This is a genomic window from Methylobacterium frigidaeris, from assembly GCF_022179185.1.
Taxonomy (GTDB): domain Bacteria; phylum Pseudomonadota; class Alphaproteobacteria; order Rhizobiales; family Beijerinckiaceae; genus Methylobacterium; species Methylobacterium frigidaeris.
In genome coordinates this window covers 1-56,045 of sequence record NZ_BPQJ01000044.1, presented here as the reverse complement: position 1 = coordinate 56,045, position 56,045 = coordinate 1, and the positions used below count along the sequence as shown (strand labels likewise).

Below are 56,045 nucleotides of genomic sequence, written 5' to 3'. Positions count from 1 at the left end.
GGTACTACTGGCGGGTCTCGCCCGACATGGTCGAGAGGATCGGCCTGCATCCGGGTGTCCGGGCCCCCGAGCAACGCGCCCGGCGCAGCATCGTCGCCGCGCTGGCGCTGGCGGCGGAGACCGGCCGGCCCTGGATCTCCTACAGCCGCACGCGCGGCTGGTACGCCGGCGGCGCCCACTACCCGGGCTGCGACTACACGTACGACACCGTGGTCCCGGCGGCGGACGAGCTCATCGAGGCGGGCCTCGTCGAGGAGGTCCGCGGCTTGGTCCGCGAGGGCGGCAGCGGCGTCCAGAGCCGGATGCGCGCCTCCCCCCTGTTCCTTGAGCGCCTCGGCGCGGACCTCTCGATCGAGCACGTCGGCCCCGGCTGCCACCTGATCATGCGCGACGAGGACGGCCGCATGGCCCCGCTCCCCCGCACGGAGGAGGTCCACCGCATGCTCAAGGGCATGGAGGCGGTGAACGAGGGGGTCCACCCTCTTCGGCTCACCGTCTCCCGGAAAGCCGACCAGTCGAACTGGCGGTTCGGCCCCCGTCAGTGGGCGGCCCGCAAGATCGGCAAGGATGGCTGCGAGCGCTGGGCTTACGTCCTCCCGACCCCGCACCACTACCTGATCCGCATCCTCGCGCGCGGCCGGGTGGACTGCCACGGTCGCCTCTACGGATGGTACCAGGGCCTGCCCAAGCTCCGCCGGGCCGAGCTCCTCCTGAACGACGACCCGGTCGCTGAGCCCGACTTCGAGCACCTGCACCCGACGTTCCTCTACACCATCGCCGGCATCCCGCTGACCTACGACCCGTACGACACGCAGGTCATCGAGCGCGACCACACCAAGCTCGCCCTCAACGTCGCCATTAACGCCCCGGGCGGCAGGGTGGGCGCCATCCGGGCCCTGGCGGACCATCCGAAGTGGCGGCAGGAGTGGAAGCTGGACTACAGGGCGGCCGAGCGGGCCTACGACGAGGTCGCGAGGCTCAACGCCCCCATCTCCCACTTTCTCGGGAGCGACGCCGGCATCCGCCTGATGGGCCTCGACAGCCGTATGTGCATTCAGGTCCTCAAGGGCTGCCGGAAGGCGGGGATCCCGGCCCTGCCGGTGCACGACTCGTTCATCGTCCCGGCGACCAAGGTGGGCGAGGTCGAGGCGATCATGGACCGGGTGCTGCACGAAACCCGCATCGGGATTTCGCCAGGGTCGTCAATGATTTCGGTCAAAAACATTCTACAAGCGCCCCGGCATGGGGCCGCCGCCGCGGCGGCGTCTCCTCTCACTGCCGCCTCCGGCTCTGGCCCTGGGCGGAAGGCGTCGGCCAAGGGGACGGCCGCCAAGGCCATTTCCCGCTCCGTACAGGCTCTTCCGAAGGCTCAGGCGCGTCCAGTGCTTCCCGTCGTCGGAGAGGCTCTGCCGGCCTCGTGGGACCTCGGGGCGCGCAACCTCGCCCTGGTCGAGGACTTTCAGGCCGCGGTCCGTGCCCGTCACCGCAAGCTCGCTGCCGGCGCGGCCGCGGGATGGGGGCAGGCGCCCACGGCGTCCGAGCGCCGGCTGGACCTGTCCCAGGCCCGGGGGCTCGCGGAGTGGACGGCGGAGCAGGAGCGGAGCACGGGGCTGTGCGTCGCCGCCGGCGTCCCCTACGCGCTCTCTGACGAGGCAAGAGCGAAGCGGGAGAAGCGGCTCGCCGGGGAGCGTGAGCGGGCCTGCAGGCCCCGCCCGCCGGTCCGTCCCCGCCGGCCCTCGACCTACTGGGCGAAGCCCGAGGCGCCCCCGGCGCCGGTCAACGCGAAGCTGGAGGCTACCCTGCCCCCGATCAAGGCGAAGCTCGCCCCCCGGCCGTCCACGGGCCTCGCGGCCCTGCTCCGCAGCCGGGACCCGATCCTCGTGCCGGAGGAACAGGGACCCGGCTGGATCGCCGACCCGCGTCGCCGCCCAGACGGGATCACCGCCAGGGCCTACGACGGAGTGTGGCGCGCCCTGGGCCGTGTCCCGTCCGAGCCCGAGGGCGGGCACGAACCCCCCAGCGGGCCCGTCGCCACCCCACGGGCGGCCCCAGGTTGCGCCCCGTACCCGAGCCGGCCCCGCGCCTAGTGAAATGCCTCGGCGCCACCCGTCTCCGCCCTTTTGGCAGGGCGGCGCCGAGGCTAGGCTCCCTCTGTCCGCGCACAGGCAGACACGGCGTTGCACCACAACCCCGGCAGGACCCCCGCTCCGGATTTCCGGGCGGGGGTTCTCTCGTTCCGGGGTCCTCTGGTCCCTTGCCAGGCCCGGCGGCAGGATGGGGCATGATCCCAACCCCCTCCTTCGCCATGGCCTCCACCGCCCCGGCCCCGTCCTCCAAGGCGGCCCGACGTGATGCCGACCGGGCCCGCAAGCGCGCCGAGCGCCGGGCTCTACGGGATGCCGGCGCCCCAGATCCCCGCCAGCTCGACGCCGCCATCGTCGATGCCCTGCGGGATGCCCTCAGGCCCCCGCGGGGCCAGGGGAGCGTCCGCCGGCACGTTGACATCCATGACGTCCTCCGGGGCGCCGCCACGGCCCTCCGGGGCAGGTCCCACGGGGGAGTCTCCCTCCGGCGCGAGGCCATCCACCGGGTCCTCGCGGACAGGCTCGCGCCCCGGCAGGACTGACCGGAGGGGGTGGGTGCTCAGGACCCACCCTAGCTGTTTGGTCCCGGCAGCCCCTGCAGCCTCGCGGGCATGGCCATTGCACCCCGCCCTCTCGTTGACCTCCGGTTCAGGGTCGACACCAGCTCCTGGGCCCGCCAGCTCCAGGGGTTCGCCAAGGACGTGCTCCCCTTCGCGGCGAGCTACGCCCTCAACGGGATTCTGTTCCAGGCCGGCGACGACCTCCGGGACGAGGCGAAGAAGGTGTTCGACAGGCCGGCCGACTTCGCGGTCAGAAACGCCTTCGGATACCAGCGCGCCCGCCTCAACGGGGACATGACGGCCCGCATCTACATCCGGGACCGCCAGTCCGCCTTCTACCGGTACCAGATCACCGGGGCCACGCGCCTGCCGGGCAACATCGGCCTCGGCCAGACCTGGCTGTTCATGCCGGTGGCCGAGGAGCTCATCGACCCGGCCTCGGGCGGAATGCGCCGGAACGTCCTGCGCAACCTGTCCCGCCGGGCCGCCCTCAAGGGCAAGGGCGCCGCCGTCCACCGGACCACGAAGGCCCGGGACGCCAAGAGGAGGCCCGTCTTCTTCGCCAGCGTGTTCGGGGCGCAGGCGATCTGGGAGCGCCCCGAGCGCACCCGCCCGACAGGCCCGCGGCGCCGCGGCGTGAGGCAAGTCCACAGTTCTGAGGAGGCCGGAGTAGCGTCCGCGTTCGCGCTTTGTTCTTGACGGGTCGTCTGCGAGGACTACAGTCCTGAGGGCCCACGGCCGCGTTCCAGCGGGCGATCAACGCCTCGTCGTGTTCCTCGATGTTGGCGAAGGGGCGGTTGAGGCCCAGGCGACCACCGCTAACCGCTCGGTGTCCCCAATGGGTGTCCGCGACGAACAGGGTACGAGGGGGGAGACATAAGGAAAAGCCTCTCGCGGGCGCGGAGGCTCGGCACACGGCGTGGCACTCCGGGGTCAATCGGACGGGTGCATCGCCGCGCGTTTCATGGTGGAGGCTTTCCTTACGGGTGCCCGTTGATCGTCAAGGCCTCGATTTGAGGCAATTCCGAACCAGGGGGCATCCACAACCCTCCGGTCTTCCGACCGGCCGGCTACGTGGGGGACTGCCCATTGTTGACTGCTGGCCGTTGCGGGAACAGGCCGTAGCGGCCGTCGCCCGGCTCGCCGGAGAACAGCTGGACGTTCGCGCGGGCAAGCGCCTCGGGGGGAGGGTCGCTGTTCTCGACAATCAGGAACTGCCCGATCTCGGAGAGGCCCGCGAGGTGGGCGTAGAACCGCCCGGCGACGCCGCTGTCCTTCAGGACCTGCTCGTCGGCGCTCAGCGCCCCGTGCCTGGAGCGCAAGGGCTCGCGATAGGTCAACAGGGGCGTGTCGAGCACGACGAAGCCGGGGTGGGGTCGGCCACGCTGGTGGCAGAAGACGAGAAGCGCGACCTTCATGGCCGCGTGCAAAAGGGCGCGGACGCCCTTGCCGTTGGCCGAACGCTCCTTGCCGTCGAGACGGATGTCCTGCAGCTCAAGGTCGAAGCTGACCGACGGCCGGCCCGGGAAGCCCCAAGCCTGCAGGACCTGCAGCACGACCTGCGCGAAGGCATGCGCCGTCGGTCCGTCCAGACCCGTCGCGGCTTTCTCGCCGGCCGGGCGTTTCGGGATCGGCACGTCCAGGCGTGACCGCTCGACCATCAGCCGGTCCCGCCGCCTGTAGAGGTCCAACAGGCGGCTCACCCAGGCCTGCTCGGCAGTGAAGCCCTCGTAGCGTCGCCGGAAATCGCGCTCGGCAGGACGTGCCTCGTCGAGCGAGGCGTCCAGGTCCGCCAGTTCCTCGACCAGCACCGCCTCGCGGCTCCGCAAGCCCGTCGCCTCAGCCTTGAGCGAACGCATGACCCCTGCGAGGTCCGCGCGGTCACGGCGGATCTTCCTGATCTCCGCGGCGGCCGCCCCGTGGGAGCGCCCGATCTCCTCGACGTGCGCCTTGTGGACCTGGGCACCGGGAGGGGCGCCGCAAACCGGGCATTCGTGCCCTGTCATGGCGAGCAGCAACGCCCCGCCTTCCTCGACAGCCTGAAGTCGCTCGATGTCCGAGATGTAGACTTCATCAAGCTTGGCGAACTGCGTGAGCGTCAGTTCGAGGTCGGCGGCCCGGGCCCGGGCCTCGTCCCGGCCGTCCCTTGTCCTACGCCGCTCGCCGACGAGCCCGTCCAGTCGGTCCTGGGCGTGCGCCAGGTCGCGGCGGAGGGCCTCAAGGGACTCCTCCAGACGGTCCGCCTGGTCCTTGAGCTCCTCCCGCGACGGGGGGCTGTCGCCCAACTCGCGGTCGATGCCCGCCAGCCACTCGTCCACCAGCTCAATCTTGCCCGCCTTGACCGCGGCCAGGGTCTTCGGGGGGATCGAGGGCGTGACCGCGCTGTCGTCGATGCCCGTCAACAACAGCTTGAAGACGTTGCGCTCGACGGTCGCGAAGATGTGCTGCCCGGACGCAAGGATCGGGCTGCGCTTGGCGATGATGGTCTCCTCGGAGGTAAACAGGTACGGCGCGAGGTGTCGAAAGCTGAGCGTGTCCTTCTCGCCGTTCGCGTTCTTGACCAGCTCCTTCCGGCCGAACCCGAGCAGCCTGAGGAGGTGCATCGAAAGGTTCGCGTCGGATTTGGGATCATGCTCGTGCCCGAGCGTGAAACCGCCGTCGCCCGGCGCCGTGACGAGCCCTGGATGGACCGTGAAGCCGTGACCGGCCAAGGCGCGGGACAGAGTGACCTCGGCGCCGTCCGGGAGGCGCAGGCCCAGCCATGCCCTGTCGTATGGGGCAGCCTCCTCGATGGCCTCGGGTGGCTTGGACCCGCCGAACATGAAGTTCAGCGCCTCCACGGCGAAGGACTTGCCGGTGTTCGAGGCGCCGTAGAGGATGTTGAGGCCGTCATCGAAGGAGAGGCCAGCGCCGACGGCGTCGGGCCCCGTGAAGGCGAGATGGCGGAGCGTCAGGAGCGCGGTCACGGCCGGTCGCCCTCGCCGGCCCGGAACTGGACGGTCCACAGCCCGACATGCCGGTCCACCACGGCGGCGACCTCGTCGGCATCCATGCCCTCGAAGCGTCCGGCGAGCCACTGGGCTCGGTCCTTGAGGCGGAGCATGTACGGAGCCTGCAACGCGTCGAGGAAGCTCGGGGCCGCCTCGCCCGCCGCGTAGCGGATGCCGTCCTCGCTGTGCCGCACGTCGACGAGGTGGACCCGGTGCATAAGCATCAGGCTCCGCTCGACCGCGTTGCGGCGTACGGTCAGCGCGTCATGCCGGCCTGGCGTCGCCGGATGCAGGCTCTCCGGCCCGGCGACACCGTCGCGGTCGGTCATGTCGGCGGTGTTGACCACGAGGTGGTCGTACCAGGTCACCTCCCTCAGGTCGCAGGCGCGCGGGTGCATCGCCTCAAGCACGACGAGCGCGCGCAACCCGGTCTCCAACGGGCTGTCGAACGGATCGTCGGCGGGCGGCTTCAGATCCCCCACGGAAGGCGCCCCTCGTTCGCGAATCGATGGCAGGTGCCCTGCTTCACCTGCGCCGAGGCGTGGTCCCTCAGCGGGCCGGTCAGAGGCAGGAAAGGGGCTACCTTCATGACGGCGTTGACCTGAGCGAGGGTGTCCTGATGATCGTCGTCACGGTGCGTGTCCACGACGCCATGGTAGATTTCGTCGTCGAAAGCGACGAGAACCTCCTTGAACACCCGCGTTCGATAGTGGCGCCCAAACGTCGAGGCGTGGAAGTAGCGCACCCGTTGGTCGCGTAGCTGATCGCCGAACGTAGGGTGCCTGAGAATGTCATCCGGGGTCGCCCCCACCAGTTCGGCGCGGGCACCGTACGCAGCGGCGAGCTGACCGAGGTAGGGTGCCTCGTCCAAGCCGACATCGGGCAACGCGTCCGGAGGCGGCGGCGGACCGGGGTCGGCCCCGAAGCACCGCACCAAGGCCGGGTAGATGTCGGGCTGAGCGACGAGCTTTGCCCCGTCGAGGACGGAGACGCTGGTGAAGTCGAATGCCTCGATCAGAGCCCGAATCTCGGGGGTCAGCGGGACGGCCTTCCCGCGAACCAGGTTGTCGCGGCACACGGCGTCCCACCGGTCAATGACGGTCTTCCGGAACTCCTCGCGCCGCTTTGTCAGGTCGAGCAGGGCACGGACCGCGCCCTTCGGCGCCACGAACACGTACTTCGAGGGCAGGGTGAAGTCGCCGGCCGCCACGTGCATGAAGATCTTGCCGAGCTCCAGCACCGCGTCCGAGATCGACAGGTTCCTGCGCAGCAGCTTGCACTGGTAGTTGTGCCAGGAACCCTCGTAGCCGTCGGCCGTCTCGAAGCCCACGACATCGCGTCCGCCGTCCCCTGCGCCCGAGCACCGCTCCCAATCCACGTAGTCCTGCCTGCGCATGGCCAGCCAGTCGGCGACGAACGCTTCCAGGTCTGCCGGAGGCATGGTGAAGAAACGGGTGACGTAGTGGCTGATCATTGGGGGGTGCGTCCAGATCCCGACGATCTTGCCCGCGTCGACGCGCACCTGAAAGAGAGAACCGTCAGGCTTGATGAAATTGCAGACCGACGTTGCGCACCGCCAACGTCGCCCTCGGTTGCGACGCTCTCTCCCCTCAGGTCCGTCCGGGAAGGATGCTGGCGACGAACATCCCAACGTGCTTGATGAGGGGCATCGCAGCCGAGACCGTCCCCCGTCGAGCCGCGAAAGCCCGAAGCACTGCGGCGCGACTGCCACGCCAACCTTGGAAGCCGAGGCGGCCATCCTCACCTTGGTCTCATGACCAGCGAGTTCGACGTTATCATCGTGGGGGGAGGCGCCGCCGGTGTCGGCGCGGCGCGACGGCTCGCGGCGCACGGGAAGGCGACGCTGCTCCTTGAGGCGTCGTCGCGCCTCGGGGGCCGCGCGTTCACGCAGGACCTTGGAGGCCATCCGCTCGACCTCGGTTGCGAATGGCTGCACTCGGGCGACCGCAACGCCTGGGTCGGCATCGCCGAGGCGTCCGGGTTTCCGGTCGACCGGAGCGACCCGCCGTGGGCGAAGGCACACCCCGGCATCGCCTGGAGCGAGGACGACGAGGAGGTGGCCCGGAAGGCGTTCGGCGACTGGGAGGAGCGGGTCCGGGCGGTCGCGCAGGGCAGCGACCAGGCGAGCGACGCCTTGGACCCCGGTGGCGAGTGGAACGCCTACGTCCGGGCCATCGCCGGCTTCATGAGCGGGGTCGCGCCCGAGCGGATCTCCGCCACCGACTATCTGGCCTACGACGATGCCTCGACGGGCAGGAACTGGAACCTGCCGCTCGGCTACGGCACCCTGGTCGCCGCCAGCCTGCCCTCCTCGACCGCGCTGCGCCTTGCGACCCCCGTCGAGCGGATCAACCTGACGACGGACGGCGTGGCCGTCTCGACGCGGGCCGGCACCGTCCGCGCCCGAGCCGCCATCCTCACGATCTCGACCGCGGTCCTGGCCGGTGACGCGATCCGCCTGCCTCCTGGGACCGAGCCTTGGCGCGAGGCGGCGGCCGCCCTGCCGCTGGGGCGCAACGAGAAGCTCTTCCTTGAGATCACGCGCAAGTCCGCATTCGAGCCGGACTCCCACGCCTACGGGAACCTGCGCGACGCGCGGTCCGCCGCCTACTCGATCCGACCGAACGGCTGGCCTGTCATCGAGGCGTTCCTCGGCGGCGAGGGGGCCCGCATCCTCGATGAGGAAGGCCCCGCCGCCGGGTTCGCGTTCGTGTCGGCCGAGTTGACCGGCCTGTTCGGCGGCGACGTGGCGTCGGCCGTCCGGCCGCTCGCGGCGACGTCGTGGAGCCGGATGGCGTCCATCGGCGGCGCCTACAGTTGCGCCTTGCCGGGGCAATCTCAGGCCCGCGCACGGCTGGCCCGGCCGTTCGAGGGCCGGCTGTTCTTCGCGGGCGAGGCGACGCACCCCTTCGACTTCACGACCGCCCACGGGGCCCACGACAGCGGCGAACGGGCCGCCGACGAGGCCATGGCGGCGCTTGGGGACAGGAGTCCCTTTGGCCGGCGAGGCCCTCTCAACGCCGCGTGAGCGCGACCGGCCCGGTGGAAACCTCACCTGATTGATGCCTGGCTGGCGGAGGCAAGAGCGTGGGCCGCTTACCTCGCCATCTTGGACGCGAAACCGGTGAAGGTGTCGGACAGGAGCATGACAAGGGCTCCATCCGCCGCCACGTCACAGAGCGCCAGCCGCACGATGTTAGGGACCGGCGATCAGCTCCTTGATGCGGGAGGCGAGCGTCTCTAGCACGAAGGGCTTCGTGAGGACCTGCATCCCGGGCCGGAGATAGCCGTTCCCCAGGACTGCGTTCTCGGCGTAGCCGGTGATGAACAGCACCTTGAGGTCAGGGCGGCGCTCGCGGCCGGCATCCGCCATCTGGCGGCCGTTCATGCCGCCGGGCAGGCCGACATTCGTCACCAGCAGGTCGATGCGCACGTCTGACTGCAGCACCTTGAGGCCGCCGACGCTGTCGGCGGCCTCGATGGCGGTGTAGCCGAGATCCTCCAGCACCTCGGTCACCAGCATCCGCACCGAGGGCTCATCGTCCACGATCAGAACCGTCTCGCCCTGGCCCGCGCGTCCGACTTCAGCAAGCTTGCGGGCAACGTCGTCCTCGTCGGCCTCGCCGTAGTGGCGCGGCAGGTAGAGGCAGACGGTCGTGCCCTCTCCGACCTCGGAGTAGATACGCACCTGCCCGCCGGACTGGCGCGCGAAGCCGTAGACCATCGAGAGGCCCAAACCAGTGCCTTCGCCGGTGGGCTTGGTGGTGAAGAAGGGCTCGAACACCTTGCCGATGAGATCCGGCGCCATGCCGGTGCCGGTGTCGGTCACGCAGACGCTGAGATACTGGCCGGGCGGCAAGTCGTGCTGGCGGGAGCCGGCGTCGTCGATCCACTTGTTGGCGGTCTCGATGGTGATGCGACCGCCGTCCGGCATGGCGTCGCGCGCGTTGATGCAGAGGTTCAGCAGCGCGTTCTCCAGTCTGGATCCCGCCAGGCGTCGAGCACTGGCACGGCGCGACCACGACGAACGGCATGACCCACATCGCCATCCAGGAGGTGGTAGACGGCAAGGTGGTGAACTGGCTCGAACAGGTAGTCTACGAGCAGTGCCGGGACTGAGGTTCGCTTTCCGCCACAACAGCAGTCCGAGGACCTAGGCGAGATGCGGTAGGTATCCGGGGCCCGGCTGCACCGACCTCTTGTCGACGAGGATCGTACGCCTCTTCGGTGCGCCCGGATCGGAGAGCTTCGGCGTGAGCGTGATGATCGCGACCTTCCAGTCAGGCATGCCGGGAAGCGGGGCGTCCATGATGCCGACGAGGACGGTGACGCCGCGACGTCTGAACTCCGCGACCGCGGCGAGCACGTCGTTGCACAGCTCCCGCCGCCTGTCAGGCTCGCCGCACTCAATGGCGTGCGGACCCATCACCATCGATGCGAGGTCCATCCACTCCGTCAGTTCCTCGACCTGTGCGTCGTAGGCCGGCCCAAGTTCCGGACGATGGATCAGGAACGCCTGCGACGCGGCGACCATGCGAACCTGTCGATTGGTCTCGAACGGGCTTACCGCGACCGCTTCAAGATGACCCATCTCCTCGGCAAACTGGGCTGCGGCTTCCTCTCGCGGAATGGGGATGCGGGGCTCGGTGAAGGCACCCCGCTCGTAACCGAGTGCCTGGGCGATCCTGTCGAGGCTCTCGGCACCGACCGGCTCGGCCCGCTCCACGCGTTCGACGGTCGATAGCGAGACCCGCGCGAAGTCTGCGAGGGTCTCCTTCTTCCATTGCCTCAGGCCCCGACCCATCCGGGTCACCATGGCGACCAGCTCGACGGGCGGTACGTGGTGGACCCCTTGCGGAGGCGGCGGCATAGCCGCCAGGCGCTTGATGATCTCTTTGGGTGTCATGTCCTGCTCCTTCCGACATGAGGAAGGTGGCCCGGGCATCCCCAGCAAAGGAGCCCGAAAAACCCTTCAGGGCACTCTGTCGGACGTTCGATGGCCGGTCGACAAGCAGGCATAACGCCAGGGTTGGCGTGTTACGGACAATACTTCATGGCCATTCGCCAGCGCGAGGTAGCGAGGCGACGGTGCAGGCAAATTAACGACGGCATTCGCCAGGCCCGCTGCATGCCTGGGAGGGTAGCGGCTATCGTGCCGACCCAGGGTTTTCCACAACGGGATCCACGGGGACAAATCGGGGACAAATGCGAATTCGACGCCCGAACGAGTCGAAAGAAATCAATGACTTAGCAGGATTCCACGGTAAGCGGGGCAAATTCCCGGGCAGCCTGACCGTGTGCATGCTGAGCGTGAAAGGCCGTTTCAGCGATTTCAACAACTTGTACCGGTCCAGAAACGAGTAAGCTCGGCGTTTGCCCGGGAATTTGCCCCGCTTACGATGCCACGAAAGTGGCGGAGACGGGGGGATTCTCCGGGTAGGTCGATTAAGCGTACCACTGTCCATTAGTAATCCAGAACGCCGCGGCGCCTTGGATTTCCGTTGCGAACCCGTGAAGTAACGGGGGGGCTAGCTGCCCAGGTCCGTGAAAGCCTGCGGACGCGTCCCGAGTATTCCCCGCCCAGGGATCCAGTAACCCTGCCCCCGAACGCAGCTGGACAGGGAGTCCCGGCTCTGAATCTATGGGCCTCCTGAGAGAGGGAGGCGGACATGGCGAGCCACGGGCATGCAGTGAGTGCTGAGGTCGGCGCCGGGCTGCTCAACGTCTTGCTGGCCGCCAACGGGGCCGCCCGCGCCGCTTCTGAGCGGGCCGCATGGGACCGCGCCGAAGCCCGCTCCGAAGCCGCCGTCCATCGCCTGGGGCAGGCCCTCCTAGCCTCCCAAGCCCGGGAAGCCGAGCTCGCCCGCCAGCTCGCGGCTGCCCGCGCGGAGGTCGCCGGCTTGAGGATCCGGGCGAGCAAGGCCGAGGCCCGCATCCCAGCCGCCCGGCGCGCCTGAAGAAAGTCCGGCGCCCTCGTCGATTTCGCTTGCGGCTTGCCCCGTGCGCCCTTTTGTGGCCGACGTGCGTCCTCGATGGGCCGCACGTCGGCCCCGCGCGGGCGCACGTCAGGCCACGAAAAAGGCCCGTCGGTCACCCCAGCGGGCCTCGTCGTTCGCGGGGGCTATGGCGGCTCAGGCGACCCGGGCCTGCCTCAGCCGGATCCCCTCGACGTGGGCGAGCAGGTCGGCCATGGCGCGGTCCGCCGGCGTCCCTTGATAGGGCCATGACAGCGCCGGCGCGGACGCGTCCGCATCGGGGGCCTGGGGATGCAGGGGCGCGGGTGCGGACACGTCCGCATCGTAAGGTCCCTGAAGCTCGGGGACGCGTCCGTGCCCGGTGGCCAGGGCCTGGGCCTGGTGGGGCTTCGTCCGGGCGAGGACCGCGAGTTCGTCGCCGCTCAGGCTGTGCAGCCACGTCGCCACGGGGGCCGAGAGGCCGGACAGGTCGACGGGGTCGCCCTCGGCGGTGACGTGGCGGGCGTGCATGACGAGCGCGACGCCGACAGGATGCGTCGCGGGGACGCCGGCGACGGTCGGCAGCCTCGGCGCGGGGACGGCCGCCGCAGCCTCGGCGAGGTAGTCCTCGGCCGCCACCGCGGCGGGCAGGACGGGATCCGGCCGGATGCCGGCGAGCGCCTTAAGCGTCCAGCGGGCGCCCTCCCAGACCATGACGAGCGGGGCGAGGGCGACGGCGGCGAGGGCGGCGAACAGGCGGGCAAGGAAACGCATCGGAGATCTCCTGTCGGGGGCGACGCCTCGATGATCGCCCCCGGCCGGAAACCCACAATCAGGCGGCCGCCTCGGCCAGCATGTCCGGGAGCTCGTGCCCGAACAGCCTGAGCGCCAGCTCCGGGGGGAGCTGACGGCGGTGGGTCCTGAGAGCCCGCAGCGCGTGCGAGGCGAGCACGGCATCCAGCACCGGGAGGCCGGCGAGGACGTGGCCGCGGACCGTCGAGTTCCGACCCCAGCCCGACTTGTTGACGACGCTCGCCCGGTCCGCATCCCGGGTCGTCAGGAGCCGGCAGCCCTCGTGGGCGGCCACCTGGACATCCGGCATGGCGGCCCGCTCGGCCTCGGGCTCGTAGGTGACCGTCATCGCCGCCATCGCCCGGTCGATGTTGGCCTGCGCGCGCGCGACGAGGTCGAGTAGGTCTTCGCTCTGGTACCTCTCCAGCCCGGTCAGTCCCCGCGCGATGCGGCGCTCGGCGAGCTCGACGTCCGCCCTGACGGCCCACGCCCAGGCTTGCGTCCTCAGGGACTCGCGCGCCGCCGCGATGGCCCGCTCCGCGAAGGCGAGGTCCTCCGCCGCCCGGCGCTCCGCCGCGGCGGCCGCCTGGGCGTGCTCGCGAGCGAGCTTCTCTCGGTGGGCGGCGAGCTCCCGGATGGCGGTGTTGATGAGGGCGGCCGCCTGGTCGGGGTTGAAATCCGGTCCCTCCCACAGGCACGGCAGGCCAGACCTCATGCGGTCGTGCGAGAACCCGATGGCCTTCAGGTGGCGCCCCTCGGGGCCGGCAAGCGCGTCGTCATAGTCCTGCGACGGGGCCTCAGCCGTCCAGAGCGCCTTGAGCACCCCGCTCACCCTCAGCTCGCGCGGCGGCTGCCACTGCAGCGCGAGGCCCTCCGGCGGCCCCTGCCACTGCCTCGTCGTCCTGTAGAGCTCCGGCATCGCATCCTCCATGTCCGCGCGCCGCGAATACGGCACATGACGAATGCTAACACCGAGCGTGCAAGCGGCAAGATCAAACTCAGTCATGGCGTCAATTCTGACCCTATACCGGCCCACTGCATAAGGTACATATGCCGGGACCATGGCAGGGGCATTAACTTTGTGCCTCCATGACCCTTTCGTACTTTGACGAATGTGCTTCAATGCCTGCCAAGCGCACATATGCCCGGATTCGGAGGCAGGTCATGCAGCTGTGGCGACAGGTGGGATCGGGCGTCAGCGTGTCCGACGTCAGGCGGGTCGTGTCGGGCACCGTGGGCGTCGCCGCCGTCGCGCGCCGGCTTGGCGTGGCGCCCCACACGGCCCACCGCTGGGCCGGCCTCGCAGGCGTGGCGACCCGCCCGCACCTGCCGACGGACCGCCTCCCGGAGCGCCAGCGCGTAACGGACGGCGCCGTCGCCGCGGCGATCCGAGGGCCCCTGTCGCTTCGCGCCGCGGCGGCCGCGCTCGGCGTCATCGCCCCCGGCCTCAAGGCCCGGGCGCGCTACCTCGGCCTGCCGACGGATCCGGTCGGGCGGACCGCGCTCCGGAGGGCGCAAGCGTGAGCTGGCACCCCGACGACGCCTACGACGCGGCCGCGCTCTCCCGTGAGGAGGCGGCCGAGGCCGTGGCGCCCGCCGCCGTCCTCGACGAGCTCCGCGCCGCCATCCAGCGCCAGGGGTCCGCGGCCGGGTGGGGCCGTCGCCACGGCGTCGGTCCGGGCTACCTCGCGGACGTGCTCTCCGGGCGGCGGCCGCCGGGCGGCCGGATCCTGCAGGCGCTCGGCATCGGCCGGGCGTACGTGCGGGGGTGCCGGTGAGCGCCGCGTCCCGCGCCCGCGACGAAGCCGTCCTCGCGGAGCTCCGAGCCATCGGCGGGCGCGGCGCCCTGCCGATGACCGTCGCGCCCCGGATCGGGGAGACGGTCGGTCGCGTCAGCGACAGCCTGCAGCGCCTGCGCCGGGCCGGCCGCGTCTCCCTCGACGCGCCGTACTGGACCGCCAAAGAGGAGCCCCGCCCGTGAGCTATGCCCTTCTCGACGGCCTCGACGGCCTGACCGGCGTCGCGCTGCGTGCCCGCCTCGTGGAGGCCCGGGCGGCCGCCCTGGCCGCGGCTGGCGGCGACGAGAGCCACCCCCTCGTCGCTTTGGTCCGCAACGTTGAGTTCGCGGTCGTCGGTGCGATGCGGGCGGGCGTCCACGCGCTCGTCCACGGGATGCATCCGCCCGCGCCGCCGCCCGCGGATCCCGCCCCGGCGCCGGTCCCCGCTGGTACTGCGACGGCGCGACGCTCACCGTCACCCCCGAGCTCCTCGCCGCCATGCGGGCGTGGGCGGCCGCGCCGCGGACCCGGGTCACCCGGCGCGTCCTGCGGTCCGCCTGACCATGCTCACGGACCTGGCCGAGCCCCGCGAAGGCGAGGCGGCCGCCGCCCGCGCCGTGGCGGCCAGGATTGCAGGCGGGTGAAGGCGGCCGCCCGCATTTGAGGCAAATGCCGCCCGGTCGATTCAAGCGCGCCTGCTATGCCGACCCTCCGGATCGGAGGAGTACGGGATGGGACGAGCGATATACGCCCTGCCGGGCGGAACATGGGCGAGGCCCGTCGACTGCGTCCGCGGCACGGTCGCGTTCCTAAACTGCAGGGAACGGTCCGAGCACACGCGGGCGCTCGACGTCCGGCACTGGCGCCACTCATGGCCAGGTTATGAGATCGTTCGCCTCGCGGACGGGCTGGTCGTTGGGGCCGCGGCGCGGATCCGCGAGGGGATCTGGCAGGGGGAGCCTCAGCCGTTCACGCCGGTCTGGCGGAACGACATCCACCGCGACCTGGGCAGCCGCCGGTGGCAGGCGCTCGACCTTGACCGCTACTACGAGGCGGGGAGCCTGGCGAGGGCCGTCGAGCTTCTGGTCACGGCGGACGAGCGCATCGAGGCGTACAAGCGAGAGCGTGAGGAACGCATCGAGGCGTATGAGCGGGAGCACGACGAGTACAGGCTGCGGCCCGTGAACTGGGAGGCGCGCAGGGCCGCCATCGTCGCGGCCCGGGCAGCTGAGGAGCAGGCCCGCATCGACGACGAGTCGATGGAAGGTCTCGGGCGGGGGATCCTCTAGCGCCGGGGCCGCGAGGGTTGCCGGCGGGTGAAGGCGTCCCCTCGCATTTGAGGCAAGTCCCGCCCGTTCGGTTCAACCGCACCTGCTACGCCTGGCCACATCCCACATCGGATGCGAGGAGGATCGTGTGGCTGAGGAGTACGTCGTCGAGTGGCCGGTGTACCGCGACCCGGACGCCGTCTGGCGCGGTTACAGGCCGCGTCCGGGGCGCTGGGCCCCGATGCCGGTCCTGCTCCAGCCCCTCGGCGATCCGTGGGCGCACCCGCTGTTCACGTACAGCACCCTGGCGCGCGACGTGCCCTACGACGAGCGCCGCCCGCGCGAGGGGCTCCTCGTGCTGGACCCGGGGCCGGACGTCGCGCCGGAGGACCGCGAGCTCGCTCTGATCGTGCGCATGGCGCCGGACCCGCCGGGAGAGCAGATGCACTATGCGTGCACGTTCCTCACTGACCGGCACAAGCACCCGGGCGCCCCCTACTCGGACGCGCTCGTCGAGGGCCGCCGGTGGATCGCGATCCGGTCCGACCGCGAGGTCCTCCGTGCCACGGCGACGCGGGCGGAGGCGATCCGGAACGTGACGCAGTGGCGCCGCCAATGGCAGGACCCGCCGCTCGAGCCGGAGCCGGAGGCTGAGCCCGAGGGCGACGACCTTGTCGAGCTCGGGATCCTGGCCGACGCCGCGGCCCGCAAGGCCTAAGGCGGGCGCGGGACCGGCTAGCCCTGGCGCTCGCCGGTCCCCACGCCGGCAAGCGCCAGCGCGTCCAGGATCTCGGGCAGGCCGACCGGCCGGTAGCCCCAGCAGTCCACGCCGATGTCGAGCGATCGGCCGTCGCCCGGCAGCGTGCCGTGCGAGTGCCCGTAGAGGTGCAGGTCGCCGCGGTGCAGACGGGGCCAGGTTCGGTGCGCGTAGTGGCTGAGCCAGAGCCCGCGCCCGTCGACGACGACTTGTCCCACGTCGCGAATACTGGCCCAAGGCAAGTCGAGCGCACTCTTGTCGTGGTTGCCCCGGACCAGATGCTTGATACCCTGCAGGCGGTCGAAGATCTCGCGCTCGCGCTGGGGGTGGCACTTGTACGAGAAGTCGCCCAGGTGCCAGACGGTGTCGCCCGGCGCGACCGTCGCGTTCCAGTTCGCGATCAGGGTCTCGTCGTGCTCCTCAATGGAGGAGAACTTCGGCCGGGGCGTCCCGAAGTCGGGCCGGAGTAGCCGAACGTGCCCGAAATGCGTGTCCGCCGTGAAGAGCGTGGCCATGGCGGCCTCCTGAAAATGGAGGCCGGCGCGCTCGCGCTCAGGGCCTCCGAGTGTCTGGGATGGGCGGCAGGGCCGGCGGTTTTCGGGACATCGGGGGGCCTCGGGCGGCGGAGGAATCCTGATGATCGCAGGTCGCGGCGCCGGGCGCCAGCGCGACCTCGCGGCAGGGTGTATGAAATCCTGGCCGGGGGATTGACCCTTGCCGCGTGCGGCCGCGGCGGGCCGCACGCGGGCGCACGTCGGACTCAGGGGCGGGCGACTGCCTCCCGGGTCTCAAATCCAGCCCGCTCCGCCTCGTAGGCATCGAGCACCGCCGTGGTCCAGGCTTCCATCCCCTCGGCCTTGAGGTCGAGGCGCTGACTTCGGACGTAGTGCTTGAGTGTGATGGCCTGCGCGAGCTCGCGCTCCTCCGGCTTCTCGCCCTTCGCTAGCTGGCGGCGATGGGCCAGGATCGCCGACCCGGCGCCGCCGAGCCGCTCCCCGTCGAGGTACGTGCCCAGCGTCCGTCGCACGTCGTGCCGCCACCAGGGCTGTATGCCGTGCGCCTCGAACAGGTCGCCCTCGGGCCGGAGCGTCCGACCGTCCTTCCGCGCCGCCTTCGCCTTGCCCTGCAGCCGGGAGAACAGCTGCGTCATGGCGTTGGGCCTGAGGGACGCCCCCGGCTCCGCGGCAGGCAAGAGGAACGGGCTCGCCGGGTCGAGCCTGAACCGAGCCAGGACCTCCAGCGCCCGCGGCGGCACCGGGAGGCCATGGGGGACGCGCATGCCCCCGCCGCCCTTCATCTCGGTCGCGGTCCACGTCCAGATCTGCCAGCCCGGCCGGTCGGCCCAGGGGCGGGTCGTCGCCCGGAGCGTGCCGCACAGCGCACCCACGCGCTGCCCGGTCAGGACGGTCGCCCACAGGGCGGCCAGCACCGCGTCGCCGGTCTCCCTGCCCGTGCCCCCGAGCGCCCTGTGCCGCTCGGCGAGCAGCAGCGTGCGGGCGAGCTCCTCCAGGGAGGGCATGTGATCGCGCGGCTGGCTCGCCCACTCGACGTTGAGCCTCACCTTCCACCAGGGATAGTCGACGCGCTCCAACCCCGACCGTGGGCCGTGGTGTTCCCAGGCCCAGGTGAGCGCGGCCTTGACCGCCTCCACCGTGTCGGCGGCCGCGCTCTGCGTCCGCTCGTCCGCGACCCGGTCGCGGACCTCCGTCAGATCCCTGAGGGTGACGTCCCGCACGAGCATGGTCGCCATGTCGCCCTCGGCCGACCGGCGCAGGTGGCGCTCGTACTGCACCCGCCACCGCGCCTTCTGCGTCGGCATCTTCATGGCAAGGTGCAGGTCGACGAGGTCCCGCCATTCCCATGGGCCGTACCGGCGCCGCTCGTCGTCCGTCGGGAGCGCCTCGACCTCCGGGAAGGCCGCGTCGGCCGCCAGGTCGAGCATCTCGCCGTCCGCGACGGCACGGTGGAACAGGTCCAAGTCGCTGCGGTTCTGGGCCGGGTCGACCCCGTCGTGGATCCGGAGCCGGATCCGGTTCGCCGCCAGCCGCGCCTCCGCGACGCCCAACGCCTCCATGGCCCCGAGCCGGACCGTCTTGCTGTCCATGCGGAGGTACCAGGCCGCCGACCGTTTTCCGATCCGCAGGCTCAGGCCGACGCAGCCGGTGTCGGCCCACTCGACGCCGCGGCCGGGGACGGCCCCGCGGGCGACCATCGTGGCGGCGCGCTTGAGGTGGGCGGCGGTGAGGTTGAGGCGCTCTCGCGTCCAAGCGTTGGCAGCGGCCATGGTCCCTCCAGGCTTGATACAAGGCTGATACAAGCCATCGGGGCGGGCGCCTGGCAACCCGGCATGGCCTGCGCGGGGCCGGATTTCACAATGAAATCAAGGGCAGCGTTAACGTCTGGCGTGGTATTCCGGGAGTTCCGAAAGTACTGCACTCAGCTTCCCAAGCTGAATGTCGTCGGTTCGATCCCGATCGCCCGCTCCACTAAATCTCTGGAACTGAACACCTTTTGTCGGGCCGAGCGGTCCCGGTGTTCCCTATGTTCCCCATGGCGTTCCCCGCCGTTCCCCTGTTTTGTTCGGGATCTGTTCCGCTCCTTGGAGCCGGTCCTTTGATCATCCGGCCGGTGAGCGTCGCGACGAGCATCAGCCACGACCGTTTGCCCTCCGGCCGATTAGCACCAGGGGTGGGCGCGGCGTCGCCTACTCGGATCCGGCGAGATGAGGAGGCCTCCACGACGGCATCGCTCTTCGTGATCGCGAGGGTCGCGCGCTTTCGCCATCCCTGATGGTTCTGAACGCGTGTACGCTCCTCCGATCCGCTATTGAGGTCGGAGAGCGCCATGAACGCGATCACGCGACGTCGCTTCGCCGTCTGTAGCGCGGGCCTGATCTCGGCCACAGGCCTGCTGCGCATGGCCGTGAGTGGATATTGCCCGTCCGCTTGTAGACCAACACCACCTTCGTCCTGTGCATGCTGTGGATGCCATAGGCTGACGGGTCAAGGCCGATCAATGCCACCCAGCTGTCAACCAGTCGGCTGGGGACTGAACACCCCGCACCAGCTCGCAAAGGCGTAACTGGTTTGACGATATAGTGCCGTACGCAGCCACCGGCGGTCACGTAAGTTGTGATGCGATAATTACTTGTCGGATAAGCGTAAAAAAATCGAGCAGATCGGGCCAATGGCCTGCCAGGACCCGAGGCTGTATCTTGACCGCCGCGGAGCGCTGGCCCGTGCTGGCCTTCGCGTTCCGGTAGCTGTCCTTGAAGGCGCAGTCGGAGGTCATGATAGGTCGCACGCACTGGACTGCGACCTTTCTGACTTTCAAACGTTGGTGCGTATCGACCGGCAGGTGACTGGCTGCCGGCTACTTAAAAGCGCGCCAGAGGACGCCATCATGAAAACCACACTTCTGATTGCAGCTCTCCTCATGTCTCCTGCCGCGTTGACCCTGTCGGCCCAGGCGCAGGGTACCGTCCGGGGCGCTGAACGCGGGGCCGAAGATGGAAACCGTGCGGCTGGACCGGTTGGCGGCGTTGTCGGCGGAGCTGTTGGTGCGGCAACTGGCACTGTCGGTGGCGTGCTCGGCGTTGATCCAGAACCGCGCAGAGAGCGGATGGAGCGACGTGAGGAGCGCACTACGACGACGCGTGAGCGGCGCCAGCACTAATACTTTCTCCTTTACTTTCTCCCCGGCCGCTGGGGCGGCCGGGCTGCTCCGCCCGTCGAAGCTTGCGCACCAGCCAAGCCACGTGTGAGCTGCCGTTCATCCAATAAGCGCCATCGTTGAACGACAACCCCTCCCGAGCTTCGAAGCGACGGTAGCTTGGCTTGACGCGCTTGAGTTGGGGCAGGCGGATGACACCGTGTGAGTGTTGCGCCTTCGCGCCGAATCACCCGGGCTGACGGTCAGTTCGACACGAGGGTTCGCGCGGCCGCGACGCCCGGGCGGCCGACCTCCCGCCAGTTCGCTATCGGCTGACGAGCAGGGCGAAGACGGCTACGGCAATCAATCCGAGGCCCAATCCCCCGGCACCCGCGATCGCCATCCGCACCGATAAGATGGTCGCGGCTACTCTCGGTGTCCCCGCCGGGAGGTGAAGCGGAAGATGAGTCCGGTTCATGAGGTGCCCCTGTCGGGCCGAGGCCGTCGCGCGGATGCGAGCAGCGGGGACAATGTCTGCTCGTTTCGATGGGGACGCAACTGGGAAGCCGCGTGATCGGCACTATCACGGCGACCCAGCCGCCGCCGCAGAAGCGGCAGGACCGGCCTCATTACAGGCCGCAGCCCCCCTCCTGGCCTCACAGCTCGCGAGGGTGCTCCCGCTGACGTGCTTGACGCCATAGGTGCACGTAGCGACGGACGTCAAGAGCCCGTGTCGAGGCATCTAATGTCCGGAAAATCTTCGCAGCCAGACATTCTCGACATGCACTGCGCAGGACCGTTTCGGGTCACTCTGATCCGTTCGCATTAGGTTCGACCAATGGCGCGGACGAGACAACCACCGAACCGAGGTTCACCCGCTTGGTCGCTTGCGGCTCGGCTGCTTCGCTCACCTCCACTTCATCCACCGAGAGAGGCAAGTCGATGGTGAAGCACGTGCCTCCGCCCCCGTTGCTCGACAGCGTGATCTGACCCTGCAGGGTCGAGGCAACAAGGTTGAAGACGATGTGCAGCCCAAGGCCCGTACTGCCTTTGTCGCGCCGCGTAGTGAAGAAGGGGTCAAACACCTTGCTCAGGTGCTCCGACGGGATGCCGATGCCGTCGTCGGCGATGATGATGCGCAGTCGATCCTCGCCCGAACGATACGCCGCGACGTCGAGTACGCCCGATCGACCGTCGGGATAACCATGCACGATAGCGTTGAGCGCCAGATTGCTTATCACCTGCGCCAGTGCGCCGGGATGGGAGTCGAGTATGATCCCGTCCTCACAGCGGATCCGCATCGTGTGGCCCTTGCGCCGCACGAGCGGCCCGAGCGTGCTCATCAGCTCCTCAAGCCAGCCGTGCAGCTCGAAGGTGCGCCGCTCCGCACTGGCTTGGTCGACTGCGACCTGCTTGAAGCTGTTCACGAGGTCGGCTGCCCGCGTGAGATTGGAGAACAGCAGCCGCATCCCCTCGCTCAGCCGCGCGAAGCCGTGCGTGAGATCCGACCGGCGCAGTTGGCCTGATTCAACGGCGCGCTGGAGATGCCTCAGATCGCCCTCGGCGGCGGTCGACGTGGTCAGCGCCAAGCCGATCGGCGTGTTGATCTCGTGAGCCACTCCCGCCACGAGCTGGCCAAGGGCGGCCAGCTTCTCGGCTTGCACGAGATGGGCCTGGGCCTCGCGCAACTCGGACAGGGCCGTCTCCGATCGCTCCTTCTCCCGCCGAAGCGCCTCCTCCGTCTGGAATTGGCGCCGAGCTCGCACCTCTCGTGCGCCGACAGCGTAGAGCGAGAGCGCGTATGCCATGCCAATCTCGAAGTTGTTCACGAAGCGCATGCCCGCCCGCTCATGCACCGCGAAGGATTCGCATACGGCGAAGCAGAGCCAAGTCAGGCCGCAGAACGCCGCGAGCGAGGACAAGCGCAGCGGCAACAGCGTCGAGACGAACAGGATGACGACGATCATGCCCGCAGCGGCATGGTCGAAGCCGGGTCCCAGCCGCAGGTAGATCAAGCTGAGCACGCAACCGGGCACGACGCAGTAGCTGAGGTAGATCTGCTCGGCCCATCGCCGCGCGGCAGGCCAGCGCAGCGCCGCGGTTGCAGGCAGGAGTACGGCGAGCGCGACGGCGAGGCGAAGGAACAGGGTCTCAGTCCAGTGCGCCGGGTCGAGGATCCAGTCCCAGACGGCGAAGGCGCAGTAGACGCAAGCGCCGAGGATCATCGCAGCCTGCGTGCGGGGTAGGTCGTCGAGGGTGAAGCGCGTCACGAAAGTACGCTCGTCGACGGGATCTTCGAACCGCAGGCCGAGCCTGCTCAGGAGTTTGCGCATTAGGAGGAAGGAGAGCAGTGGGGCGTCCCTCCTACGCGCTGCAGCTTCGGGATGCACGCCGTTCGAACATCCGCCCCGCGCCACTTTCGGCCTTTCGAACAGACCCGTTGGAATAGCCGCTTGGCCTCCGAGAGCTGTCATTGGCATAGGATGGCAGGTCCGGGCGGCCATAACAGCCTGGATCAGTCGCCTACCTTCCCGAACGCCTCGGCGCCTTGGCTGACCAGGGCGAGCGCCGCCTCAGCGTCACCGCGGCAGAGCACCCTGAAGTCCTTGCCGGCAAGCTGGTTGTAGTGACCGAAGAACGCCTCGACCTCGTCCAGCATGCCTGGGCGCAGGTCGTCGAGCGCGTGGATGTGTGCGTGGGTCCTGGCCTTCACCGCCATGCCGATCAGCCGGTCGTTGCGCTCCCAGGTGCCGTCGCGCTCCCGCTGCTCGGCCTCGACGACGCCGACCAGCCGCGCTTCCAGCACACAGCCCGGGAAGGCCGGCGCGTCGAGCAGGAGCAGGACATCGAGCGGGTCGCCGTCGGCTCCCCTGGTCGAGGGGATCATGCCGAAGTCGTATGGGAAGCTCATGCCCTCCGGCAGGACCATCTTGAACTGGAAGGCGCCGAGCGCGTCCGAGAAGGCGTACTTATTCGGACTGCCCTTCGGCGTCTCGACGACGACATGCACGTGGCCATCGTCGGAGAAGGTCGGCAGGCGGCTCAGCGGCGGTGCGGTCTTGGACAAGTGCGGGCACTCCGGTGCGGTGCCGGCAACCGGCGACCGCCAACCCGGGAACTCGGGCGGAGTATAGTGGATCCACCTAGGCTTTCCGGACGGCCGCCGGCGCGACGCGCGGGAAAACGCGTAACGGGAACCGGGACGCGTGACCCGTTCGTCTCGGAGTTCCGGTTCCGCGGCGACCGATTCTTCACGCCCGCGCCGTATCATCGCTGCGGCGGACGAGGATGGCGGCATGGTGACCGAGTACCAAGTTTGCGCGGCGGTTGACACGATATGGGCGCGCACGAACCCTGGGGGCAGCGCCAAGGAGCGCGTCTCGGTCGGGGCCGTGCGCAAGGAACTTGGAGGCGCTCGCACCAGGACATCGGGCCGTCGCTCGCCCGGTGGAACGCCAGGCGCGACTATCAGCCGATGATCGAGGAGGCCGGGTTGCGCTTGGCGCTGCAGGGGGGCTGACCCGGTTCGGCGCGCAGGTGCTTGAGCAGGCGCGCATCGTGACGGCCCGGGAGCGCCAGACGAACGAGCAGATCCGCGACGAGGCGCTGGCGGATGCGGACCTCATGGAGCCCAAGGTCTCGGCGCTCCAGGCCGAGATAGACCGCCTCAGGGCCGGCGCGCCGTCGCCCGCTGTGGTGCTTACCTCTGGCTACAGCCACGTGCTCGCCCGGGAGGGCGACCACGGCTTCGAGCTCCTGCACAAGCCCTACTCTGCCGAGCAGCTCTCGCGCATCCTCCAGCGCGTGGCCCGTCCGCGGTCCGGCACGTGAGACGACGGCCCGGACCTGCTGGACAAACGCCGGTTTCCCGGCCTCGGCGGCCCAGACGGCGGGGCAACCCCAAGGCCACCGCGGCGTTTCCAGCACGGTGCCGCAAACTCGCCATCACCACGCATCATGGCCGACCGGAAGCGGCGAGCGGCGGGGAGTTCCTCCCGCTTGCCATACCCCACCGTTCAGACTTGACCGCAGAACATGTCCGAAAGTGCCCCGTCTTTGACCGTCGCATGTCTGTCGGGAGGCGGTGAGATGGGAGCGCGCATGCGCGCCCACGACTGGTCGGCCTCGCCGCTTGGCGCGCCGGAGACCTGGCCGCAGGCGCTGAGCTCGGTCGTAAGCCTGATGCTGGGCTCCAGGTTCCCGATGTTCGCCGCCTGGGGGCCGGAACTCGGCTTCCTCTACAACGACGCCTATGCGGAGATCCTCGGCGACAAGCACCCGGCTGCCCTGGGCCGCCGCTTTCGCGACATTTGGCACGAGATCTGGGACGCCATCACGCCATACGTCACCAGCGCCATGGCGGGCGAGGCGACCTGGGCCGAGAACCTGCCGCTCACGATGAACCGGCGCGGGTATGACGAGAGGACCTACTTCACCTTCTCCTACTCGCCGATCCGCGACGAAGCCGCCATCGTTCGCGGGATGTTTTGCGCCTGCACCGAGACGACAGCCAAGGTGAAGGCCGAAGAGGCCCTGCGCGCCAGCGAGGCCCGCGCCTCGGGCGTGCTGGAGGGCATGGGCGAGGGCTTCATGCTCCTCGACCACGACTTTCGCATCCTGCAGATGAACGCCGAGGGTTTCCGGCTTGAGGAAAGGCTGCCCGACCAAGTCGTGGGCCGCTCGCACTGGGAAGTCTACCCGGGCTCCGAGTTCATGCCCATCGGTCAGATGTACCTGCGCGCGATGCAGGAGCGCATCCCCCTGACGCTTGAACACCGCTATGTCTGGCCGGACGGGCACGCCGCCTGGCTGGAGGTTCGCGCCTACCCTCACCCGGAAGGCCTTGCGTTGTTTTACCGGGACGTGACGGAGCGGCGCGAGCGCGAGGACGAGCTTCGCGAGGCCGAGGCGAGGTTCCAGGCCATTGCCAACTCCATCGACCAGATGGTCTGGTCGACGAGGGCTGACGGCTACCACGACTACTACAACCAGCGTTGGTACGACTTCACCGGCGTGACGCCTGGCTCGACCGACGGCGAGGAGTGGGAGGACATCGTCCACCCCGAGGACCGGGAGCGGACCTGGAAGGTCTGGGGCGAGTCCCTCGCGACGGGCGAGCCCTACCGTATCGAGTACCGACTGCGCCACCACTCCGGACAGTACCGCTGGACGCTCGGCCGGGCCCTCCCGATGCGTGACGGAGCCGGGCTGATCACCCGCTGGTTCGGCACCTGCACCGACATCCAGGACATCGTCGAGGCGCGCGAGGTGCTCGCGCGCTCTCGCGAGGAACTCGAAGCCCTGGTGGCGGAGCGGACCGCCGACCGCGACCGCATGTGGCGGCTCTCAACCGACATCATGCTGGTCGCCCGCTACGACGCAACCATCGAGGCGGTGAACCCGGCTTGGACATCGCTGCTCGGCTGGGGCGAGCGCGATCTCGTCGGCGGCGCCTTCATGGACCTCGTCCACCCGGACGACGTGGCGGCAACGCTTGCCGAGGTCGGCAAACTCTCGGAAGGCCTGACGACCTTGCGCTTCGTGAACCGCTACCGCCACAAGGACGGCAGTTACCGCTGGCTCTCGTGGACGGCGGTTCCGGCCGAGAACCTCATCCACGCGGTCGGTCGAGACATCACGGCCGAGAAGGAAGCCGCGCAGGCCCTCGCTGACACTGAGGAGGCGCTGCGGCAATCTCAGAAGATGGAAGCGGTCGGCCAATTGACCGGCGGCATCGCGCACGACTTTAACAACCTGCTCACCGGCATCACGGGATCGCTGGAGCTGATGCAAACTCGGATGAGCCAGGGGCGGCTGACCGATCTCGACCGATACATGGCGGCGGCGCAGGGTGCGTCGAAGCGGGCAGCGGCGCTGACTCACCGCCTGCTCGCCTTCTCTCGACGCCAGACACTCGACCCAAAGCCGACCGACGTGAATGCGTTGATCCACGGCATGGAGGAACTCATCCGCCGAACGGTCGGCCCGTCGGTGCACATCGAGGTGGTGGGCTCAGCCGGCCTGTGGTCGGCGCTGGTCGACTCGAGCCAACTTGAGAACGCGCTGCTGAACCTTTGCATAAACGCCCGCGACGCCATGCCGGACGGGGGACGGATCACCGTCGAGACCGCCAACCGCTGGCTCGACGACCGCATCGCGCGCGAGCGGGACATGTCCGTGGGACAGTACCTGTCGCTCTGCGTCACGGACACCGGCACGGGCATGACGCCCGACGTCATCGCAAAGGCGTTCGAGCCGTTCTTCACCACCAAGCCCATCGGCCAAGGCACCGGCCTCGGCTTGTCGATGATCTATGGTTTCGTCCGCCAGTCCGGCGGTCAGGTCCGCATCTACTCGGAAGTCGGCCAGGGCACGACGGTGTGCCTCTACCTGCCCCGCCACCACGGCGACGCCCCGGGCTCCGAGCGGATGCCGGACCTCGCCGGGGCGCCCCGGGCCGAGCGGGGTGAGACGGTGCTGGTCATCGACGACGAACCCTCTATCCGCATGCTCGTCACGGAAGTGCTGGAGGATCTGGGCTACACGGCCATCGAGGCGGCGGACGGACCTTCCGGGCTGAGGGTGCTGCAATCCGATGCGCGTATCGACCTCCTGGTCACCGACGTCGGCTTGCCGGGTGGCATGAACGGGCGGCAGGTCGCGGACGCGGCCCGCGTCACCCGGCCCGACTTGAAGGTGCTGTTCATCACCGGCTACGCGGAGAACGCGGCGGTCGGCAACGGCTACCTGGACTGCGGAATGCAGGTGCTCACCAAGCCGTTCGCGATGGAGGCGCTGGCCTCGCGCATCCGGGACCTGATCGAGGCGCGGCCCGTGCGGTCGGGCCGGGAGCCGGAGAGGGACCAATGAGCGTTGCGAGGCACGGCGATGCCGCAGAGACGCTTTTCCGTGGTCCCGGCGAGGTTCGCGCACTTGCCCGCACCCTCGACTGGGCACGGACGCCGCTCGGTCCCGTTGCCGCCTGGCCGCAGAGCCTGCGCTCGACCGTGCGCACGCTCCTGTCCTCGCAGTACCCGATGATCCTGACCTGGGGGGGCGAGTTCACCCAAGTCTACAACGACGCCTACGCCAAGCTCATCGGTGCCGGGCACCCGGACGCGCTCGGTGGCGACATCCGCGTCACGCTGGCCGCGTCATGGGACACGCTAGGCCCGATGATTGCCCGTGTGATGCAGACCGGTGAGGCCAACTGGACAGCGGCCCTGCCGCTCCTGATGGAGCGGGCCGGCTACCGGGAGGAAGCGTATTTCAGCGTCTCGCACGCCCCGGCCGAGGACGACGAAGGTCGCATCGTTGGCATGCTGGCGGTGTGCAGCGAAGTGACCGCCCAGGTTGTGGGCGAGCGTCGTCTCGGCCTGCTGCGCGACCTTGCGGCCAGGGCGGGGGAGACGCGCAGCGTCGAGGCGACCTGCGTCGACGTCGCCGGGGCTCTGTCCGGCGAGAGGCTCGACGTGCCCTTCGCACTCCTCTTCCTGCGGGACGCCGGGGGCAGCCTGAGCCTCGGCGCGGCCGTGGGCATCGACGGCGCCCATCCGCTGGCTTCGCCGGAGGCGGAAGCAACTTGGCCGTTCGAGCGCGCGCTCGCGGGTGCGACCGTGTCGGTGGGCGGCCTCGGCCCGGTCATCGGCATGGCAGGCGGGCTGTGGGGAGACCTCGTCGAGGACGCGCTGGTCATCCCGATCGCGGGTGAGGTGGGTTCGGAGCCGCTCGGCGTGCTCGTTCTCGGCATCAGCCCGAGCCGGGCGCTCGACGAAGGCTACAGGGGCTTCCTCGATCTCGTCGCGGGCCAAGTCTCGACTGCTCTGCGCAATGCTCGTGCCTACGAGGAGGAGCGACGCCGCGCCGAGGCCCTGGCCGAGCTCGACCGCGCCAAGACGCGGTTCTTCTCCAATGTCAGCCATGAATTCCGCACGCCGTTGACCCTGATGCTCGGCCCCCTCGAGGAGGCCCTGCAGGACCCCGGCGTCGCACCCGAGAGCCGCGCGGAGCTTGAGGTGGCCCACCGGAACGCCCTCCGGCTACTCCGGCTCGTCAACACCTTGCTCGACTTCTCGCGCGTCGAGGCCGGACGTGTCCAGGCAACCTTCGCGCCGGCCGACCTCGCGGCCCTGACAGCGGACCTGGCAAGCACCTTCCGCTCGACGGTCGAGCGGGGCGGACTGGCCCTTCAGGTCGAGTGCACGCCGCTTCCAGAGCCTGTCTTCGTCGACCGCGACATGTGGGAGAAGGTTGTCCTCAACCTGCTGTCCAACGCCTACAAGTTCACCTTCCACGGCGGCATCGACGTCCGACTTGGGTCGGCCCCGGAAGGCGTTCGCCTCACGGTGGCCGACACGGGGGTCGGAATCCCTGCTGAGGCATTGCCGCACGTCTTCGACCGTTTTCATCGCATCGAGGGCTCCCGCAGCCGCTCGCACGAAGGCTCAGGGATCGGCCTCGCGCTCGTGCACGACCTCGTCTCCCTCCACGGCGGGGACATTGAGGTTCGAAGCCTGATCGGTGAAGGAACGACCTTCACGGTGACCATTCCCTTCGGGCGCTCTCACCTGCCGGCTGAAAGGGTCGTCGAGGCTGTGGCGGCACCCGTCGAAAGCCAGGCCCGCGGTTACATCGAGGAAGCCTTACGATGGCTGCCCGATGAGCCGTCCAACGTCGTACCCCTTCGCGGCCCGTTCGAAGCGGCGCCCTCCGGGGATGGTCGGCGTCGCATCATCCTGGCCGACGACAACGCCGACATGCGTGCCTACGTCGAGCGCTTGCTTGGGCAGGACCACCGGGTCGTGGCCCTCGCCGACGGCGCGGCCGCCCTGGACGCGCTGCGCGCGGCGCCGGCGGACCTGCTACTCACCGACGTGATGATGCCGGTGCTCGACGGCATCGCGCTAACCCGAGCCGTCCGGGCCGATCCTACCCTTCGCACGGTGCCCGTAATCATGCTCTCCGCCCGCGCCGGCGCCGAGGCCGGCGTGGAGGGACTTGAGGCCGGGGCGGACGACTACCTCGTGAAGCCGTTCTCGGCGCGCGAACTCCAGGCGCGCGTCCGGGCCAACCTGGAGCTTTCGCGGCTCCGCGCTGAGGCACAGGAACAGGCCGTGCAAGCGCGGAAGATGGAAGCCATCGAGCAGTTGACCGGCGGCGTGGCCCACGACTTCAACAACCTGCTTGCCGCCGTGATGGGATCGGTCGAGCTCGCCGAGCGCAAGGTCACGGACGAGCGAGCGCTGCGTCTCCTGCGCAACGCCATGCAGGCTGCGCAGCGCGGGGCCAGGCTCACCGAGCAACTGCTCGCCTTCTCGCTCAGACAGCCCCTTGAGGCGCGCGCCGTCGATCTCAACGGCGTGCTCTCCGCCATGGCCGAGCAATTGCGCCGGACCCTCGGCGGAGGCACCGCCGTCGTGACGCGCCTGGCAGCCGACCTGTGGCCGGCGGTGGCGGACGGGCATCGCGTCGAGCTGGCCGTGCTCAACCTGGCGACGAACGCGCGCGACGCCTTGCAGGGCGGCGGCGAGGTCCGGATCGAGACCGAGAACCTGCCCGCCGGCGCGCCACGGCCCGGGATGGTACCGGCGGGGGATCTCGTGGTGCTCACGGTCGCCGACACCGGCGAGGGAATGCCGCCCGAGGTCCTTGCCCGCGCGTTCGAGCCCTTCTTCACGACCAAGCCCCAGGGCAAGGGGACGGGCCTCGGGCTCGCGCAAGTCTACGGCACGGCGCGTCAGCTCGGCGGCGCCATCACGTTGCGCAGCCGACCCGGCGAGGGCACCACGGCGTCGGTCTATCTCCCCCGGGCCGAGGGTCTCGCCGTCGCAGATGTCTCCCGGATGCATGGGCGGCGGCACGCGGCTGACGCGACGCGCATCCTCGTCGTCGACGACGACCCCCAGGTCCGTGCCGTCGCCGTCACCCTGTTGGAGGAGCTCGGTTACGGCGTCACCGAGGCGGACGGCGGTGCCGAGGCGCTGCGAGTGCTGCGCGAGGGGGGCCGCATCGACCTGCTGCTGACCGACTACGCCATGCCCGGGATGACGGGAACTGAGCTTGCGGGACGGGCGCTGGCGGTCGACCCGACGCTCGGCGTGCTCATGATGACGGGCTACGCGGATGCGGCCGCGCTACCCTCGGAGGGCGTGCCCGTTCTGCGCAAGCCCTTCGCCCTCGACGACCTGCGGGCGGCCGTCGAGGGCCTCGACGCCGAGCGGATGGGCCGCGTCCTGCCGTTCCGTCGACCCGACGAGGCGGACGACGAAGGCGGGCAGCTCGCCTGAAACGTCTGGCCGCAATCCTTGTCCCGTTCCGGGTTGGCCGGGAGTGCCCTCGGGTAGGCTTCGTCTGGTGGCGGCGTGTCGACTACGCGGATGCCGCGTGACGGTAGGCGCCCTCCGTTACGCGTTACGCCGCGCCGGCCTGGATGATGGCCCGGGCCATCGGGCGCGTCGGGCAACCCGTTTGAGCGAGGAGGGCCTTCCTCATCCGACGGCGGCGACAGCTCGGCGAGCTTTCTCAGCAGGAGGCGATGATCTCGCATAGGTTCGGCGCCCCGTGGGGCATCTGCCCTAAGGAGAAGCTAGAGCCGCTATGGACGTCCGGCACCGGTCGATATCGCCAGGGTCGCTAATGTACCCGAACCTGCTGATGTCGTGGCCGCCGCTCAAGGGTCCGATTCTTCCTACGAAGCAGACGTCTGAGCTGGGATGCTTGAAGGTCTGCAAGGGGTCATAATCGGTGGTACGTGATCCAACCGATGCGTGTTCAGCGGGTCGAGATGCACCCAGCATCCCGGGTTGCTCCCGCCTCATGTTCCATTGCGCATCGCCCGGTGTGCCAGCCGCAGCTCGGCCACCCGGCGCGACTTGCCGACCGCCCCACGCGAGTAGCGCTGCGTGGTCGCCGCCTGGGAGTGCGCCGCAGCTGAGCGGATGTGGTCGAGGTCGGCCCCGGCATCCTCGGCCTCGGTGATCGCCCCGGCGCGGGCATCCATGTTCCAGATGTGGCTCGGGATGCCGGCGGCACGCGCCACGATCCGCCATTCGCGGCCGTAAGCTGATTCGGCGTAGGGCCGGCCCGAGGCCTCGTCGATGATCAGCGGCCCCGTCCGCCGCTCGAGCGGCACTCGGTCGAGCAGGTCCAGCACCAGCGGGCAGAGCTTCAGGTCATGAGCCGCATAAGCCCCGGTTTTGGTCGTCGCCTTCCGGATCACTAGGTTGGCCGGTAGATCCTCCCAGGTCAGGCCGCGGACCCAGCGCCGGCCGTTGAGGACGAACGCGCCCGCCGGGACTGGTCGGCCATCCGGCACCGGCTCCCACTCGCCGATCACGTCCTTCTGGCGCATCGCGGTCTCGAACTGGATGGCCGTGCCCAGGGCCAACGAGAAGCGACCCATCGCGAGGGCCTTCGGGATGAAAGCCTCCACGTGGGCCAGCTCCATCGCCACCCGGCGGCGGGCTGGCTGGGCGAAGCGGGCGTGGCGCAGGATGGTGTGCAGACGCTCGCACTCGGGCAGCTCGGCCATGATGCCGTAGGCGAAGAGCTCACGCAGCTTCTTGATGATGCCCCAGGCCCGGCGCACCCGCTCCGGCCCGTCCGGTCGGCTCGGCTTCTTCGCCTCGTCGTACCACCGGCGGAAATCACCGATCTTGAGGGCCGCGAGGGAGCGCTGGCCGAAGGCGGTCTCGATCAGCTTGAGCGTGTAGATGTCCTTGTGGCGGCTGTTGTGCTTGAGCCGCTGAAAGGGGCTGGCGGGGTCGGTCTGGTAGCGGCGGGAGAGCCCGAGGATGGTCCCGTCGAATCGGGCCTGCTCACGGCCGTGATTGGCGAGGAAGAGCAGCATCTCGGCCTGGAGCCGTTGGCACGTCGCCTCGATGAGGCGGCGGCCGTCGGGCTCATCGGGCGAGTAGGGGAGGGGGACGACCGTCGGCGTGTAGCCGGCCTTCACGGCCCGGTGCGGAGCGAACCAGTACCGCCGGCATGACCCGCCCGGGTTGTTTCGCTCCTTGTAGCCGGGCGCGTCGAGGTCAGAGGGCATCGAGGTTCTCCGGGCCGTCGGGCGCGAGCGGGTCGGCGCCGGAGAGACCGTACCGCGCGAGGAAGTAGGCGCGGACCGCCGGCCAGAACCGGCCGCCCATGACGGGGTCGATGTGTGGCAGTCCGTCACGCTCTAGGGCCTTGGCCTTGGCGGCCCACTCTTGAGGCGTCTGGCTGAGCCGCCGCGCGATCTCGGCTTCGGAAGGGAATAGCCCGTGGTCGCGAGATGCGCGGCGGTTCATTGTCTGGTGTGCTGCTGGACTGTATTTTTGAATTAGCTGCTCCGCATGTTCTTGAGATCTACTGCGATGAATTTTGTTCCCTGTGATCTTGAATAATTTTATGAAGGATATTGATTTGACTCTCCAGCAGCTCGCATGGAATATCCCCGATCATACTGCCTCTAACCAAGCCGCTTACAAAAAAAGTTATATTTACAATGGCATCGACCTCACCTCTTTCTGCTTCAATATGAAGCTCCTGAGTGAATTCTTCCACTGTCTTGTCCGTATCTACCGGCACAGTCTTGTAGGGCATGGGTTTTCCTTTGCTGTAGGGTTTTATCGGTTTTAAATCCACTTCTACGTGCTCGCCGCCTCAAGGTGTAGATGCAACACCGGGTTCAGCTCGAGTATGTCTTCATCGCAGCAGAGGATCAGATCCTTCACACGTTGCTTCAAATTAATATTGATGCGCATAGGATTTTCAAGAATATCGGGAAAGATTGTCAGATTAAAATTCATTCTGAACGACAGGGCTGCGCAGTACTCGATCTCATCTTCATTTTCAACGACCTCCGATAGATATATAAGATCTCTTTTGTGTCTATGTATTTTCTTTGAGAGATCCTTGACTCTTCTTAGCTCAGCGAATTGTTCAGGAATGTTACGGCATTGTCGTTCGGCTATGTCATTCATGAATTGAGGCTCACGAATATCTCTAGCGCCATGAGGCCATGAATAAATCTGTATGCTCATCTTACGGCTCACCTAAGTGTTGATGGAAGTCTTGATTATGTTGATTGGCATTATTGAGGTACGGGGCGATTAGGACAGGCCCAAAGCTAAGTGTAGATACGTGTGTGTCATTCGATTTGACCTTTAGCGACTTTGCGCAACCGTTTGAGCTCGCGCACTAAACCTTCTGATGACGCACGCCCGACGATTGTGCTGCGGATTGAGCCGTCTGCGTACACGGCCACGTTAGCTATACATTTGATCTGCCCCTGCTGAGTATCGTCATTGAGATCGCCGACGAATTTTTGCACATTTTGAATAGTGTTCTGAGGCATATTGTTCGTGCTCATTGTTATCTCTCCGATTGCACTGATTGATGTAGCGAATTTTGCGAGAAAATTGGCTATTGAGTCATCGAGGCGCCACGCTCCTCTGCTAATTTCACATTGCTCACTTTGCCCCGCGTTCCGAAGGTAATTTCTCCAATGGAGTGTAAACCTCAGGGAACGCGCGTAGATCGCAAGTAGGTAGGCATACTGATTGCGATTTAACTGAAGAGTGATCCATCATCTATAGCCTCATAAATGATGTTCTATAGGCGTGTGCTTAGAGGATACCAGCAGGCTGGATTTCTTAGACGACATGTCTTCGTCTATCCCAGTGTGGCTGGAAGCCTCAACGCCATCGCTTCATATCAGCATCCAAGGCGTTGAGAACGTGTCTTGGGTGCAAGAAATAGGAGCTGCCAAGCTTCGATTTTTTACCTATAGCCGGCATGTGCCCACTTGATACTGCTGCCGACATTGAATGCTCGTTTAGGAATGGGTATGTCAGTTTGCGGAGTGCGATTTCGGCAGATATGTCAAAGGGATGTGGGCACTGAAAGCCGCGCGCGCCAAACCGACTTCAGGACGCAGCGGCGCTACCCGAACGACCTGATCGATGCCGAATGGCAGCGTATCGCGTACCTGCTGTCCAAACCCGCCGCACGCTGCGCAAACCCAAGGTGGGCTCCTCAACGCCCGGCGCTCCCTCGCCCGCGCCGGCTCCTCCCGGTGTATGCTGCTGACCGACTTCGACTCGTGGCCGACGGTCTACTGGCGGTCCCGCCGCATCATCCGCCGTCTGCTGTTGCGCACCATGTATTACGTGGCCGTCATTCTGGGTCGCGAGTAGGATGGGCGCAAAGCGAGCCCGGCTGCGGGCGTCATCGACGGTCAAAGTTTGAAGATGCCGGGCGCTACATACGGAGGGGTCTATGACGCCAGCAAGCGCATCAGGGAACGCAAGTGCTACGTCGCGGTATAGACAGACAGGTCCCTGTTGATGGTGTATCTCACGCCCGCTGACGTACAGGACGTGGCGGACGACGAGGCAATCACGACGGACAACCGTTACCACTAACCATGCTTCAAGCCCCGGTTCGCTGATGGAGCTTACGACGCAGGGCCGCTTGGTGAGCGCCGCAGCATACTGTGACGTCGCGCTTGAGATCGTGGGCGAGCTTGAGTGCCAGCAAGGACCTCAGGTTCTTGCAAGGGCAAGGTATTCGAGGCGTTCCTCGGCTGAATGATGCGTTGGCGGCGGTAAGTGCGCTACTATGAGGAGCGCTTTGATGTGTTTGTAGCCATGATTGAAATCCTAGTAGTAAGGCTATTCATCAGAAGTATCTACCGCCCGTGACATTCTAAAGCCGACACAGACATACTTGCTTACGCATCGCCTTCATGTATGATTCCAAATTGCATGTTCAATACCATGCCCGGTCGGAGTTCCGCATGATGGGGATGGAACAGCAATATTATCCATTTATGATGAACCACTACAGGAGGAGAGCATGGAACAGAGACCTTTCTGTGCATATGTTTTGAATCCAAAGCGCGTTCAAGCTCTCAGTAAAGACATGATCTTAAGTCACAACTTGCAAATAGATCTAGACGAATTTCTACATAAGTGGCGTATACAAAAAGAAGATCGGGAATTTCACAGTTTTCCTCCTAGTGAATCGGCGCGTCAATTAGAATCTTCAATATCAGCTGCTAGCAATTTACAAAAGTGCTTGTATACTTATATTTTTAATGATAGCGCAAAAATTTATTATGAGCAAGATCTACCTTTCGTACTTCGCATATATGAAGATCTATCAGAACTTGAGGCTAAGCTCAAGGTGATGCTTGAGAATTTAAGATCTACGCCCAGCAAGGCCGGTCGAAAAGCAACGCAACGAGAATTATTCACCGCGCACATTCGAGATATCTTGGAGCGACATGGCATTTCACTTCTTGGCAAGCAAAATAATACGGGCTCTCTTATTCGTAGAAATCGGCTTCTCATTAACCTCTTCGAATGCATAGACGAAGAAGTAGACAAAAGAATTGCATCTAGATTAATAGCTAAAGTCTATGCAGAAATAGACCAAAAAAAGTTTCTACCGCGTAATTAGATGGATATATGCAATATTAGTATCGAATAAGAAATATACAATTCTATGGTATAACCTATTTCTAGGTATTGCGATGACGAGCGGAAAGTGATTCCAGGCGTCTACCCGATGGAGGAGGCTATGACAGAGCTGTTCTGGCTACCGGACGAGCAGTGGCGGGCGATCGCGCTGTTCATGCCTAGTAATTACCCAGGAGGTGCCGTGACGGGCGGCTCTATGTCGGCTTAGGTGTTAGGTCGTCCCCCCTTGCCGTCTGACGGTTTGGCTGATTCCCTGCCGGGATGAGCCGCAGTGACCTGGAGCGCCTGAGCAAGGAGGAACTGATCGAGCTGGTGCTGAAGCTGCACCGGCCTGAGAAAACCTCGCGCACCTCGTCCAAGCCGCCGGCCACGGATCGTAAGGAACGGCGGGAGAAGTCCCGTCCCGGCGGTGCCAAGCCCGGGCATGAGGGGCACAAGCGGGAGCTGACCGCGGATCCGGATCAGGTGCTGGAGCATCGGCCCTCCGCCTGCCCGTCTTGCGGCAAACCGCTGCCGGCCGATCTTCCGGCCGAGGTCGTCCGCGTGCACGAGCGGATCGACCTGCCGCTCGTTCGTCCGGTAGTGGAGCAGCACCGGCGCCTTCGGGTGACCTGCCCGGCCTGCCGGACCCAGGTCGCCGCCCCACGCCCGGCGGGGGCCGACGCGACACCGTTCGGGCCTCGTCGTAGACAGCCTGCCATCGTGTCCGGCTCTGTGCCCCCGCTTCCAGCTCTGACGGAGAGCGGGCAAAAGTGCGGTCGCGCCGGGCGGGACGAACGGCCGAGCCAGGGGGGCGGAAGGCTCCGCAACCGGGCATGGGTACCATGAAGCCAGCGTTCGACGGCCTGCCGCATGTTGGTGAGCAGGTGCCAGCGATCGGCGACCTGCTGCGCCTGGGGAGCGCCGAGGCTTGTACCTCGGGCATACTCCGTCGAGCGATCCCGGGCGACGAGTTCGACGCCGGGATGCCATTCGAGCCAGCCGGCTACCGTGGGTGCCGTGCGATCCGGGAGGAGATCGATGACGCGGTGACGATCGAGATCGACGACGATCGTGCCGTACCGGCTGCCCTTCCGGATCGCCCAGTCGTCGATCCCGATCCGGATGGGAGCCGGCGTGTCGGGCATTGGCGTGCGGGTGACGAGCCGCAGAACGGTCGCACGGATTGCCGGCATGTGGAGGTGCGCGAGGAGACGCGCACCGCCTGCACTGCCGCAGGCGATGCCGACCCTGGCCTGTGCCTCGCAAAGCCGCCGCGTGCGCCGGGCGCGCGGCGCGAGGAGAGTCATGGGCGTCTCGGCGAAGGTCCGGCGTCGGCAGGCTGGGTTGCGGCAGTAGAACCGCCGCACCTCGATGCGGAGCCTGGTCTGCGATGCCGACACCGGCAGGTCGGCAGGTCGGCGGGCTGGCGGTGATAGCGGCTGTGGACGGACCGGCTCGCCTGCCCGCAATCGGGGCATCGGCCGCTGGCTGCGTCCAGTCGCACGGGGATGATGAGGTGATCCTCGTGCTGCTCTACGAACCGCGCGATACGGCACTCGGGAATGGCGAGGGGGAAATCCATGCCATCCACGATGGGGAGGGCAGGCCTACCCATCAGCGGCCCGAGTCAATCCACCGCTATCCACGCAAAACGAGCAAGAACCGATCCGGGGCAATCCCAGGCGCGATTGGGCAACCTGCCACCCATGACGGCGTCGATGCGTGGCAGTCCGCCACGCCCAAGCTCCTTGGCCTGGGCCGCCCAGCCCCGTGGGTTCTGGCTGAGCCACAGCGCGATCTCGGCTTCGGGCGGAAAGAGGTCGTTATTTTGGGAGGAGCTTGCGCGGCGCGAGGTGGTCGTCGGGCAGCTCGAAACGGATGGACGGTAGGAGCATGGCTGACGGATCGCTCGCGCGCCGTCTAGGTCCTGTCCAGGGCCGAGATCTGCCGCCGCCTGTAGATGCCTCTGTTGGGGATGACATGGCTGGCGGTCGCGGTCCGCGGGTGGAGGATGCTCGCGGCTCTAGGCTTGTGGCTAAGGGGCTTGCGCGCGCCCTCCATACCCCCACCACGTCCCCCTTCGCGCCGGGGACAACAGAGGGATTTCTTTAGAGATCATTATCCCCTCTCTCCCTGTGATGACCCCAGTCGTCCCCGCTCCCGTCCGGCACCCCCGTCGTCCGCCACGGGGGACAACGGAGAGCTTTTTTATAGAAATCATTTCCCCCTCGTCCTGTAATGTCCCTTGTTGTCCCCGGAGTGGCTTAGCCCCCCCTTCGGTTTCTACATGGGCCTTTTCCACTCATCGACTTCCGAGGGGTCCATGTGCGGCCCGTATCGGTCGACCAGGGATGCCCAGCCTTTATCTCGTACCCGACGGGCCACGATTCCCTCCATCGCGGACAGGGCGGTCGCGTCGAGCTGATAGCGGCGAATCTTCTGGCCCGAGATCTTCAGGGTTCCGGCCGCCGTGAGAGCGAGACCAAGGAGACCAAGCATCTGCCCCAGCTGCTGGACCGGCTTCTTCAGGATGTCGGATCGCACCTCGAACCCAAGCAGGGTCTCCAGCGGCCCCTTGTTGTCGATCATGAAGCGCGCGAAGGTCTGCAGGTCACGGGCGTCGAGCATCGCTTCGGCGTCGAACGATCCCGCAACGCGTCCTTCCGACACCAGCCGCCACGCATCGGGGGGCGGAGCCAGCCGGCCCGCCTCGCCCTCGGTCGCAGCCAGCGGGAGCGGATCGTGCCGGTGCTCCCGCCAAAACGGCGTCAGCCGCAGAAGCCGCACGAGGACCGGCGCGAGGTCCTGCCGGTCGTCGCCGATGAAGCTCAGGTTCTTGTGCATCGGCTCCAGCGGGTTCACCGGGACGGACTCAGGCGGGAGGCGGGTGACCTCCTGGATCAGGCGGATCTCCTGTCGACCCCGGCCGCCGCGGTCGAGCCGGACCAGTGCCGGTGACGCCTCGGCGCGGTAGAACAGCTCCAGACCAGTGCGCTCGTAGGAGTTGCGGGTCGCCTCGCCGATGACGGCGCCGGCCTCGAGTGCCTTTCGGACCTGTTCGAAGTCGGGCCGCGCCAGGACTGACGCGCCCATGATCCGGGCCTCGAGCTCCTCGCCGGCCAGAGCTTCTCCGTGCTTCAAGGCAGCGTGACCGTCGACGCTGCGGTCGAGGTTCTTGCCGACGTGGACGATGGTGCATCCCTGAGCTTGCTTGTAGCGGATGTAGTTGCCGCGCAGGTCGTTCTGCGAGGCGCGCTGGGCCGACTTGACGAGGACCGCCGCCTCGATCAGCGGATCGTCCTCGATGAAGCGTGGCTTGCCGTCGTCGAAGCCCTCCAGCATGTCCTTGTACAGCCCAGCCCGCAGGATGTCTTGCCGCACCACGTCACGATGCGTCTCGAAGTTGAAGCGGCGGGGCGTGATCCAGATCTTGACACATCCGGGATGACGGACGCGGGCAAGCTGCTGGTCGAAGTCGAGGTGCGTGTTGACCTTCGGCTCGCAGAAGCCGTACACGGCATCGACGAGCTTGGCGTTGTTGTGGAAGGTGATGTCTACCCCGGTGCCGAGCGAGGGCGAGCAGAGGATGGCGTCATAGGTTGCTGCCTGCCCGGCGGCGTTCGCCACGAAGTCCTGCACCTCGGCGCACGAGCCGGTGTCAGCCGTGATTTTGATCAACCGCCTGCTGTCACCGAACCGCTGGCGCACGATCGGCTCGAGCTTGTCGATCAGGTTCTTCGAGTTCGCGGTTACGAAGCAGCGCTTGCCCTCCTCGATAGCCTGCAGCAGGTCGGCGATGAGGTGATTCTTGTTCTGATAAAGCTCGATCACCTCTCCCGGGGCCGCAGGCGTTTCGTTGATCCAGAGATGGATCGGCTTCTGCGGCTTCCAGTCCCCGTTCGCACTCCGCTGGCTGACCATGCGGGCGAGGGTGTTGTAAGTCAGGTAGCCGAGGTCGGCATCGAGAGCGACGATGTACTTCGCCTGTCGCACTCTCTCTGCGAAGAGCTTGTAGATGCGGTCCTGGTTGCCGCGCGATACGATCGTTTTCGAGAATAGGTGGGCGAACACCTGCTCGGATTCGTCGATGACGAGGAGATCGAAGCCGTCCGGATGGTGGATCTGAGGCAGGCTGTCGAGGCAGATCCCATAGCGCCGGGGCGTCTTGCGCTTCCTAGGTTTGTGGCACGGCTTCCTGATCGTCGTGTTCTTCCTATTGGTCATCCTCGTCCTCCCACAGGAAGTCATCCAGAGAAGTTGCGTCGCTGCTTGGATGACTGTGGGGCAGGGCGGCCTTCTTGCTCACGTCGAGGTAGCAGACGAAGCTCATCCGCTTGCAGCTGCCCCGGATGAGCGTGCGCCGATGACCTACGAGCAGAGCCGTTTTCACGCGCGCAGCCAACCGCTTCACAGCTTCGGTCTTGCCGCTGCCCTTTTTGCTCCGCACGAGCGTGATCCCGGGCAGCAGTTCGTTGGGAGCGGGTCGTCCAGAGACGAGGTGCACACTGCTCCCGGTGAGGGGCTCAGGGGTGAGCTGATCCAGGCTCGGCGAGGCGTCCGCTTCGGGCCGGGAGGCCGCTGCGGCAGCTGCGACAGCCTGGGCCGCCTTGACGAAGTCGTCCGGATCGTAGTCGTCAGGTCGATGGTCAACCGGCCAGAAGCTCTTCGCGCAAGTCGAGCAGAAGACGCCCAGTACGCCATGACGATTCTGGACGACGTACGCGCTCGGGTTCTCGTCCGGGTGGACGGGGCAGTGCACGACCGACCGCGGCAGGGCATCGCACAGCAGCATCGGCCGCCCGTCGGCCAGCCGCAGCTCCTGATCGCGGGGGAGCTTGACGACCGAGCGGCGGCTGACGATCTCCTGGGCCGGAAGGTCAGTGTTGTCAGGCAGGGCAGCGTCAGCGATCAACTCACGCAGGAGTTCGAGACCGACCTGGCCGTCGATGCGATGCACCTGCGCGTTGCGGTTGCCGAAGCTGATTCTGGTGGGGTCGGTCGCCGCCATATCGCCGCCGAGGCACCGCGTCAGGCCACGGTTGATCGCTCTCATCCGGCGCGGAGAGGTGATTTTCTCGGGCAATAGGAAGACGACACGAAAGCGGTGGGCGTTCGAGCTGTGCCGTACCGTCGTGTAGAGCAGGAGGGCATGCTGCCGGACGAAGGGGTTGGCGAGCGCCTCCTCGACCGTGAGGCCGTAGTCGACATCGACGGAGGCGACGTTGCAGGCCAGGAAGTTGCTCCCCTTGCGGGAGCCTCCGAGCTGCGCGCAGTAGGCCCAGCCGCGCTGGGTGACTGCGGCAATGAACTCATCGGGGGTGACCTCGGCGTTCACCCAGCCGTGAGCGAAGAGTGATGCATTGCCGGCCTCATTCTTGTCGATGAGATCTGGATTGAGGGCGATCTTCAGCTTCCGCTCGAGATTCGTCATGGGGCATCCTTGTCGGAAAACTGGGTTCTCCGGCTTCTTGTGGTGTGTTAGGACTAGGCACGTCAGACCGCAGGCTCCGGCATGCGGATCCTAGCCGTCTCACAAGCTTGACGGTGCTCGAGCGCCTTCTGTCCAACAGGTTAGGCAGATGAGCGCGCGGTACCGTCCCTGACTAGTCCGGCCATTAAGACGCGGGCTGACTCGGGATGGTTGTAAGATGACGTCGCGCTCCTCGGTGTCAAGTACTAGTGAGAATAATTTTTGAACATCAAAACACAAAAGAAAGAGTGTGTGAGTCTCTCAACGAAAAAGAGGCGATGAACTAATCGAAGAGGCTCTACGAAAGACTGCTTCAGAGGGAAAGGCTCTATCTCGGAAAGGGACAGCCTCCCTGTGAGAAGGTGAATGTCGAAGGAAGAGGCGCGCCCAGAGCCTCTCGCGAAGAGGCACTGGCTCCCAAAAAGGCTCGCGCGATGGCAGACATAGGCTCCTCCGGAACAAGGCTCGTTATATCCCTCCCATCACGGGACCCGGCTCCAGCTCATGTGTGCACACTGCGGATGCAGGCCCAGATGAGGTGCAGTGAGCTGCCGGTTCGCTTTTCCCACATCCCGGCACATGATTTTGCTTGGTTGAGCTGATCACACGGATAAGTAGATGAGTGGATCGCATGGTCCTGCTCGCGATGCACATAGAAACCGGGTCCGATCCCCGGGGCTTGTGGCGGCTCCGAACAGTCCACCGTCTCGTCGGCCTATCCAGAGAGGTCGGGGTGTCTGGCGTAGTCACCATGAGAAGGTCCGAAGGGACCAAGATGCTGGCAAATGACCAGCGCGTCACCCCCGAGTTCCCCGATAAGCTGGGGGTGGCCGCCGCCGTATCGACCTCTCCGGTCGAGTGAACGAGCACGTAACAGGGCAACACGTACGGCCTGTCCTGACCGCAAGGTGTGCTGATCGGGTGTATCTTTCCGGGACGCTAAGGCAGAGCCTGAGATCGAGCAGTTCGCCCAGGCAGGGTGAACTGTACCCTCCGAACACTCGGCAGCGTCGTGATTAGAACCACAAAGCAAGATCGCGAAGCGTCGGCCGAGCGTAGCGAGGCCGACCAAATGACCCCAGAGAGATTGATCCGCCACCTACGCGTTACGCGATGCAAGCGGCTGATCTCCTACTTGCTGTGCTCCGCTCCGCTCCGCACAGGCTCGCTGCGCTCGCTGTTCCATCTGGACGAGGACGTCACATGGTGGTGGCGGATTTATCATCGGTGTCACCCTGTCGGTTTTCATGGACCTGATAAAATCAGACCGCAGTGATCTACATGGGCCTGTTTTGGTTATGGCGTTCGTACGATCTCAACCTGTGTAGTTCGATTTTAGCTTTGCAAGAACAACCACAGTGACCATTCTCAATGAGTGTATTAACTCAATTCGATTCCGATATTAAAAACTGGGGGGTATGTAGCAGCGGCTCCCAAATGACATGATTTGCCCAAAAACAAACCGATTTAAAAGTATATTGGGAAAGTTAGTAAAACATAATGCGAGCATATTCAGCCGCAGCTGGAACGGAGAGGTGGAATGTCGAAACTGCATACCAAGGCTGGGACGCTACATATCAAAAAGCGCAAGCGGGCGCGCTCAGAACGACTTGTCACGTTTGGCGACCTACACTCGACGAAACGTAAGAGTGACAGTGCTCAGGCGCAGGTCGGCAATGGCGGAGGGATAGCGCACTCCAGCGACCCCAGTCCTAAGCCGGCGCAGCAAAGCTCGAGCAGCGAAGTCGTCATAAATCATGTACTCACATGATTATATCTCACGTGAATGCATCAAAGTAGAGAATTTGACCTCGCAACCTCGCTCTGCTAGTCACCGGTCCGACGGCGCGATGGACGGCAGCTATCCTCGTCATACAGCCTCGTACGAGCCGAACTCAGGGACCACCGACTAGGGCTCCTTCGACAACCATGATGAGCGCGTCGAGGTCGATCCGGCCGTTGATCACGACGAACTCGTCGTCGCGGATTTCGATCATCGGGGCATCCTCGCCCGCCTCAGCTTGACGGCGAAGCTCGGCTACAATCGCCTCGCGGATTGTGTTCTGGATGTTCATTGTGATCGCTGCTCCATGACGAACAAAGCGTACAAGCTCCTCCGTCTCCGATGGTTTCGGTGCTAACCCACATCCTGGTGATCCCCGGCAAGGTTGGCCACCTCTCCGCGCCTCGATCTTCGGGGGACGCACCGATACGTGGAAGCGGTCTCTGGCACATCGGCCCCGGGGTTGCCGGCCGGGGCGGCCGTGGGTGTCCCGGCAGACGAGACGTCGATCGTCCTTGTGGAGGATCGACCAAGCCTCCCGCTCTCAGTGCCGTCTCGGCCAGATCGCCGGGTCGTACCCGCAGCTGTCGGGGCTCGGTGCCCAGATCGTGCGCGAGCCGCGGACGCACTGGCCCAGTCGACATGCACACCAGGACTCCAGCCGTCCTCTTGCATCCGCTGCATGCACGCGCCGCCGCTAAGAGCGCCACCTCCGCCCCGCCGCTCCCGCTATTGATCCTAATTAGATCTGCTGAGTTGCGAGTGAGGCGCCGGCTCGAGACGTGCTATGATCCGACTTGTCGTCCTCACCATCGTCATGCTCGCGGCGGCTTCGCTGTCTTCTCGGAGCCAGCCGAATCAACTCCTCACGACCGAGGAGGCCCAGGTCGTCGTCGAGACGGTGGCACGCGGCCTCGATCATCCTTGGGGCCTCGCATTCCTGCCGGACGGGCGCATGCTGGTCACTCAACAGCCGGGTCGCCTGACCATCGTCTCCGTTGACGGACGAGTATCTCCCCCGCTCGCCGGCACACCGCGGGTGCACGGCGGCCTCATGGACGTGGCGCTTGATCCCGCCTTCTCCGAGAACCACCTCGTCTACCTGACCTATGTCGCGCCATGTGCGGGCGGCTGGGCCACGGCGGCTGGACGCGGCCGCCTCAACACAGCCGCTACAGCGCTGGACGACTTCCACGTCATCTTCCAGCAGCAGCCAGCCTCGCCGATCCAGGATCATTTCGGATCCCGCCTCGCCTTCACGCCGGACGGCAAGCTCTTCATCTCGATGGGTGACCGTGACGAACCTGATCGGGCCCAAGATCTCGCGACCGACATAGGCAAACTCATCCGCATCAATCCGGATGGGTCGGTGCCGCCCAACAATCCATTCGTGCGACATGCAGAGGGCCGGCCGGAGATCTGGTCCTACGGCCATCGGAACATTCAGGGCCTTGCGGTCCACTCAGACACCGGTGCCCTATGGGCAGGTGAGTTCGGGCCGACGGGCGGGGACGAGATCAACATCCCCGAGCCGGACTGCAACTACGGCTGGCCGCTGGTCAGCTGGGGCGACCACAAAGACGGGCGGCCAATCCCGAGGCCGACAACGCGGCCCGACCTTGCCGATGCCATCTACCACTGGACGCCTTCGGTTTCGTTCTCCGGGATGACATTCTACACAGGCTCCGCCCTGCCGGCTTGGCGTGGGAACCTGCTGCTTGCCGGACTTGCTTCACAGGCTCTGATTCGTCTGACGCTCGCGGGGTCACGTGTCACTGGCGAGGAGCGCATCCCCATGGGCGAGCGCATCCGTCATGTCGCCCAAGGGCCGGACGGTCTCCTCTACCTCCTCACCGACGAGAACGAGGGCCGGATCCTACGCGTTTCGCCAGCACATTGAGTTCAACCTCATCCACTATGACACTGCGCGGCAGCCAGAACTTCAGGCAGGCGAAGTACCGTATCCGAGCCGTCCGCACCCCGCGCGCGAACCCAGGCATTGGAAGGCGCGAACGATGAGCCAGCGGACGGATGGGTCGGTGTCGGTAACGAACTACCCCACTGAGGTTAGGCCCTCAGCGGAGCTGTCGAAGAGGAGCTCGCCGGATCGCTGATGAACGGTTCACCGCTCAGGTGCCGGTGTGCCAGCAGGCAAGGTTTGTCCGGGTCTGCGGCCCTAGTGCTGAACAGTTGAGCTCCCACTCGAGGATGAGAACCGCGCCACATGCGGCTCGAGGAAATCCCGTCACTCTCGAGTTGTCTAGCCATTCAACCCAGCAAACGAGCTATCCCACATAGTAATAGGCCAGATCTTAACATCCGTCGTTCGGATCCTGGCGACCCGAGATCTGGTTGGCGCCCACGTTGTTCATCGCACCCACCGTTTTGGGCGAGTCGGGCTGCTGACCGCCTGCCACGTTCTTGGTCGAGCGATCAGAGTTCGAGCTTGAGTCGTTCGTCGCGCGCTGCCCTTGGCTGGCCTGCTGCCCCTGCTGGGCCATGGTCGGCTTGCCCTCGGCCTGCAGCGTGACGTCAGCCGGGGACGTGGCTCGGCTAGCCGCAACGTAGTTCATCGCGCCCACGGTCTTAGGCGAGCTTGGCTGCTGACCGTCGGCGAGGTTCTTGGTTGAGCGATCGGCGTTGGAGCTGCTCGTGTTGGCAGTCGCGCACGGTCCGGCGAGCGTCGACGAGGCGGTGAGCACCAGGATGGTGGCTGCACCGAACAGGGATGAGGCTGTCCTCATGCGTTCCTCCACGGTTCTTCTCAACAAGGAAATTGCACTCGAAGATACCGGGTTCCCACGCGATGTAGATCGATCCAGCGTCTTTCGGATGCCAATTGGGGGTAGTTAGTCTGGAGGGTTCGCGTGCAAGAGTCTTGAGCGAGCCAACGGCAGGCCATCCGACGTAGGACTATGAGCTCGCTAGACAAGCTACGGAGAGCAGCATGCGAATCCGCGGCAGAACGATCCTCTGCTACTCCGGTTCCGAAACGACATATGAAATTATATGCGCCCTCGAGCGAAAGTGGCGGCTAAATTGTCTGCTCGACAGAGATTTATTGCTTCATGTAAATGCCATGCTGCCTCCCACGTGCTTTAGGCGGCATGCTCAACGTGGGAGGAGCACGCATGCTGCGGACACCTGAAACCTTCGAGGTTTTCTATCGCAAGGATAAGCCTGGTCTGCGCTGCGCTGTCCTTTCGGATCGGCCGAATCCGGCGTTTGTGCGCGGAGAGATGTGGGAGTACGGGGGCGCCGTTCACGCCGGCGAGCCGGTGCCCCCAGGGTTCAGGTTGAAACCGGTCAGGGAGGCGACGCGCCACACCGGCTACTACCTGTTCCACGTCTTAGCTGATTGAGAACCGTCTCAGCACTTCCACATGTCGGCGCCGGCCAAGCCTTAGGTGCCGAACTCGGGCTCTCCCCTGCTGTTCTCTTAAGAAGGCTCGCAGCTTTCGGGCTACTCTGCTGGAGGTGCGCTGCCATCAGCCCCGTTCGCCGCCGACATCAAGACCCTGGACGAGCTGTTCGTCCACGCTCTGCAGGATATCTACTGCGCCGAGAACCAAATCGCCAAGGCGAGTGATGCGCAGCTGAAACGGGGCTTCGAAATGCACCTGCGCGAGACGGCAGCCCAGATTAAACGCCTGGAGTAGGTGTTGCAGATGCACGGGCACTTCGTGACCAGGGTCATCGATAGGTGCCGTTGACGGGCATCCTGACAGATACATCAAACATAGTTTCTGGGCCAATAGCGGGAACAAGCAGGACGCAAGCGTATCCCTAAATATTGGTAAGTATATGCGCAAGTCTACATTATTTTTCGAGGCGACGTGCGCTTGATGCCACAGGCGGACACCAGAAGATAGCGCCAATCTAGGTCAATGCGCGATTCAGTGCCTGCTGCCAGATCTAGCGGTGAGGAGACACCTGCATGGCTGAGCACGACATTCGCACCTTCTCGATCAACTTCGGTCCGCAGCACCCGGCAGCGCACGGCGTACTGCGACTCGTCCTCGATCTCGACGGCGAGGTGGTGGAGCGCGTCGATCCCCACATCGGCCTCCTCCACCGCGGAACGGAGAAGTTTATCGAGTGCAAGCCTTACATGCAGACGATCCCCTACTTCGATCGCCTCGACTACGTTTCCCCAATGTCGATGGAGGAGACCTACGTCCTCGCTATCGAGAAGCTTGCAAACCTCGCAGTGCCCCGGCGCGCACAACTTATCCGCGTGCTCTTCCTCGAACTCACGCGCGTCTTGTCGCACCTGCTCAATGTGACCACGCAGGCAATGGACGTCGGTGCTCTTACGCCCCCACTCTGGGGCTTCGAGGAACGCGAGAAGCTGATGATCTTCTACGAGCGTGCCTCCGGCTCGCGCATGCACGCCAACTACTTCCGAGTCGGCGGCGTCCGCCAGGATGTGACGCCCTCGCTTCTCGACGACATCGAAGCTTGGTGCCACACCTTCCCGCGGGTGCTCGACGATCTCGACAGCCTCGTGATGGGCAACCGCATCTTCAAGCAGCGCACCGTCGATATCGGCATCGTCACCGCTGAGGAGGCACTGGCCTGGGGTTTCTCGGGCGTGATGGTACGCGGCTCCGGCGTACCGTGGGACCTGCGCAAGGCGCAGCCCTATGAGGTCTACGAGGAAATCGAGTTCGACGTCCCCGTCGGAAAGAACGGCGACACTTACGACCGCCAGGTGATCCGCATGGAGGAGATGCGCCAGAGCGTGCGCATCATGAAGCAGTGCGTCACCAAGTTGCGGGAGCCGGCCGGGAAGGGGCCGGTCCAGACCCTTGACGGCAAGTTCGTGCCGCCGCCGCGATCGGAGATGAAGCGCTCTATGGAGGCGATCATCCGCCACTTCAAGCTCTACACAGAGGGCTTCCACGTCCCGGCCGGCGAGGTCTACGTCGCCACCGAAGCGCCTAAAGGCGAGTTCGGTGTTTACCTGGTAGCGGATGGCACCAACAAGGCCTACCGTTGCAAGATCCGGTCGCCCTGCTTCGCCCACCTTCAGGCGATGGACTGGATGTGCCGCGGTCACATGCTGGCGGACGTCTCATGTGTGCTGGGAACCCTCGACATCGTCTTCGGAGAGGTAGACCGGTAAACCGGCCTTTCGTGAGGCGTGATCAAAGCGGGCCCTGACTTGGAAAGGATCGAAAGATGATCCCCGTGTATCGCCCGCGGATTGTGAGACGCCGATCTGCAGTTTCCACGGCCTGGGCCGCGGGTGAAAGCTGTGGGGCGCGACCGGCGGCTGAGAACGGTGCCCCTCAACCAGCCACAACTCGTTGTACGCCTCGCGGAACGCCAGCAGCGCCCGCGGAGGTACCCAACCGTGTCGAAGCGCTTCACCCACAGCACGTTCTCTTTGAGCGTGCAGATGAAGCGCTCGGCGAAGCCGTTCCCCTCCGGCGCACGCACGAAGGCGAGCGAACTCGCGATGCCCAGGAACGCCAGTTCCGCCTGGAAAGCATCCGACATGTATTGGCTGCCGTGGTCGTGCCGGACGCTCAGCACGCCGGCGGCCTTTGCGGCAAAGCCGCCGAAGCGCTGCCGCACTCCCTGGCGGATCAGCTCCAGCGCCTCAAAGCGCGTGATCCGGTGCGCCACATGCAGGCCCGCGCATTCGGCCGAGCGGTGGCCGACGGCCACGAACACCAGTTGCATCTGGCTAGAAGCATAGCACCTGCGTGGGGCGGATCTATTGCGAGTGAAAACATGGATTATGGATTAAATTGCCTAATTGTAACTTAAATCAAAGAGTGGATGAGACTCCCCTGATATCTTCATGCAATGTTAGCTGATCCGTCACCTGTGCTGGATCTCGTGATCTCGCAGCGGTCCTATATGACGTATACATCGTGGGCCTGGCCTTCGAGTCGGGTATCGAGCACCGTCTCCTCGCGGATGGCTTCGAGATTACTGTCGTTCTCATGATTCTCGGCGGCATCACCTGTGCGCTCTTCGGCCGTGGAGAGAGGGAGGAGCTGGGAAGGTGAGCGGGAATGTTCCGCCTGCTAGGCGTGGCCATCACTGCTGTCGGCGTGCCAATCACCGTGTGCCTTCTAGTGGCTTGATGATTTGACTACGTTACAGTCGGTGTCTCGTCTTCGAGAAAGGTGGGGCCTAGGTGATCGGCGCTTGCCCTAAGTGTTGCGATCGCCGCTGCGCGCATCAAAGAACGTATCCCGCGCGCCGTGCCGTGTTGCGGATTCTGAATTGAGCAGGTCTGGGACGACGCTATAATGCATCATTTAAGCAAGGGTGGCATGACGCATCCTGCAGTGTTGCTGGAGCAGAGCGAGGATTGGCCAGTTTCGCGCTGCTGCTAGTTGACGCTGTGATGTATCGCCTAAAGCGGTGATAATCTCTTTCTTTGCCTCACCATCCTGGCAGCCTGTCGAGGCCGGCGCTGTTGGTCACCGCGTTCGCTCAGCCTCATGTACATCGCTCAAATGGGCACGATCCTGACGCCCAGATTCGACCAACTAGCGGAGGCTTCATGAGTCGCTCTCTCGTCATCGCACGGGTTGGCCGGAAATCGCTTCACCGGTGCTGGACCGATGTGGGCAGGCCGCGAGAATGGGACCTCTACCTCTGTCCTTTCGAGGACATCGGCCCCCAGGATGACCTGAACTGCTATATCGGTGACGTCATACCCGGACCGAAATGGACCGGCCTCACGAAGTTGTTGAACGCATGGCCCGGTTGGCGCGATTATGACCAAATCTGGCTACCGGACGACGATATCCTCGCACGCCAGGATGATATTACCGCGATGTTCGGGGTCGGGCGTGCACTCGACTTTCATCTCTTCGCGCCGGCCCTCCACGAGGCCTCGCATTATGCCCATTTCATCGCGATGCGGAACACGAGCTTCTTCGCGAGGCAGGTCGGGTTCGTGGAGATCATGATCCCGTGCTTCCGCCGGACGGTTCTCGAGGAGCTCCTTCCCACCTTTGCACTCTCGGCGACAGGATGGGGTTTCGGCCTCGATGCAGCTTGGCCGAAGATCCTGAATTACGAACACATCGGCATTATCGATGGGGTTTCGGTTGTGCACACCCGTCCTGTCGGCGGGTTCAAGGATGCGGACTTACGACGCCGCGTGATGCAAGAGTCGGACGGCATCCTCGCCAAGTTCGCCTGCGAGCAGCGCCTGATCACGTTCGCCGGGATAGGGCCGGACCTCCGCGAAATCTCGCTTAGCCCGGAAGCGCTGCTTGTGGAACTCGTGCGCGGATGGGAATATCTGTTCGACGGATGCCCCGAGGCGTTGCGCTGGCTCTACGAGCAGCAGCGATGTCTTTTCTCGGACTCGCCTTACCCCATGTCCGGGCTGCCTACGAACCCAGGGTCTCGGTCGAAAAGTGGTTCATGAGTGCTCGGCGAGTAGGCTATCCGTCACCTGCGCGATGTCGTCCTCGACATCGCTTATCATTGTGCTCCTGCAATGAACTCGCTTCCATCTGCGTCGCCAATCTCGACGGCAGTGTCGGTTGAAGCTGTCCAGGTCAGCCCAAGAGGTTGGCAACGGTGCGGTGAACTCCGTGGGCTCGCAGCTGTCCCATCAAATCGGCGAGCTCGGTCCGGACAGTTTCGAGGCGGGGCAGCTCGCACCCGAAGACGTCCTCTAGCTGCAGGACCGATGTTGCGAGGCGGCCGAGATCATCGCCTGACGCCTCGCTCAGGCGGGTCAGCTCGCCGGCGAGCGGATCCTCCATTGCCTGAGCCGGTCCGGAAGCTCCGGAGGCGCAGCAAATCCAGGCAGCGATGGCGAGCAGCGTACAGGAGACGGGACGGCCAGCCCGGAGGTTGTCACGCAAGGAGGCGAGTAGCCGCGGTTGCAGCTTCTGCGAGCCGTTCCGGCCGACGCGGCTGAGCTGATGTGCGATGTTGGGATTGCGCCAGCGCTCAAGGAGCTGGTGGGCGTAGGCTTCGATGTCGTGTCCGCTCGGTGGCAGGGTAGGCATCTGCTCCTGGAGCATGAAGCGGCGAGCGTAGTCGGCAAAAAGCGGATCCGCCACGAAGGACGCGACCGTTCCCAGGCCAGCCAGCGTCCCAAGATATGCGATGGCCATGTGGGTGCCGTTCAACAGCCGCAGCTTCGACGCCTCCCAGGGAGCAACATCGGTCACGAACTCAGCGCCGCCCGCCTCCCAGAGTGGCCGAGGCCCCTCGAACGCTTCAATCACCCATTGTCTAAACGGTTCGGCCGAAACGGCGGCGTCATCTCCTAACCCGAGCAGCGCGGTCGCATCGGCCGCGTCCAGCACGGTCGCAGCCGGTACGATCCGGTCCACCATGGAGCTGGGAAACTGGACGGCATGAGCAATCCAGTTCGCCAAGCCGTCGTCCCGCAGCGCGGCGTAGTCCACCGCGGCTTGGCGCAACGTGCGGCCGTTGCTCTCGAGGTTGTCGCAGGACATCACCGCGGGTGGGCGTCGCCCCGCCTTGCGCACCTCGGCCAAGCCACTCACCAGCACGCCCAGCGCGCTGCTCGGCGTGCCAGAGTGCAGATCCCGCTGGATAGCGGGGTGGTCGGGGCAGATGCGGCCGCTCGAGGGGTGCAGGCAGTAGGCGGAGGCGGTGATCGTGAGAGTCACGAGCTGGATCGCTGGATCCGTAAAGCGGGCCAATACGGCAGCTGGAGCATCCGGCACGAACACGACCTCCCGCACCGTGCCGACAATCTCAGCCCGAACTTCATCGGGTCCCCGCTCGAGCACGGTGTAGAGACCATCCTGCGGATGAAGCGTGTTGCGCGCGACGGGACGGACCAGGCTGGTTGCGACGATGCCCCACGGCGCCGGCTCCGGACCCGGCGCCGCCTCGATAGCGCGCTGGGTGAAGACGGCTTGGTGTGCGCGATGGAACGCCCCGCAGCCCAGGTGCAGGATTCCCGGTCGAAGTGCCGCGACCTCAAAGCCCGGACGGCGCACGGTCCGCGGAACGCAGCCCAGCTTGCGGAGTGATAATCTCGGTGGCGGAAGCGTGGCGGCGCTTGGGTCGAGGGGGAGACCAGATGCTACAGGCTTCAGATTGGATAGATCAGCCACATCTGTACTCCCGCCTGCAGCACCGTCAGACGGCCAAATGATGGGAACAACTAATCGCTTCTCGCAAAAAAAGGTTCTGACTCGTTCGTCGGAATTTTTGCATTAATCGATTTATGTTAATTTACATAGTGCCTAATTTAATCATGTTAATACAAACATAGATCAATACTCGGCGTTGATCGATAGGTGCTTATCGCAGCGCAAAAAGTCCACGGCTCATCAGAGTCGTACATCCGATGGCCCAGCTATCGGTTCACCGACCGGCCCCTGTTGAAGGTTGGTACCTCCTCGGGGCTCGCCTCAAGGCTGCGCAACGCAGAGACGGGCAGACCCGAGCACGGGTGGGTCGCGTCATGCGCATTCCACGCGCCGGAATCGTCTCAAGATCACCACGATTCCGTTCCACTTGCGCCCAGTCGGGGCATGCCACCTGGCACGCTCGCGACGCGCCCACGGGCCGACGGCTCAGTCGACCATCGAGGACATCGGAATGTGAGTTCGTTCGCCTGTCTGAGGCGCCGCGCCGAGCAGTTGATGGCCTCGACCCTCAGACCTCACAGCATGGGTCATTCAGGCACCTCATTGGTGACAGCTTGCGGCGAAGAGACCCGTGCAACCCGCGGTCGCGCAGGTCATCGGAGCCGTTTGGCTGGCCAACTCGAGTGTAGCCGAGGCCCATCGGGGCTTCGAATATCACTGATTTTATTTTGGAATGAAGGTCAATTTCGTCGTGCTCACACGATCGTTGTCGCATCTGCTTGAGGCTATATCGATATCAGCATAATTTAAGATTTTGTTTACCAATCCCTTCGAAAGCTCGAAAGACGCCTTCTGGGCTCACGGGTGAAACCGCCGCCTGATTCATGCGCTCCATCCACATCTGACACGCGCTCCAAACCAGCGATCATCAAGGAAACGACCACGTGCCTGGTCACAGCCAGTTCCGACTGCTTACGCTCCATTACAGCCTCTACCAACTCTCGGTCGCGCTCGCGGGCGGCTTCGTAGGAGCCTACCTGCTGAAGCTCGGCTTCAGCTTGCCCGCTGCGCTGTCCGCCTACGCTGCCCTGCTGTCGATGCGCTTCGGCCTCCGCTTCATCTCACTGAGCATCGTTCGACGGGTCGGCTACCAGGCCGCTATCGTGCTCGGCACCATTCTGGTTGCTGCCCAGTTCCTCCCCCTCATGGGCGCGGACAAGCCGTACTGGCTGGTTGCCTGGTTGCTCGTGGTATCACTCGCGGAGTCCCTCTACTGGCCAGTCTACCATGCTGCTGCGGCCGTCACAGGCGGCGAGGCTCGGGGTCGGGAGGTTGGGATCAGGGCCGCGGCCGGCGCGCTGGCCAACGTGCTAGGTCCACTGGCGGGTGGCGCTCTCCTCGAACACTTCGGACCAGCAGTGGATTTCGCAATCGCCGCCTTGATCTCGATGATGTCGGTTGCCCCGCTGCTCGCCCTTAAAGGGATCGCAGGCGGTCCGGTTCCGAGCATCCGGGAGTCGGTGCGATCCATCGATCGCTCAGGCTTCGCTACCTTCGCGGCCGATGGCTGGATGGCATCCGGCTTGGCTATTGCTTGGCCGATGACGCTCTTCCTCTCACTCGACTTGCATTTTGCTGCCTTCGGCGTGGCAAATGCGGCGGCAGGCGTAATGGGCGCAGTGACCGGTCTCCTGTGCGGCAGTGCCATTGATCGCGGTGGGCGCGACCGCTGCCTTGCCCTGGTTTCATGTGCGCTGGTGGCAGGCTTCATCCTGCGCACCTGTGCAACCTGGTCCCCTCTCGCGGCGACGCTTGCTAACGCCAGTGGGGCGGCGGTTCAGGGCCTATACGTGCCTGTGCTGATGACCGTGATCTACGACAGTGCGAAGCAATCCGGGGCCGCCTACCGCTTCAACTTCGCAGCAGAGGCCGGCTGGGACATAGGAGCTGCATCCGGCTGCTTGGCCGCAGCCCTTGTGGCGGGCCTCACGCAGGTGCCATCCTTGGCGGTGCTTCCGGCGGTGCTCGGCGTTGGGGTATTCTATCACTGCGTCCGCGGACAGAGCCATCCGCTACGGCGCCCGCTTGGCCTTAACGACGAGGTCTCGGCCGCCTGAGGTGCCTCGATCCTCACACCGGCCTTCGGCTGCTGCGCTGGGCTGCAGGTGGTGACCCTGGCCGTCAGCGGCAGCGCGCGCCCGAGCACGCGCACGCCCGAGGCAGGCTTCGCGCGGCGGATCACCTCGACCGAGTCGGGACGCGCGCATCCGCTCCTGGAGGAGCGACACGCGTCCTACGACGCACCCGCGATCCACACCGACGAGGTCGGGGCACTGCCGGCCAGGGTCACGCTGCTGGCTAGCAAAGGCGTCACCGCCGTACAGGCCGCCGAGAGACATGGGCGGGGCAGAGTTCACGTTCCCAGAAGTGTGCGTTGCCATACGCTCCCTGCTGCTCTGGGACCGACCAGGAACGTCGTAAAGCCACACGGGTTGGTAGAGATATCCGCTACTTTCGAGACACACATGACCACAAAACCGCCGCCCGTCCCACCTGCCAACCGGTCCAACAAGGGTCCGGGAAGCGCCACCTCAGCGCCGCTCACGGAGGGCCAGGGCGGGTCTCAGACTCAGAATCCGGACAAGATCGGACAAGCAGGGAACTCGAAGGTCAACACCGTTCACCAGGGCTATCAGCAGGATCGATGAGCACCTCCAAGAAGACGAGCGCCGCCAATCGCCACCATGGTGGCCCCGGCAGCAGCCACCAGGACTCCTCGAAGCCCCAGCCAGAGGAGCATGGCAAGTCCGCCACGGGCGGATCGACCAATCCCGACACCTCGACCATCTCCGGCGGAGGCGGTGAGCGGGATGCCCATCATCGTCACAGCAACATGAAGGGCCTCGCCCCGGATCGTTCCGACCGCTCGCACTGAGGGACCACATGGCAAACGCAAACAAACATAAGATCGGTCCCGGTGCGCAGGGCAAGCGTGACGGGTCTGGTGCGATGACCGACTTGCCAGAGGGCATTCTCCCCGACAACATGGTCCTGAGCAATCGGGACAAGTCGCGTCACACCGACCAGCGCGGCCTGGATAGCAAGACCGTCCAAACAGAGCAGTACCAGGATCACTCCGCCAACCGACAGATCGATATTGAGCTTACGGATGACGGCAATACAAGCGGCTTCGCGAGTTCGATGACCGATGAGTCGGGCGAGCAGAGTAGCCTCAAAAGTCGCAGTTCATAGGCCCTCATTGCTTCCAGTGCGCCATAGCGTCTGTGTAGACCGGCACGCCCTTCGGCGTCCATGGTCGTAATTTCCAGCGGGTCGTTGTGAGTTCGGCGCTTCCGGCGCGGTGTCACGGCTAGCTGACCCTGGTGGCTCACTTAGTGGAGCGAGCCGCCTGAGACTACCGGGCGGATCAGATAGAAGGGCATGATGATGCGAGACATTCACGAGGGCGCTCTACAATCTCACGACTCGGCATCGTGAGTGGGGCTGCGGTGAGGGTCGTCATCATGGTCGCGGGTGGCTGGCTGGTGTGCCACAATCCGCCATCCGCCACGCCTTCAGCTTAGGCACTTCAAACGCGTAGTACAAGTGGACACACAAGGCTGCGGCCTTATCTGTATTGGATCAAGCTCGATGGGGTACAAAACTGATATCCCGCCACACCTGTCAGCTCAGCGTGGCGACACTCCTGCTCCCGTTGATGCCCCAAACCCAAACACAGCAATGCTGAAGGGCGACATCGACTCAGGCCGCAGCGGGGATAAGGTCGAGGTGTTTGATCCTGGCATGGCGATGCTCGGGACCTGTGAGGAAGCGGGCGGCAACGCGCTTTCGCCGAAGGACATCACCCGAGCCCGTTTCGCCGAAATCAAGGAGCGGTGGCGTCTCTCCCCTCGCAGGCCGGGTTACGCTCACAATCACTATGATCCGACACTTGCCTTATACATTGGGTTTATAGGTGCTGCCGGATTGGGGGTCTCTGCTGCAATCTGGTTTATCAAAGTCGGAATATGAGCTGATTTAATATTGATAATTCCCTTCGTGTTGGGCAGTTCGAGTAAGTTGCTCCTAACGACTGCCACAGGGCTAAAATAGCAGCAGACCAACTTGGAAGACGAGATGGCCGCGGCGACATATGTGCGTATGTCCCCCGCCTCTGCCTTGACCGAAACTATCACCCCGTGGCGTAGCGTGCCCCACCTTTGTTCCCAGCGCGTCGCACGAAGGGTAACTTGATGCAGGCGAGACACGCCGGATCCACTGAAGGCCCCTACGCTGCCACATCTTGCCGGTTGAGTCCTTTGCAGCGGCTTACGTCCGCAGACCTCCGGCGACCTTGTCATTGCCCTGTGAGCGCCCGTGATCGGCCCCCACGAGGTGGTCCAAGTTCAAAGTTAGTGCAGTGTCGGCGTTT

46 protein-coding genes and 7 pseudogenes are annotated in these 56,045 nt (G+C 65.6%); 28 read left to right on the top strand and 25 right to left on the bottom strand.

The window, feature by feature from the left end; translation table 11 throughout:
- Positions 1-2,087, top strand: a 2,087-nt coding sequence (locus tag MFF64_RS29375; protein ID WP_238193052.1) for a hypothetical protein, incomplete at its 5' end; no start/stop codon positions are given.
- A 302-nt stretch (positions 2,088-2,389) separates the two neighbouring features.
- Here MFF64_RS29375 and MFF64_RS29370 read toward each other — a convergent pair.
- Positions 2,390-2,554 (bottom strand): hypothetical protein, encoded by a 165-nt coding sequence (locus MFF64_RS29370; protein ID WP_238193051.1) that lies wholly within the window; start codon positions 2,552-2,554, stop codon positions 2,390-2,392.
- Positions 2,555-2,695: 141 nt separating this feature from the next.
- On the opposite strand from MFF64_RS29370, the gene MFF64_RS29365 reads away from it, so the two are divergent.
- Positions 2,696-3,343, top strand: coding sequence for a hypothetical protein (locus MFF64_RS29365; RefSeq protein ID WP_238193050.1), 648 nt, complete (start codon positions 2,696-2,698; stop codon positions 3,341-3,343).
- Positions 3,344-3,714: 371 nt separating this feature from the next.
- Here the strand turns inward: MFF64_RS29365 and MFF64_RS29360 are convergent, their stop codons facing one another.
- From MFF64_RS29360 to MFF64_RS29350, 3 genes are read right to left on the bottom strand one after another with little or no spacing between them, the layout of a single operon-like run.
- A complete protein-coding gene (locus MFF64_RS29360; RefSeq protein WP_238193049.1) occupies positions 3,715-5,610 on the bottom strand; it encodes a hypothetical protein in 1,896 nt (631 codons plus the stop codon).
- Entirely contained in the window at positions 5,607-6,116 is a 510-nt protein-coding gene (locus MFF64_RS29355) for an ABC-three component system middle component 2 (RefSeq protein WP_238193048.1), read from the bottom strand. The genes MFF64_RS29360 and MFF64_RS29355 overlap by 4 nt, the downstream gene beginning before the upstream one ends.
- The gene (locus MFF64_RS29350; RefSeq protein ID WP_238193047.1) at positions 6,104-7,108 is read right to left on the bottom strand and encodes an ABC-three component system protein; all 1,005 of its coding nucleotides are present in this window, start codon (positions 7,106-7,108) and stop codon (positions 6,104-6,106) included. Before MFF64_RS29350 ends, MFF64_RS29355 begins: the two co-directional genes overlap by 13 nt.
- Before the next feature lie 300 nt (positions 7,109-7,408).
- Between MFF64_RS29350 and MFF64_RS29345 the strand changes: the two genes are divergently transcribed.
- On the top strand, positions 7,409-8,683 hold the full coding sequence (locus MFF64_RS29345) for a flavin monoamine oxidase family protein (protein ID WP_238193046.1): 1,275 nt from the start codon (positions 7,409-7,411) through the stop codon (positions 8,681-8,683).
- 168 nt (positions 8,684-8,851) lie between these two features.
- Here the strand turns inward: MFF64_RS29345 and MFF64_RS29340 are convergent.
- Positions 8,852-9,640, bottom strand: a pseudogene (locus MFF64_RS29340) (ATP-binding protein); the annotation flags it as partial.
- Between MFF64_RS29340 and MFF64_RS38655 the strand changes: the two are divergent.
- Positions 9,628-9,774 (top strand): annotated as a pseudogene (locus MFF64_RS38655) (cupin domain-containing protein); the annotation flags it as partial. The pseudogenes MFF64_RS29340 and MFF64_RS38655 overlap by 13 nt on opposite strands.
- Positions 9,775-9,808: 34 nt before the next feature.
- Here the strand turns inward: MFF64_RS38655 and MFF64_RS29335 are convergent.
- Positions 9,809-10,561 (bottom strand): hypothetical protein, encoded by a 753-nt coding sequence (locus MFF64_RS29335; RefSeq protein WP_238193045.1) that lies wholly within the window; start codon positions 10,559-10,561, stop codon positions 9,809-9,811.
- Positions 10,562-11,324: 763 nt separating this feature from the next.
- Between MFF64_RS29335 and MFF64_RS29330 the strand changes: the two genes are divergently transcribed.
- On the top strand, positions 11,325-11,612 hold the full coding sequence (locus MFF64_RS29330; RefSeq protein ID WP_238193044.1) for a hypothetical protein: 288 nt from the start codon (positions 11,325-11,327) through the stop codon (positions 11,610-11,612).
- Positions 11,613-11,786: 174 nt separating this feature from the next.
- Here MFF64_RS29330 and MFF64_RS29325 read toward each other — a convergent pair whose 3' ends face one another.
- Together MFF64_RS29325 and MFF64_RS29320 are read right to left on the bottom strand one after the other, a co-directional pair.
- Positions 11,787-12,383: a hypothetical protein gene (locus MFF64_RS29325; protein ID WP_099901064.1), complete on the bottom strand. Its 597-nt coding sequence runs from the start codon at positions 12,381-12,383 to the stop codon at positions 11,787-11,789.
- Between the two features lie 58 nt (positions 12,384-12,441).
- Complete coding sequence (locus MFF64_RS29320) at positions 12,442-13,320, bottom strand: hypothetical protein (protein ID WP_238193043.1); 879 nt, start codon at positions 13,318-13,320, stop codon at positions 12,442-12,444.
- A gap of 245 nt (positions 13,321-13,565) precedes the next feature.
- On the opposite strand from MFF64_RS29320, the gene MFF64_RS29315 reads away from it, so the two are divergent.
- The 5 genes from MFF64_RS29315 (at position 13,566) to MFF64_RS29295 (ending at position 16,165) form a co-directional block, all read left to right on the top strand.
- Positions 13,566-13,925 carry a hypothetical protein gene (locus MFF64_RS29315; RefSeq protein ID WP_238193042.1) on the top strand — a complete coding sequence of 120 codons (360 nt, stop codon included), beginning with the start codon at positions 13,566-13,568 and terminating at the stop codon, positions 13,923-13,925.
- Positions 13,922-14,179 carry a hypothetical protein gene (locus MFF64_RS29310; protein ID WP_238193041.1) on the top strand — a complete coding sequence of 86 codons (258 nt, stop codon included), beginning with the start codon at positions 13,922-13,924 and terminating at the stop codon, positions 14,177-14,179. The genes MFF64_RS29315 and MFF64_RS29310 overlap by 4 nt, the downstream gene beginning before the upstream one ends.
- Positions 14,176-14,382 (top strand): hypothetical protein, encoded by a 207-nt coding sequence (locus MFF64_RS29305; protein ID WP_238193040.1) that lies wholly within the window; start codon positions 14,176-14,178, stop codon positions 14,380-14,382. The genes MFF64_RS29310 and MFF64_RS29305 overlap by 4 nt, the downstream gene beginning before the upstream one ends.
- A gap of 528 nt (positions 14,383-14,910) precedes the next feature.
- A complete protein-coding gene (locus MFF64_RS29300; protein WP_238193039.1) occupies positions 14,911-15,468 on the top strand; it encodes a hypothetical protein in 558 nt (185 codons plus the stop codon).
- A 127-nt stretch (positions 15,469-15,595) separates the two neighbouring features.
- The gene (locus MFF64_RS29295; RefSeq protein WP_238193038.1) at positions 15,596-16,165 is read left to right on the top strand and encodes a hypothetical protein; all 570 of its coding nucleotides are present in this window, start codon (positions 15,596-15,598) and stop codon (positions 16,163-16,165) included.
- Positions 16,166-16,182: 17 nt separating this feature from the next.
- On the opposite strand, the gene MFF64_RS29290 is transcribed toward MFF64_RS29295, so the two are convergent.
- From MFF64_RS29290 to MFF64_RS29280, 3 genes and pseudogenes are all read right to left on the bottom strand, one after another.
- Positions 16,183-16,719: a metallophosphoesterase gene (locus tag MFF64_RS29290; protein WP_099900650.1), complete on the bottom strand. Its 537-nt coding sequence runs from the start codon at positions 16,717-16,719 to the stop codon at positions 16,183-16,185.
- A 245-nt stretch (positions 16,720-16,964) separates the two neighbouring features.
- On the bottom strand, positions 16,965-18,488 hold the full coding sequence (locus MFF64_RS29285; RefSeq protein WP_238193037.1) for an integrase arm-type DNA-binding domain-containing protein: 1,524 nt from the start codon (positions 18,486-18,488) through the stop codon (positions 16,965-16,967).
- 639 nt (positions 18,489-19,127) lie between these two features.
- Positions 19,128-19,247: pseudogene (locus MFF64_RS29280) on the bottom strand (integrase); the annotation flags it as partial.
- Positions 19,248-19,606: 359 nt separating this feature from the next.
- Between MFF64_RS29280 and MFF64_RS38065 the strand changes: the two are divergent.
- Positions 19,607-19,879: a hypothetical protein gene (locus MFF64_RS38065; protein WP_309296468.1), complete on the top strand. Its 273-nt coding sequence runs from the start codon at positions 19,607-19,609 to the stop codon at positions 19,877-19,879.
- 782 nt (positions 19,880-20,661) lie between these two features.
- Here the strand turns inward: MFF64_RS38065 and MFF64_RS29270 are convergent.
- Together MFF64_RS29270 and MFF64_RS29265 are read right to left on the bottom strand one after the other, a co-directional pair.
- Positions 20,662-22,188, bottom strand: coding sequence for a sensor histidine kinase (locus MFF64_RS29270; RefSeq protein WP_238193035.1), 1,527 nt, complete (start codon positions 22,186-22,188; stop codon positions 20,662-20,664).
- A 182-nt stretch (positions 22,189-22,370) separates the two neighbouring features.
- Entirely contained in the window at positions 22,371-22,922 is a 552-nt protein-coding gene (locus tag MFF64_RS29265) for an inorganic diphosphatase (protein WP_238193034.1), read from the bottom strand.
- 470 nt (positions 22,923-23,392) lie between these two features.
- On the opposite strand from MFF64_RS29265, the gene MFF64_RS29260 reads away from it, so the two are divergent.
- The 3 genes from MFF64_RS29260 to MFF64_RS29250 all read left to right on the top strand — a co-directional run bounded on the left by MFF64_RS29260 (position 23,393) and on the right by MFF64_RS29250 (position 30,141).
- Positions 23,393-23,686, top strand: a complete 294-nt coding sequence (locus MFF64_RS29260; protein ID WP_099901241.1) for a hypothetical protein — start codon at positions 23,393-23,395, stop codon at positions 23,684-23,686.
- Between the two features lie 204 nt (positions 23,687-23,890).
- A complete protein-coding gene (locus MFF64_RS29255; protein WP_238193033.1) occupies positions 23,891-26,725 on the top strand; it encodes a PAS domain-containing hybrid sensor histidine kinase/response regulator family protein in 2,835 nt (944 codons plus the stop codon).
- On the top strand, positions 26,722-30,141 hold the full coding sequence (locus MFF64_RS29250) for an ATP-binding protein (RefSeq protein ID WP_238193032.1): 3,420 nt from the start codon (positions 26,722-26,724) through the stop codon (positions 30,139-30,141). The genes MFF64_RS29255 and MFF64_RS29250 overlap by 4 nt, the downstream gene beginning before the upstream one ends.
- 527 nt (positions 30,142-30,668) lie before the next feature.
- Here MFF64_RS29250 and MFF64_RS29245 read toward each other — a convergent pair.
- The 5 genes from MFF64_RS29245 to MFF64_RS29225 all read right to left on the bottom strand — a co-directional run bounded on the left by MFF64_RS29245 (position 30,669) and on the right by MFF64_RS29225 (position 33,203).
- Positions 30,669-31,898: a site-specific integrase gene (locus tag MFF64_RS29245; protein ID WP_238193031.1), complete on the bottom strand. Its 1,230-nt coding sequence runs from the start codon at positions 31,896-31,898 to the stop codon at positions 30,669-30,671.
- Positions 31,888-32,139, bottom strand: a complete 252-nt coding sequence (locus tag MFF64_RS29240; protein WP_238193030.1) for a hypothetical protein — start codon at positions 32,137-32,139, stop codon at positions 31,888-31,890. Before MFF64_RS29240 ends, MFF64_RS29245 begins: the two co-directional genes overlap by 11 nt.
- A gap of 58 nt (positions 32,140-32,197) precedes the next feature.
- Positions 32,198-32,434: a hypothetical protein gene (locus tag MFF64_RS29235; RefSeq protein ID WP_238193029.1), complete on the bottom strand. Its 237-nt coding sequence runs from the start codon at positions 32,432-32,434 to the stop codon at positions 32,198-32,200.
- Between the two features lie 44 nt (positions 32,435-32,478).
- Entirely contained in the window at positions 32,479-32,874 is a 396-nt protein-coding gene (locus MFF64_RS29230) for a hypothetical protein (protein WP_238193028.1), read from the bottom strand.
- Between the two features lie 107 nt (positions 32,875-32,981).
- Positions 32,982-33,203 carry a hypothetical protein gene (locus MFF64_RS29225; protein WP_238193027.1) on the bottom strand — a complete coding sequence of 74 codons (222 nt, stop codon included), beginning with the start codon at positions 33,201-33,203 and terminating at the stop codon, positions 32,982-32,984.
- 1,487 nt (positions 33,204-34,690) lie between these two features.
- Between MFF64_RS29225 and MFF64_RS29220 the strand changes: the two genes are divergently transcribed.
- Positions 34,691-35,296: a hypothetical protein gene (locus MFF64_RS29220; RefSeq protein ID WP_238193026.1), complete on the top strand. Its 606-nt coding sequence runs from the start codon at positions 34,691-34,693 to the stop codon at positions 35,294-35,296.
- A 281-nt stretch (positions 35,297-35,577) separates the two neighbouring features.
- A pseudogene (locus MFF64_RS29215) lies at positions 35,578-36,018 on the top strand (IS66 family transposase zinc-finger binding domain-containing protein); the annotation flags it as partial.
- Positions 36,019-36,182: 164 nt separating this feature from the next.
- Here MFF64_RS29215 and MFF64_RS38215 read toward each other — a convergent pair.
- The 3 genes and pseudogenes from MFF64_RS38215 to MFF64_RS29200 all read right to left on the bottom strand — a co-directional run.
- Positions 36,183-36,776, bottom strand: a pseudogene (locus MFF64_RS38215) (ISL3 family transposase); the annotation flags it as partial.
- Positions 36,777-37,581: 805 nt separating this feature from the next.
- Positions 37,582-39,522 (bottom strand): plasmid replication protein, CyRepA1 family, encoded by a 1,941-nt coding sequence (locus MFF64_RS29205; protein ID WP_238193024.1) that lies wholly within the window; start codon positions 39,520-39,522, stop codon positions 37,582-37,584.
- Entirely contained in the window at positions 39,512-40,729 is a 1,218-nt protein-coding gene (locus MFF64_RS29200) for a hypothetical protein (RefSeq protein ID WP_238193023.1), read from the bottom strand. The genes MFF64_RS29205 and MFF64_RS29200 overlap by 11 nt, the downstream gene beginning before the upstream one ends.
- Before the next feature lie 670 nt (positions 40,730-41,399).
- On the opposite strand from MFF64_RS29200, the gene MFF64_RS29195 reads away from it, so the two are divergent.
- Positions 41,400-41,630, top strand: a complete 231-nt coding sequence (locus tag MFF64_RS29195; protein ID WP_238193022.1) for a hypothetical protein — start codon at positions 41,400-41,402, stop codon at positions 41,628-41,630.
- A gap of 1,033 nt (positions 41,631-42,663) precedes the next feature.
- Here MFF64_RS29195 and MFF64_RS29190 read toward each other — a convergent pair.
- The gene (locus MFF64_RS29190) at positions 42,664-42,843 is read right to left on the bottom strand and encodes a hypothetical protein (RefSeq protein ID WP_238193021.1); all 180 of its coding nucleotides are present in this window, start codon (positions 42,841-42,843) and stop codon (positions 42,664-42,666) included.
- Between the two features lie 495 nt (positions 42,844-43,338).
- Here MFF64_RS29190 and MFF64_RS29185 point away from each other — a divergent pair, with 495 nt between their 5' ends.
- Positions 43,339-44,451: a PQQ-dependent sugar dehydrogenase gene (locus MFF64_RS29185; protein ID WP_238193020.1), complete on the top strand. Its 1,113-nt coding sequence runs from the start codon at positions 43,339-43,341 to the stop codon at positions 44,449-44,451.
- 412 nt (positions 44,452-44,863) lie between these two features.
- On the opposite strand, the gene MFF64_RS29180 is transcribed toward MFF64_RS29185, so the two are convergent.
- Positions 44,864-45,295, bottom strand: coding sequence for a hypothetical protein (locus tag MFF64_RS29180; protein ID WP_238193019.1), 432 nt, complete (start codon positions 45,293-45,295; stop codon positions 44,864-44,866).
- A gap of 387 nt (positions 45,296-45,682) precedes the next feature.
- Between MFF64_RS29180 and MFF64_RS29175 the strand changes: the two genes are divergently transcribed.
- The 3 genes and pseudogenes from MFF64_RS29175 to MFF64_RS29165 all read left to right on the top strand — a co-directional run bounded on the left by MFF64_RS29175 (position 45,683) and on the right by MFF64_RS29165 (position 47,679).
- On the top strand, positions 45,683-45,913 hold the full coding sequence (locus MFF64_RS29175; RefSeq protein WP_238193018.1) for a hypothetical protein: 231 nt from the start codon (positions 45,683-45,685) through the stop codon (positions 45,911-45,913).
- A gap of 120 nt (positions 45,914-46,033) precedes the next feature.
- A pseudogene (locus tag MFF64_RS29170) lies at positions 46,034-46,207 on the top strand (DUF892 family protein); the annotation flags it as partial.
- A gap of 281 nt (positions 46,208-46,488) precedes the next feature.
- Positions 46,489-47,679: an NADH-quinone oxidoreductase subunit D gene (locus MFF64_RS29165; protein ID WP_099902158.1), complete on the top strand. Its 1,191-nt coding sequence runs from the start codon at positions 46,489-46,491 to the stop codon at positions 47,677-47,679.
- A gap of 106 nt (positions 47,680-47,785) precedes the next feature.
- Here the strand turns inward: MFF64_RS29165 and MFF64_RS29160 are convergent.
- A pseudogene (locus MFF64_RS29160) lies at positions 47,786-48,233 on the bottom strand (transposase family protein); the annotation flags it as partial.
- A 203-nt stretch (positions 48,234-48,436) separates the two neighbouring features.
- Between MFF64_RS29160 and MFF64_RS29155 the strand changes: the two are divergent.
- A complete protein-coding gene (locus MFF64_RS29155) occupies positions 48,437-48,574 on the top strand; it encodes a hypothetical protein (RefSeq protein WP_238193017.1) in 138 nt (45 codons plus the stop codon).
- A gap of 503 nt (positions 48,575-49,077) precedes the next feature.
- Positions 49,078-49,956 (top strand): hypothetical protein, encoded by an 879-nt coding sequence (locus MFF64_RS29150; protein ID WP_238193016.1) that lies wholly within the window; start codon positions 49,078-49,080, stop codon positions 49,954-49,956.
- A 133-nt stretch (positions 49,957-50,089) separates the two neighbouring features.
- On the opposite strand, the gene MFF64_RS29145 is transcribed toward MFF64_RS29150, so the two are convergent.
- On the bottom strand, positions 50,090-51,517 hold the full coding sequence (locus tag MFF64_RS29145) for a mannitol dehydrogenase family protein (RefSeq protein WP_238193015.1): 1,428 nt from the start codon (positions 51,515-51,517) through the stop codon (positions 50,090-50,092).
- A gap of 1,040 nt (positions 51,518-52,557) precedes the next feature.
- Here MFF64_RS29145 and MFF64_RS29140 point away from each other — a divergent pair.
- The 5 genes from MFF64_RS29140 to MFF64_RS29120 all read left to right on the top strand — a co-directional run bounded on the left by MFF64_RS29140 (position 52,558) and on the right by MFF64_RS29120 (position 55,645).
- A complete protein-coding gene (locus MFF64_RS29140; protein ID WP_238193014.1) occupies positions 52,558-53,730 on the top strand; it encodes an MFS transporter in 1,173 nt (390 codons plus the stop codon).
- A 408-nt stretch (positions 53,731-54,138) separates the two neighbouring features.
- Complete coding sequence (locus tag MFF64_RS29135; RefSeq protein ID WP_238193053.1) at positions 54,139-54,321, top strand: hypothetical protein; 183 nt, start codon at positions 54,139-54,141, stop codon at positions 54,319-54,321.
- Positions 54,318-54,548 (top strand): hypothetical protein, encoded by a 231-nt coding sequence (locus MFF64_RS29130; protein WP_238193013.1) that lies wholly within the window; start codon positions 54,318-54,320, stop codon positions 54,546-54,548. Before MFF64_RS29135 ends, MFF64_RS29130 begins: the two co-directional genes overlap by 4 nt.
- A gap of 8 nt (positions 54,549-54,556) precedes the next feature.
- Positions 54,557-54,865, top strand: coding sequence for a hypothetical protein (locus tag MFF64_RS29125; protein ID WP_238193012.1), 309 nt, complete (start codon positions 54,557-54,559; stop codon positions 54,863-54,865).
- A 489-nt stretch (positions 54,866-55,354) separates the two neighbouring features.
- The gene (locus MFF64_RS29120; RefSeq protein ID WP_238193011.1) at positions 55,355-55,645 is read left to right on the top strand and encodes a hypothetical protein; all 291 of its coding nucleotides are present in this window, start codon (positions 55,355-55,357) and stop codon (positions 55,643-55,645) included.
- Positions 55,646-56,045: the final 400 nt, after the last annotated feature.

Excerpts from the sequence above, each read along its gene's own strand:
- MFF64_RS29205 (WP_238193024.1), bottom strand. The coding sequence starts at position 39,522 with ATGACCAATAGGAAGAACACGACGATCAGGAAGCCGTGCCACAAACCT.
- MFF64_RS29290 (WP_099900650.1), bottom strand. The coding sequence starts at position 16,719 with ATGGCCACGCTCTTCACGGCGGACACGCATTTCGGGCACGTTCGGCTA.
- MFF64_RS29195 (WP_238193022.1), top strand. The coding sequence starts at position 41,400 with ATGGTCCTGCTCGCGATGCACATAGAAACCGGGTCCGATCCCCGGGGC.
- MFF64_RS29185 (WP_238193020.1), top strand. The coding sequence starts at position 43,339 with ATGATCCGACTTGTCGTCCTCACCATCGTCATGCTCGCGGCGGCTTCG.
- MFF64_RS29180 (WP_238193019.1), bottom strand. The coding sequence starts at position 45,295 with ATGAGGACAGCCTCATCCCTGTTCGGTGCAGCCACCATCCTGGTGCTC.
- MFF64_RS29125 (WP_238193012.1), top strand. The coding sequence starts at position 54,557 with ATGGCAAACGCAAACAAACATAAGATCGGTCCCGGTGCGCAGGGCAAG.
- MFF64_RS29235 (WP_238193029.1), bottom strand. The coding sequence starts at position 32,434 with ATGCCCTACAAGACTGTGCCGGTAGATACGGACAAGACAGTGGAAGAA.
- MFF64_RS29365 (WP_238193050.1), top strand. The coding sequence starts at position 2,696 with ATGGCCATTGCACCCCGCCCTCTCGTTGACCTCCGGTTCAGGGTCGAC.
- MFF64_RS29285 (WP_238193037.1), bottom strand. The coding sequence starts at position 18,488 with ATGGCCGCTGCCAACGCTTGGACGCGAGAGCGCCTCAACCTCACCGCC.
- MFF64_RS29230 (WP_238193028.1), bottom strand. The coding sequence starts at position 32,874 with ATGAGCATACAGATTTATTCATGGCCTCATGGCGCTAGAGATATTCGT.
- MFF64_RS38065 (WP_309296468.1), top strand. The coding sequence starts at position 19,607 with ATGAAAACCACACTTCTGATTGCAGCTCTCCTCATGTCTCCTGCCGCG.
- MFF64_RS29325 (WP_099901064.1), bottom strand. The coding sequence starts at position 12,383 with ATGCGTTTCCTTGCCCGCCTGTTCGCCGCCCTCGCCGCCGTCGCCCTC.
- MFF64_RS29350 (WP_238193047.1), bottom strand. The coding sequence starts at position 7,108 with ATGATCAGCCACTACGTCACCCGTTTCTTCACCATGCCTCCGGCAGAC.
- MFF64_RS29270 (WP_238193035.1), bottom strand. The coding sequence starts at position 22,188 with ATGCGCAAACTCCTGAGCAGGCTCGGCCTGCGGTTCGAAGATCCCGTC.
- MFF64_RS29225 (WP_238193027.1), bottom strand. The coding sequence starts at position 33,203 with ATGAGCACGAACAATATGCCTCAGAACACTATTCAAAATGTGCAAAAA.
- MFF64_RS29165 (WP_099902158.1), top strand. The coding sequence starts at position 46,489 with ATGGCTGAGCACGACATTCGCACCTTCTCGATCAACTTCGGTCCGCAG.
- MFF64_RS29130 (WP_238193013.1), top strand. The coding sequence starts at position 54,318 with ATGAGCACCTCCAAGAAGACGAGCGCCGCCAATCGCCACCATGGTGGC.
- MFF64_RS29175 (WP_238193018.1), top strand. The coding sequence starts at position 45,683 with ATGCTGCGGACACCTGAAACCTTCGAGGTTTTCTATCGCAAGGATAAG.
- MFF64_RS29150 (WP_238193016.1), top strand. The coding sequence starts at position 49,078 with ATGAGTCGCTCTCTCGTCATCGCACGGGTTGGCCGGAAATCGCTTCAC.
- MFF64_RS29200 (WP_238193023.1), bottom strand. The coding sequence starts at position 40,729 with ATGACGAATCTCGAGCGGAAGCTGAAGATCGCCCTCAATCCAGATCTC.
- MFF64_RS29135 (WP_238193053.1), top strand. The coding sequence starts at position 54,139 with ATGACCACAAAACCGCCGCCCGTCCCACCTGCCAACCGGTCCAACAAG.
- MFF64_RS29345 (WP_238193046.1), top strand. The coding sequence starts at position 7,409 with ATGACCAGCGAGTTCGACGTTATCATCGTGGGGGGAGGCGCCGCCGGT.
- MFF64_RS29245 (WP_238193031.1), bottom strand. The coding sequence starts at position 31,898 with ATGCCCTCTGACCTCGACGCGCCCGGCTACAAGGAGCGAAACAACCCG.
- MFF64_RS29320 (WP_238193043.1), bottom strand. The coding sequence starts at position 13,320 with ATGCCGGAGCTCTACAGGACGACGAGGCAGTGGCAGGGGCCGCCGGAG.
- MFF64_RS29220 (WP_238193026.1), top strand. The coding sequence starts at position 34,691 with ATGGAACAGAGACCTTTCTGTGCATATGTTTTGAATCCAAAGCGCGTT.
- MFF64_RS29330 (WP_238193044.1), top strand. The coding sequence starts at position 11,325 with ATGGCGAGCCACGGGCATGCAGTGAGTGCTGAGGTCGGCGCCGGGCTG.
- MFF64_RS29190 (WP_238193021.1), bottom strand. The coding sequence starts at position 42,843 with ATGAACATCCAGAACACAATCCGCGAGGCGATTGTAGCCGAGCTTCGC.
- MFF64_RS29250 (WP_238193032.1), top strand. The coding sequence starts at position 26,722 with ATGAGCGTTGCGAGGCACGGCGATGCCGCAGAGACGCTTTTCCGTGGT.
- MFF64_RS29315 (WP_238193042.1), top strand. The coding sequence starts at position 13,566 with ATGCAGCTGTGGCGACAGGTGGGATCGGGCGTCAGCGTGTCCGACGTC.
- MFF64_RS29120 (WP_238193011.1), top strand. The coding sequence starts at position 55,355 with ATGCTGAAGGGCGACATCGACTCAGGCCGCAGCGGGGATAAGGTCGAG.
- MFF64_RS29240 (WP_238193030.1), bottom strand. The coding sequence starts at position 32,139 with ATGAACCGCCGCGCATCTCGCGACCACGGGCTATTCCCTTCCGAAGCC.
- MFF64_RS29335 (WP_238193045.1), bottom strand. The coding sequence starts at position 10,561 with ATGACACCCAAAGAGATCATCAAGCGCCTGGCGGCTATGCCGCCGCCT.
- MFF64_RS29255 (WP_238193033.1), top strand. The coding sequence starts at position 23,891 with ATGTCCGAAAGTGCCCCGTCTTTGACCGTCGCATGTCTGTCGGGAGGC.
- MFF64_RS29300 (WP_238193039.1), top strand. The coding sequence starts at position 14,911 with ATGGGACGAGCGATATACGCCCTGCCGGGCGGAACATGGGCGAGGCCC.